The organism is Paucilactobacillus suebicus DSM 5007 = KCTC 3549 (assembly GCF_001434475.1).
GTDB lineage: Bacteria > Bacillota > Bacilli > Lactobacillales > Lactobacillaceae > Paucilactobacillus > Paucilactobacillus suebicus.
The window spans coordinates 1-49,386 of sequence record NZ_AZGF01000017.1 but is presented as its reverse complement, the minus strand read 5'-3'; the positions used below and the strand labels follow the sequence as shown (position 1 = coordinate 49,386).

Below are 49,386 nucleotides of genomic sequence, written 5' to 3'. Positions count from 1 at the left end.
AAACCACCCGTTTTACGGGTGGTTATGATTTATTTTATATAAACAAATGTTTAATGGATTAAACAAATGTTTACAAGAACAGAAAACTGTGTTATTCTTTGTTCATAGACGCAAGCGCTTACATCATAAAGCAAGGTTTATTTGGTAATAAGGCAATTATTTTCATAAATTTATTTAGAGAATATATATTTGTTAGAAAGCGGGAATGTTATGTTGAAAATTAAGGTAGGACCGACTGATGACATTCAAACGGCCATTAATAAAATTGGTGACTCCGGTGGTGAGCTAATTATTGCTCAAGGCGAACATCTAACCGGACCAATCAATTTGGTTTCTAATTTAACGGTTACTTTTGAAACAGATGCAGTTATAAAGTTTAAGAATAATCCGGAATTATATACACCTGTATGGACAAGATGGGAAGGCATTGAATGTTACGCCATGCACCCGTTGATGTACGCAAATGGTAAAGAAAACATTGTCATTCGCGGTAAAGGTGTTGTCGATGGATCAGGTTCTAGTTGGTGGGATAAATTTAGAAATATCGAACAGGAGGATCGTACTTTACCGAGAGAAAAGTATGAACTTGATTTAGCCAAACTGAATCCTGATTACAAAACTAGAACAGGAGGTGGTGGACGCCCGTCAACACAATTTCTACGACCGCCATTAATACAGTTCTGGAAATGTCACGATATTAAATTAAGTGATTTTACGCTTGAAAATTCACCTTTTTGGACGTTACACATGGTTTATTCAAATAAAATTAGTATCGATAATATGACTTTTTCAAACCCAGCAGAGGCAATTAATACGGACGCAATGGATATTGATTCTAGCGAAGATGTGACTGTGAAGAATTGTTTGTTAGATGTTGGGGATGATGGGGTAACTCTTAAATCTGGTTCTGGTGAAGACGGAATTCGTGTTAATAAACCGACTAAAAATGTAAAAGTAAGTGATTGTAGAATTTTAGCTAGTCATGGTGGAATTGCAATTGGATCAGAGACTGCAGCTGGTATAAGCGATGTAGAAGTTTCAAATTGCACATTCGATGGCACTAGAAGAGGTATTCGTCTTAAGTCACGACGCACTCGAGGCGGAACGATTGAAAATATTAATTTGTCGGGATTAAAAATGGATTTGTGTTGGTGTCCAATTTCGTTGGAGCAATATTTTGCACCAGGTGTATTGCCTGAAGAGGAAGCAACTGTTCTTGATGAGGGACCTCAGCCAGTAGATGAAACTACACCACACATCAGAAATATCAGTATTAAAAACATCAAGGCAACCAATGTCAGAGCCACTGCCGCTTTCATTGTTGGGTTGCCTGAAGCAAATATTGAGAATGTTGAAATTGAGAATTTTGATTGGTCACTAGCAGATAAGGATAACTTATTACCTACGTATAGAGCTGAAGAAACGGGTGGTAGATTTCATGACGACGACAGAGGCATCAAGACAATCAATGTCAGCAATTTGGTCATTAATGGTAAAAGAATTGGGTAGTTAAAATAGTGGAGGAAAACAATGGAAAATAAAAAGAAGCGTTGGGTGTATACACCGCACAAGATTTCTGTTTGGCGGTCAATAGGATACGGTATCAATGATATGAACGGTGCGTCTTGGGGAACATTAGTTGGTTCATATTTGATGTTCTTTTTAACCACCTACGGTAAGTTATCTGCTGCATCTGTTGGTATGCTATTTTTAATCGGTAAATTTCTAAATGCAATTTTTTCAATGATGGCCGGATCAATTTCTGATCGGTTATATTCAACTAAAATAGGACGACATTTTGGACGTCGACATTTGTTACTGTTAGTTGGAGCACTGTTAACAATTCTATTCTTCCCAATGCTATTCATGGTTGTTCCGGGGAGCTTCCTATGGTACTTGATTGCGTTTGTTATGGTTGAAACTGCCAATGTCATCATTGGTACTTCGTACGAAACATTAGCAACTGAAATGACTCCGAATGCGGATGATCGTGTCAAAATGTCTTCTATTAGACTATTCATTTCAGCATTTGCCACATTCTCTGTTTCAGCTCTACCAGCAACGTTGTTAGCTATTTTAGGTGAAGGTGCAGAAGCTTATACCATTTCTGGTATTACATTCGGTGTTATCTTTGCAATATGTACTTTAATCACTTATCGCTCAACTTGGGAACATTCTCCTGAAGAAGTTGAAGAGTTTGAGAGTGCAAATGGTTCTAATGAAGACAAAGAAAACAGTTTTATGGGTTCATTACGCGATTACTGGGAAATGCTCCGCAATAAATCGGCACATTATATGGTTTCCATTTACTTTATGACGTATTTCGCTAAGGATTGTTTCTCAACGGCGTTTTTATACTATGTTGTGTTCGTTTTAGGTTTATCTCAAACCATTGGTCAAGGAATCACATCACTATCATTTATCGGTATGTTAGTTGTTCCGGTTGCTGCATTTATGCTTATCAAAACCAAAAATCCTAAAATCAACTGGTCAACTTCATTTACTCTGATATTCATTGTAATGGCAGGATTCTTTGTTCTATCTATGCAACACACAAGTCTCGGAACTGGAAGCACGATTATTACATTAATTGTACTTGGCGTTTTCTGGCAAATTGGTCGTCAATTCCTGGAATATACTGCTTGGCAAGTTATTCCACTGGTACCGGATGTAGACACAATTGTTTCTGGTAAATTGAGAACTGGTACTTTCGCTGCTGTTCAATCATTTACTCGTCAATTAACAGGTGCTTTGGGATCAGCACTTCTTGGCTTCATTCTTCAATGGGGTGGCTTTAAAGAAGGTGCACTGCACCAAACCGCAACAGCACAAAATGCAATTATGATTGTCTTAATTGTTGTTCCAGTAATCTCAATTGCCATAGCATGGTGGATGGTCGCTAGATTTAATCTTAATCAAAAGACTCATAAGATTTTGCACGATGAAATTGATCGTCTTCAAGCTGGTGGTAGTAAAGATGACGTAGATCCAGATACTAAGTCACTTGTTGAAAACCTAACAGGCTACACTTGGGACAAAATTTGGAAAGTTTCTAAGTAATGTGAATTAATTTTGAATGTAATTGTCTACGGATAATTGTCAAAAGGGTATTAATTTAATTAGCATTATTACACGGATATTGTTAATTAAGTGCTAGTTAAGGAATTGGGCGGGTTTGACTAGCAAAATATTGATTACAAAAAAAGTAGTTTTGAAATACTCCCTTCAAAACTACTTTTTGTTTGCCATCATAAACAACCCGTCTCACAACACTAAACAAATACCATATGCTACAGTTGAATTGTAGATAAATTGAAGGAGGCTAAACAATGAGTGTGCAAGAAACGTTAATGCAGAAGCTTAAAAATGATGAAAATGAAATGATTGAAATTAGGGAGTATCTCCATGAACATCCTGAACTATCATTTCAGGAAAAAAATACATCTGCGTATATAAAAAAATATTATGAAAACTTGGATTGCACGGTAACTGACTATGGCGATGGTTATGGATTCGCGGTAGATATAGATAGCGGTAAGCCAGGACCAAAATTGGCGTTAAGGGCTGATTTTGATGCACTAGCCGTTCAGGAAGATAACGATTTACCGTTCAAATCGCAAACTCCTGGCGTGATGCATGCGTGCGGTCATGATGGTCATACCGCCTATATGATGGTTCTTGCTAAAAACCTGATTATGTTAAAAGATCAGTTAAAGGGTTCGATCAGGATTTTACATCAGCCGGCCGAGGAGGTTTCGCCGGGCAGTGCACAGTCGATGATTAAGGATGGCTGTTTAGCTGGCGTTGATAATATTTTGGGTGTCCACGTCATGTCATCGATGCCGATAGGAATGATTGGATATCATCATAAAGAAAGTCAGACAGGACGGTCCAATTTTACCCTAACGTTTACCGGTAAAGGTGGCCATGCATCCATGCCACATCTTTCCAACGATGCAATTGTTGCTGGTAGTTATTTTGTGACCGCCCTGCAAACAGTTGTTTCACGACGAATAAATCCATTTGATACCGCCAGTGTCACTATCGGTTCATTTGACGGAGTTGGGTCATATAATGCAATCAAGGAATCTGTGACCTTAAAAGGTGACGTTCGAATCATGAAAGAAGATACTCGTAAGACAGTTCGCCAGCAGATTGAACAAATTGTGCACGGTGTGGAGTCTATGTTTGGTGTTAGTGCAAAACTAGATTACGACGATAATTATCCAGTTTTGTACAATGACAGTCAGTTGGTGGATCAGGTAATTGAATCACTAAAGCAAGCCAAGATACCTGAAATTAAAATGATTGAAGATTGCGGACCACAAGATCCATCTGAAGATTTTGCTTACTTTGCACAGCAGGTGCCAAGTATGTTCTTTTACGTTGGTTGTCAAACTGCAGATGGAGCTAATCATCCTCATCACAGTCCTGATTTCATGATGAATGAGGACTGCCTGATTATTGCGGCTAAAGCTGTTGGAACGGCAACACTTGATTACTTGCGGGTTTAGTTTGTTTATTATGCGATAAAACATTTGTCATAGTTATACATTTAATTTTTAATTTCATCATTAATCAAATAGCGTAAATATGCGATGCTCAATAAAGTGAGTTACTTTAATGAATTCATTATGAAGGCTATCTTTTTTTAAGACGAAATTCGAAAATAATTCATATTTTCAGTCGATAATGTCTGCAAGTGGACAGGATGCCACGGATTAAAATGAATTGAGGGATGATTGCCGTGATACTAAAAATTATAATGGACGTGATGATTTACATGATTTTGTCATTTGGATTTGCCGTATTTGTGGGCAAATTTATCGCAGTGGGGGAAGAAAGCTAAAGAAATAGAGTGACCGATAAGTCGTTTAGGCCCAGTTATGTAGTTTGGTTAGACGGATATTCCTGGGCTTGGAATGTTTGGCTAACCAGCCTACATGGCAGGGGCCTGACTTATCTGTCACGTTTCAGCCCCCAAACCAACCAACACTTAACAAACACCTAAAATACATCAAAAAAAGAGACATCGTCATAACGGAGGCGATGTCTTTTTGGTTGGGGGAAATTGAATATTAATTAAAGAATGGTTTACTTTCAATTTTTATAGCCGAAACGTGAAAATTAGGGCAAATGTCTGCCATATAAGGAGAAAATATCAATATTCCAAACCTCGGGAATATCGATATTTTTTCCTTATATTCTGACATCTGGACGCCCTATTTTTCACTCTCATCAAACACATTCGGTCCCACCACCAGTGATTCTGCCAGTAAGACTTCGTTGTAGAGCTCATACACACAACTTTGATACTTAACTTCGCTTTGCGAAATGGCATCTAAATACTGTCGTTCTTGAGCAAATGCATTCATGAATGCCCGCATTTCAAGTTCCTTCTCGGAACCTGAAAAGTCGGAATGACGAACTACATCTGCCCAGGCACTGATAAAGTCCCTAGTAGCGGTAGTTTGATTCTGAGTAGTGAGATCAAAAATAACTGATTTTTTGACGTTATCTGGCAAATACATTTTTTCTACCGTTTCGATGCCACGATCTGCCATCGTTTTCCGTAACTTAATGGCTTCAGTCGTAACTTCTTTTTCGGTACTTAATTTAGGTAAAATGAATCTGAAAACAATTGTTGGCACGATTAAGCTCAGAATGATTAGCACGCTCGCTGAACATAACACTAGTTTTGCGTCTGCACTGGTTACATGTAGTTGTGAAACAAAATATGCTAAAGATAAGGTCACCGCCCCGTGAACACCGCCAAGTGAGAAAATCCAGCCATCGCGATTATTCATTTTGAATCTAACTCTTGAAAATGCGTAACGGACGATGATGTTAACGAGATAAAGTATGGCTCCAATAATTATCCAACGTGGTGAGTCGCCAAGTCGCTTGGCTGAAATAATGCTAACAAATAAGAACCCAAGAATCACAAATACGATGCTGTTAAAGACTTCGGTGACCATTGCGACCAAATCAACGCCAAAATGAATTTGTGGTGGGTTGATTAATCGACTGCGTTGAACCTCGGCATTGTGAACTAGTCCCGCACTCACTACGGCGATGATCCCCGAAACATGAATCATTTCACCAATAAAGTAAATTGTAAATGGTGTAACGAGGTACAACAACACTTGCGCATTCAAAGCATTGATGGTCGAACGTAGTAACTTTTGCCTGAATAAAATAATCAGCCACGCTAGGGCAAAACCAAAAATAACGCCGCCCACCGCAGAATAAAGAAAGTTTCCAACGGTCGCAGGAATATTAACGAAGCCGTTCACATACCATAACAGAGCCATGTTTAGTAAAATAATACCAGATGCATCATTGAATAGTGACTCCATTTTAAGTAACGCACCGTTTTTACGAGGAATTCTTAGTCCATTTGTGACCGATGTCATGGCTGTGGCATCAGTGGGTGTACTGATAGCAGCCATAATAAATGCCAACGGCATACTGATTGGTATGAGCGCTTTAATTGCTAAACCGGCAAGGACAAAGTCAATTAAGACAAGAACAATTGTCATTTGTAAGATGTGCCACAGTTTTCTGCCGACGAAGTTCAGCCTGGTAGCTTGCCCTTCGAAGAACAGTAACGGTGCGACAATGATTCCCATGAATATTTCAGAATTGAAGTTGTCAGTACTGCCTCGAAATGCTGGCAATAGGAAAAACAGCGCACCGATCACCATACTGATGTAATTAATGGAGATACGGGAAAATATTTGTGCCAAAAAAATGCTGACAATGGCAGCTAGGATCAAGGCAAAAATTAAAATCATGGACTGCATAGCGCTGATACAACTCCTTTTGTGTGAATTATTATAAGTTGATACTACCAGAAATTGGTTGAAATTAATTTTGTTGATCATGAAATGTTGAAATCGTTATCATGAAAAAATGAGTGCGAATGTGATGGCACCAAGGTTTGAAAGGTGTAGAATTGGCAACGATAAAAAGTAAGGGGGCGAAATTTTTGAAACAACGATCACAATGGATTTTACTATTGGCGACCTCGATGGTATCTTTCATGTCAACGATTGACGCAGGAATTGTTAATATTGCTGTGCCACAAATGTCACGCGATTTGAACGTGCCAATGAACGAAGCAGAGTGGGTGGTATCCGTATACCTGGTGCTGATTTGTGTATTGCTCATCTTTTTTGGTAAGCTATCCGATCAGATAGGACGCATTCCGATATTTCAAATTGGCACTGTGATCTTTGTGCTTGGTTCGTTAGGGTGCGGGATGAGTACTAATTTACCATTTTTGATGGGTGCTAGGGTACTACAAGGCCTCGGCGCATCGATGACGATGGCGACAAACTTTGGTATTATCACTCAGATCTTTCCAATTCATCGTCACGGTACTGCACTTGGAGTTAACAGCGCCTTTGTTCAACTGGGTAGTATTGCTGGCCCTGGATTAGGCGGATTAATTTTAGCTGCTTTGAATTGGCATTATATTTTCTTTATTAACGTACCGATTGGCATTATTGCTTTTGCATTTGGCCACCATATTTTTCCCAAGGAAGAACGCAAGTATCATCATGTCTCGATCGACTGGACAGGCTACCTGACATATGCGCTCGCAACTATTTTATTTTTCTTCGCGATCTATTGGGGCCAGTCTATTGGTTATGGCAAACCTCAAATTATCGGTTTACTCGTACTGACGGTTCTTTTAATCACCTTGTTCATTCGAATTGAAAAACGTGCACCTGAACCGTTATTGAATTTGAAAATTTTTAAGAATGCCGGCTTTTCCATTGGTATTCTTACCGCTATGATGGTATTTGCAACGGGGTATTTCAATAATATGATCATGCCATTTTATTTGCAGGAAACGTTGCATTATTCATCTGCGATTGCCGGATTAATATTAATGGCAGTTCCGATCGTGAACATTTTTAGTGCACCAGCCGCCGGGGTCATGAGCGACAAAATCGGTGCTGAAAAAGTATCTATGATCGCACTTGTCATTTTTATCGTTCCCGAATTGGTATTTGTAACTGTTGAACCATCGTGGTCAATCATCTGGTTAATCATTGGTTTAGGTATGTTTGGTCTCGCTAATGGTACTTTCCAAAATAACCCAATGATCATGGGCAATGCTGGTCAAGAATTTCAAGGAATTGCAGGTTCGATCGCTGCTTTGGCACGTAATTTAGGTATGTCGATTGGATTGTCATTGGCCACATCACTGCTCTATTTCGGGATTGGATTAAAGGCTGGTAAACACATCACAGCGTATCCATCGGCACATCCTGCATGGTTTGTATCAGGAATGCACTTTGCTTACGGATGGGCGTTAGGAATGATTGTGATTGCGCTGGTATTGATCGTTTGGTTGGTTAGGAGGCAGACAGCGAAGCAACACGGTTAGCTCGTGTAAAATAACGGAGTTGCGGTGATTAGGTCATGAGCTTGGACCTGATTGCCGTGACTCCGTTATTTTATGGCGAGCTGTGTTGCATAGCTGCTTTTAAGACAGACAGCGAAGCAACGCGGTTAGGTCTTAAGGATTAAATTAATAAAGACGGTATTCCCAAAATTTGAGAATACCGTCTTTGTTTTATTTTAAGTACATGATTAATTATTCAGGATAGTCCTTTTCCCAGTCTGGGGAAGTCCCAGTTTTACCAATGGCACTAATTTTATAATATCCACCAGATTTTACAATTTTGGCGCCATTATAAGTGAATTGTTGGACCTTCTTTTCATTATCTTTATAGAAGGTGTACTTCACTTGATAGGATACAGTGGCGCTCTTGTTGCCATCAGGGACGATACCTGTGACATCTGTGACTTCAACATCGTATGATTGATCGGAATCGAAACTATCAAAGGACTGGATCAATTCGTTGTAACCACTATTACTTTCCGCACCGACGAATAAGTCAGCCGTATTGGAATCACTAGATCCATATTGTGTACCAGAATAGGCTTGTTGTAATAATTCTTGAGCATCCGACTTGCCGACAACACCACTAAACATTGGTGTGATGGTGTTGCTGCTATATTCAAGCTCTTTTGCGACATCAATTGTCTTTGACTTTATGGTTTTACCATTAACAACCATTGTAACGTAAGCTCGTAGATCACCACTCATCGGGTAATTGGTGAATTTCATTTTACCGTTTTTACCAATTTTACCGACTTTCTTTCCATTCAGATAAACAATTGAGCCATTGTTGCCACGAACCGTGAATGTGGCTGTTTTTAACTCTAGATTAACATCGTTACTTCCACTGGTCAGGTTAACAGTTGATTTGTTAACCAAGTGACGACCTGAAATTGTGCCGTCAGACTTGAATGTGTAGGTGCCAGGAAAAACAGGCCCTACTTTGTAAGTCTTACTGTTGGAAGTAGTTGTCTTTAATTTTTTGCTACCTTGATACAATGAAACATCACTGTGATTAGTCTTTAGTTTTGCATATGCGGCCCGGACATATAGTTTGTATTTAGGGAAAAACAGCCAAGCGTGCCCGTCTTGCTGGAATGTGTAAGTATTATTATCATAGCTTTGACCATTTTCCAATGCAGACTTTAAATCTGCCAACTTTTCTTTATTATCACTAAAATAAGTTTGCATTGGCTTAACGCTTTTAGCATCGATCTTATTTTTCAAAGTTGGATCATCCGTTGCGACATGCTTTGCCAGACTACCGTTCTTTGTCGATAGGGCAGTCATGGTACGATTCAATTGGTTTTGCGGTGTGTAATAATTACGTAGAAATAGGAAACCACCGATTAAAATGACAACTACTGCGATAATGATACCCAACATTTTTTTACTAATGCTGACTTGCTTTTGAGGACCACCATTGTTGCCAGCTGGTTGTGTTGTATTTGTTTGATCAGATTGAGTTTGTCGTTGAGGTTGCTGTTCATCTGAATTTGGAGTGGTTGACGACTTTAAGCGCGTACCACAGTTAGGACAAAATTCGTCGTCTGAACTGACTTTATGGCCACAGTTGGGGCAAAATGAAATTTCAGCCATTTATAATTTTCCTCCTAAAATAATCCGCTTAGTTGTGAAATTAAATCCTGAGCTACAGATGCTAACTGAGATCCAGCAATAGAACCAGCAATCATGTAAACAAATGAGTTGATTACCATGGCAATCAAAGCACCGTAAATACGATCAAATGAGCTTCTTGATTGGCCAAAAACGATACTTGTGATAATTGAAATTGACCAGATAGCTGGAATCAAGGTTACAACGAACAAAATCAGAACAACTGAACCAACACTACTGCCGGCTAAGAATGCTACGATATCAAAAATTACCAGCAGGATAAGGATGGAACTACTGTAATGTGCGATGGCATTCATAAAGTCAACAAATCCTAGATTAGCAGCGATACCGGAAACGGCACGAGAAATTAGGTAGGCGACACCAACCATCGCGATTGCACCAATTAGGACTGTTAGAATCATTGCGATATAAAAGCCAGCGCCAATTGAATATGATGAAGTTGTTGCTGAAGACTCGCCACCAAATATTGAAGCGGCACTGTTAGCGTAGGTATTGGCAGCCGTGGCAGCTAATTGAACAAAGTGACCAACTCCTAAGGTAAATAGAAGTGCTTCAATTAAAAAAGTGATACATCCCGCAAATTTACCAGTTTTCTGAAATGCAAATGGTGATTTCCACGAACCAACCAACCATTTCCAGTAGCCCTGAGATGCTGCAGCCATACTGGCAGTGTCAATGGTGACACTAGCAGAACGATGCTGTGCTTGTTGTTGATTTTGTTGGTTGGTAGACTGTTGCTGACTAGCAGCTTGTTGTGGCTGTGCAGTGGTTTCATTGTTGACAGCCTCACGAGTAGGCGCAGTACTTGTTTGTGGAGCCTCACTAGCAGGTTGTTCCTCAACAGGTGCAGTTGGCTGAACAGGTGCGACGTTGCGTAAATCATATCCGCAACTGGTACAAAACTTAACATTGTCATCCATTTCAGCATGACAGTTTGGACAAATTTTCATAATTTATTCTCCTCCCGAATATTCATGAATAATAGCGAAATAACTAGAAATAATACTATTGAAATGCAATTATTATTTTATAATAAGTTAATTTTGATTAGTAGGCCTTGCCAGTAAATTCGTAGTTTTCTATTTACTGAGCAGCCTTTAAATCAGCCTTTGAAAGCAAATGCAGTTTGTTTTTCATTACCAGAATTCTGTAAACAGACTGATTAATTTGTTTTTCCTTGATGGTCCCATTTTTAACTGCGTTGGCAATCTCGGGGATGCCTTTTTGGTAATTATCACTCATTAGCATGTCATTACCCGCTTCAACGGCTAACAAATCTGGTGAGACGTTGTGTTGCTTGGCATACTTGGTGATGGCACCCATGGCTAAATCATCGGTTACAATGACACCTTTAAACTTGAGATTATTGCGCAACAAATCGTGAACTTTTGGAGATAGTGATGCCGGTAAATTGGGGTCGACAGCACTAATAACGATATGTGAAACTAGGACGGAATCGGCACCGTTTTTAATACCGGCCTTGAATGGTAAAAAGTCATTAGCTTGGAAATCTGCTAATGATCGGTTGGTGCTGGCAAAACCAGTATGGGTATCGCCAGCACTGCCATAACCAGGAAAATGTTTTAGAGAAGCAGCAACGTGTTGCTTTTGCATGGCTGTGACAACTTTACCCACGTAGGTGGCAGTTTCACTGTAGCTTTGACCTAATGTCCGCTTGTAGATAAAACTGCTGGTATCACTGGTGACATCGGCCACGGGAGCGAAGTTCCAGTTGATACCCAAACCGTGTAGAATTTTAGCGGTTTGTGAGGCTTCAGTTGTTGTGGTTTTTATTCCGCCTTTATTGTAAGTTTGCTGAGGTGATGGGAACTTACGTCCGTTTGTTAGCTTCGAGTTTGAACTGAGCCGGGACACTTCGCCACCTTCTTGATCTGTGCCGATCAGCAATGGAATTTTAACCGATTTCTGATAGCCATTAATTCGTTGTTTAAATTGAGATTTGGTTTGTTTTTCAAAGTCGGGTCCAAATAAGATAACAGCACCTAATTGGTATTTTTGTAAGATTGCATCCGTATCTGAAGGGTTAGTTTGTATGCGTGAGACGTACATTTGCGCAATTTTTTGATTGAGACTCATCTTGCTAATCGTTGTTTTGATTTGGTGCTTTGTGACGGTTTGAGATGCATGGACGCTAACTGGGATCATCAACATTCCCAGACACACCAACACGCCCCAAGTAAATTTTTTCAATTTTAAATCTCCCCCAAGTTAATAAATTCTTAAGAAAATCATAGCATGAAAACGAGTAGTCATGGGGGACTAAGAAAGAAATTCTAAAAAAAGAACGGCAATTGGTCAATTGCACGTTCCTAATATTAGTTTAATTTAGATTATTATAGATTCCAATACTGTTCGTCACCGTAATAGAGATGAGTTGAATCTTCTTCCCATGTGTCAAACTCAATTTCTTCTTGTTCAAGTTCATCATGAGCTCGTTCAAAGGCGTTAGTACCTGCCAGAAAATGCAGTGGTGGCTTTGGACTGTTGCTGATTTTGATAATTGCCTGTGCCAATAGCTCTGGCGATCCATCTTGTGTGCCAGAGAAGCCTTCCACTTTATCAACCGTTTGGTGAGCCGTGTCATCGTAATCCGCAATATTAGCGGGAGCTGAACGATGTGAACGACCAGCCCAATCAGTTCTAAATGGGCCGGGTTCAATATTGGTTACGTGGATTCCTAGTGGTTCGACCTCCTGATAAAGTGCCTTAGTGAGACCTTCTACGGCGTGCTTGGTTGCATTGTAAAACCCTAGTCCAGCACCACTGAGAATCCCAGCAACGGATGAAATATTGATGATGTTACCAGACTTCTGTTTGCGCATTGTTGGTAAAACAGCTCGGGTGACATTGACGAGGCCCCAAAAATTGGTATCCATTAACTGGTGCGCAACGTCAATCTCGCCTTCTTCAACTGAGCCAAAGTAGCCCCAACCTGCATTGTTAACTAGAACATCAATTCTACCAAATTTGGCAAGGGTTGCTTTGATTGCCTCATCGATTTGAGATTGGTTAGTTACATCTAACGTTAGTGGAAGGATGTTGTCGTTGTCTTTCCAATTTGCAATTTTTTCAACGTTGCGTGCAGTGGCAGCGATTTTAGCATCAGTTTGTTGCAGAGCTTCAACTAGTTGACGGCCAAATCCGGTAGAGGTACCGGTGATCAGCCATACTTTTGGTTCAGCCAAATGAATCACGTCCTTTTCATATTTGACGACAATTTTAACACTCAGTTGGAGTTGTTCACAAAAAAATTTGAATTCAAAAAATGTAAACACTACAAATGCTGATTTAACGGTAATTATAAGGAATCTCGTTTCAACGCTATTTGCGCAAAATGCGAATGAATTGTATTGACATTCCACTATTTGTTTGTATAATGGCATTAATCTCGAGAGAAGCAAACAGAGAGCCAGTAAGGCTGAGAGCTGGCGTTAAAAATGGCGAAATAAATGGACGGTTCCATTATCAACCGCAAGAGGCAATCCGTATCGGATTGTAAAGCTTGGGTGGAACCGCGTTAAAAAAGAAATTTGGCGTCCCTGGCACAGTAGTTTAAGGCTATTGTGCTGGGGACTTTTTATTTATCTAGAGAGCGGAGCTCATTTCGACTAGAAAGAAGTAAAAGTGACACAGTAAATCTTCAATGATCGTCGTGGGTTATGAGATCAGTGGTGATCGTGACTTATATGATGGGCATCTGTGTTGCGGAGCTCATTTCAGGTAGAGAGTGGAACACACCGGGTTGACTCTGGTGTGTAAGGTGAGATTGGCGATGGTCGCGGATTTTGCGACCGTTGGTAATCTTGCCTTACACGTTAAGAGTCAGGTGTGTAGAACTCGTTTCTGCTATTTAGGTGAGATTAACCTACCTGAGTATTAAACTATAATTTACTTATTTGTATTATTTTCGGGAACACATACTGTCAGTTATTGAGTTTAGCTTTTTTGGCATTACTTGTCGTAACGTGCTCGCAAGGGCAGAAGCCTAACGGTTAAGTCATTAAATCATCCGATCGAAGTTCACGATCAAATGATTTAATGACTTAACCCACGTCTTCTAACCGCCCTTGCTCGCACTTATAAAAATAGGAGGTACAACATTGGAAGAGCGGAAGTTATCACGATCGTTGCAGAGCAGACATATTCAGATGATTGCCATTGGCGGAGCCATTGGTACCGGACTGTTCTTAGGTTCTGGGAGCGCCATTCATAAAGCTGGCCCGTCCATTATTTTATCGTACCTGATCGTCGGCATTTTTTGCTTTTTCATGATGAGAGCTATCGGTGAACTTCTGCTCTCAGATTTGTCTAAACATTCATTTCTTGATTTTGTTAAAGTTTACCTCGGTGATCGAATGGAATTCGTCACTGGTTGGACTTACTGGTCTTGTTGGTTAAGCTTAGCGATGGCCGATTTGACTGCGACTGGTATTTATCTTAAATATTGGTTTCCAAGCCTGCCACAGTGGGTTGGTCCGCTTGTGATCATTATTTTACTTTTGATGGTTAACTTGGTTAACGTCGGGATGTTTGGCGAATTTGAATCGTGGTTCTCCATGATCAAAGTCATCGCAATTATTGCATTGATCGTTGTTGGGATCGGTATGACCCTTTTTCATTATCATTCAGGCACTACAACGGCTTCTTTTAGCAACCTTGTTTCACATGGTGGATTCTTCCCAACTGGTGGCTTGGGCTTCCTGATGTCATTCCAAATGGTTGTCTTTGCGTTTGTCGGCATCGAAATGGTTGGACTAACGGCTGGTGAAACTAAAAATCCTAAGAAGGACTTACCACGTGCAATTAATAGTTTGCCAATTCGTATTGGACTATTCTATATCGGTTCCATGATTGCCATCATGTCAGTTGCGCCTTGGAATAAAATCACGACAACTTCCAGTCCCTTTGTACAAGTGTTTTCTGGCATTGGAATTACAAGTGCCGCCGCAATTTTGAACTTTGTTGTTTTGACCGCAGCAATGTCTGCGACTAACAGTGCCATCTTTAGTACTAGTCGGACGCTCCATGCCCTGGCTAGTGGTGGTAACGCAATGCAGTCATTTACAAAGTTAAGCCGTCACATGGTACCTAACACCGCTTTACATTTTTCTTCAGGAATTTTGTTCTTAGTTGTCATTTTAAATTATCTAATGCCTGCTGGTATTTTTAATATGATTTCTGGAGTTTCTACCATCAACTTTGTGTTTGTATGGTTAATCATGTTGTGGTGTCACATCAAATTTCGGAAGGCGCACAAAGATGGTGTAAAGGAATTTCTGATGCCTGGGTATCCGGTTACTGATTATCTAAGTTTAATTTTCTTCGTTGCGGTACTCATCTTCCTGTTGCTGGATCCAGAACAACGCATTCCGTTGGCACTTTCATTGGTCTGGTTTGTAGCACTATTCATTGCTTACCAAATTAGGAATCGTAAATCAGCATAAAAATGCAGTGAAAAGGCTTAATTGAAAAGATGTGTGAAAAATTAAGATTTTTTAATTGATTTTTCATGTGGTTTAGCTATACTAAAGCGGATGTAACGTATAAAAGTGAGGTTAAGAGAATGGGTGAAAAGTTAAGAGTTGGTGTAATTGGTGCTACGGGGATGGTCGGCCAACGGTATGTAACGTTGCTAGCAAACCACCCGTGGTTCGAAGTTAAGGTTGTCGCTGCTAGTGCACATAGCGCTGGCAAGACATACGAAGAATCAGTGGCAGGACGTTGGAAGATGCAAGATCCAATTCCAGATGGTGTTAAAAATCTGGAAGTCTTAGATGTAACTGACATTGAGAAAATCACCTCACAAGTGGACTTTGTGTTCTCAGCAGTCAGCATGTCAAAAGATGAGATTCGTAAAATTGAAGAAGATTATGCAAAAACCGAAACACCTGTTGTCTCGAATAACAGCGCTCATCGCTGGACACCAGATGTACCGATGGTTGTGCCTGAAATTAATCCAGATCACACGGATGTCATTAAGTATCAGCGTGAACGATTGGGCACAAAGCGGGGCTTCATCGCTGTTAAACCAAACTGCTCGATTCAAAGCTATACGCCAGCACTTTCAGCATGGCGCAAATTTGAACCAACCCAGGTAATTGCCACAACTTATCAAGCCATCTCTGGTGCTGGCAAAACATTGGAAGATGCTCCTGAAATTATTGGTAACGTCATTCCTTATATTCCAGGTGAAGAAGCTAAGTCTGAAGACGAACCTTTAAAGATTTGGGGTCATGTAGATCCTGAAAAGAAGGCCATTGTTTCCGCTGAGACACCTGCAATTACTAGCCAGTGCTTGCGTGTCCCTGTTTTATATGGCCATACCGCAGCTGCTTTTGTGAACTTCAAGCAAAACCCTACTAAAGAAGAATTAATCCAAGCACTTGAAGAATACAGTGGCGAACCACAACGTCTTGGCTTGCCAAGTGCACCAAAACAGTTCATTCAGTACATGACAGACGATTTCCGTCCACAAGTACGCTACGATGTGAACTTTGAACATGGCATGGGTATTTCAATTGGTCGTTTACGCCCAGATAAGATTTTTGATTGGAAATTCATCGGTCTATCACACAACACGGCACGTGGTGCAGCGGGTGGAGCAATTCTTTGTGCGGAACTATTGAAGGCACAGGGGTATATTGAAGCAAAGTAATACAAGGTGTGGAACGAGGCGGTCAGAACTTGAGCATTAATTGAATAATTCAATAATCACCCGGTTTTGGTGATTGTTGAATTATTGGATTAAGCGGAGGGATCAGTTGCGTGCAACCCAGTTAGACAAGGTGTGGAATGAGACGGTTAGAACCCGAGCATTAATTGAATAATCAAATAATCGCCCGATTTTGGTGATTGTTTGATTATTGGATTAAGCGGAGGGATCTGTCTCATGCAACCCAGTTACTACAAAAAAATTCCACACTTTTTCAACGCAAAACGGTTATTTTTTAGAATAATCCGATTTAACAAAACCTTGCTATTTAAATTAACCGTGATATAATTTTTCTTGGATTGGGAGACGAGTCGCCTAGCTGATCGATAGAGATACTAAGACATAGGCTGAAATCTTAGTAATTAGTGATGCTAGTGCGGTACTACTCCCGAATATCCGCTTCCGAAATAAGGAAGTTCGGTTGGTTTCCGTTATTTAACCATAGAGGCAGGATTTCCTGTACGTTACCGTACATATCCTGTGAAAATGGGTGGAACCACGTTTAAATTGTTAATAACGTCCCTAGTGTCAATCATGATGCTAGGGGCTTTTTTTATATTAAAAAAGGAGAGAGACATATGGCACAAGTTCAAGTTTTATCACCAGATGGGTCAGTTCAAAAAGTTGACCGCGATTCACAAGAAGCATTGCAGGCATTGCGTCAAACAACTGCTTTATTAGCTAAGGCAGCATTGAAACAAGAATTCCCAGGAATTCGTTTGGGTGAAGATAACGCTACAGATGATGGATTCTTCATCGATTCAGATAAAGATGATGCACAGGTTTCAGCTGATCAGTTGGAAGACTTGGAAGCAGCCATCAAGAAGTTTGCTAAGGACGACGCTAAGATTGAATTAGCCACTGTTCCTTTGGATGAAGCTTTAGCACAAGCTAGTGATGATCAATTCTCAAACGAATTAATCAAAGCTGCTGCAAAAGACGGCCAGGTTGCTATCTATAAGGTTGGGGATGTGGTTGCTGTTGCTAATGCTGCAGTTTTGACATACGCTGACGCTATTAAGAACTTCAAGCTCTTGTCTGTTGCCGGTGCATATTGGCAAGGAATGTCATCTAACCCAATGCTTCAACGAATTTACGGCACTGTATTCTTTAAAAAGGATGCCCTGGAAGAGGACTTGAAGCGTCGTCAGGAAGCTAAAGAACGTGATCACCGTGTAATTGGTAACGATCTTGATCTCTTCTTCGTTGATCCTAAGGTTGGTGCTGGCTTGCCATACTGGATGCCAAAGGGTGCTACTATTCGTCGGACAATCGAACGCTACATCATTGATAAGGAAGTTGCTAACGGCTACAAACATGTGTACACTCCAGTTCTGATGAACCTAGATGTGTATAAGACTTCTGGTCACTGGCAACACTACCGTGAAGATATGTTTCCACCAATGGACATGGGGGATGGTGAACAACTTGAATTACGGCCAATGAACTGCCCTAGCCATATTCAAATCTTTAACCATCACATTCGTTCATATCGTGAATTGCCATTGCGGATTGCTGAACTTGGTATGATGCACCGTTATGAAAAATCAGGTTCTTTATCAGGGTTACAACGTGTTCGTGAAATGACATTGAATGATGGGCACACATTCGTTGCTCCAAACCAAATTTTGGATGAATTCAAGAGTATCTTGAAATTAATGATCGAAGTTTATCATGACTTTGATATTAACGATTACACATTCCGTTTGAGCTATCGTGATCCTAAGAACACTGAAAAGTATTTTGATGACGATGAAATGTGGAACAATGCCCAAACAATGTTGAAGCAAGCCATGGATGATATGGGACTTGAATATTACGAAGCTGAAGGCGAAGCCGCATTCTACGGTCCTAAGTTGGACGTTCAGACTAAGACTGCTTTGGGTAACGACGAAACGTTGTCAACAATTCAATTAGACTTCATGTTGCCTAAGCAATTTGACTTGAAGTATGTTGGCGAAGATGGACAGGAACATCGTCCAATCATGATTCACCGTGGCCTTGTGTCAACGATGGAACGCTTTACTGCTTACCTAACTGAAATGTACAAGGGTGCGTTCCCAACGTGGTTGTCACCAGAACAAGTTAAGTTAATTCCAGTTAAGGATGATGTTCACGGCGAATATGCCGATAAGCTTCGCAATGAATTTGCTGCAGCTGGCATTCGTGCTTCAGTTGACCACCGTAACGAAAAGATGGGCTACAAGATTCGTGAAGCTCAAACAAAGAAGGTTCCATATACTTTGGTTGTCGGTGAAAATGAAGTAAACGAAAACAAAGTAACTGTTCGTAAGTATGGTGAAACAGAGCAAATCACTAAGACAAAGGCAGAATTCTTAGACCAAATTTTAGCTGATTTGGCTACCTATTCACGCGAGGATTAGACAGCTGATAAGTCTGTTCAGACTTTGAACATTAATGAAAAAGATTCAGTAATCTTTGAATAGAAGATTACTGAATCTTTTGTTTTGAATGGAATAAATTTACTGTTTTTGGCAAAAAAACAATAAATTCAAAAGGTAGTGTATTTTTTTGACTATGCTAGAATGAAGTATGTAATGGGAGCAGTTGCACCGGCTCCTCATGAGTTGAAGCACCAGGTGGTGAGCTAATTATCTAAAAAGGTAATATCCAGTAAGCAATCATAAAATTAATTGCCGCTATGGATAAGTCCATCATAGCTGGTACCGCCTTTCCTCTATTAATCGTACCACTAATCATCACACCCTTTATCATGGAGTTTGTAATGTGTGATGCGTGTACTCTTATTCTTAGGATAGCTCACTAAGCCACTAAACTTAGTGATACTACATGTCTGATTTTAGCGTGTTTAAAATGTAAATCCGTGCACTAAATTTACCGGTTTTTACGTCTCTTTTACGTATTTTATAAAACCATTTTGCTAATTATTACAAAAATATTTCAAAAAATAAAGCGTTTCCATTGCTTTAATGACGGGAACATGATACTATACAATTACAGGAAAGGTAAGTTTTACGTGTTGCTGCTTTATTTAAGCCTTCTCACACAGAAACTCCTTGTATTACGTAACAAAATTACCACAAGTTTTAAGTTTTAAAGTAGTGCGTTTTAAGTTAAGATTTAAAGTTTGTTTTTTAGCATCGCAGATGTACTCATGAACCAGGATAGATTGACGTTACCCCTTATAGTTAGGCAGGTTGGTTAGCCAGCTAGATGGAACAAAGATCATTAACGAGTACTTTGTAGATTAGAACCATGTAACGAGCATCAAGAACCATGTACCGATAACCATAGAACCACGTTCCATGTAATGAGAAACAAGAGAACCAAGCACCATTAGAACCTGAACCAAGTAATAGAACCGCGAACCATATCCGAGTACCAAAAGTATCCAATTAGTTAAGGTGAACGGTGGATCGGTTACTTGAAACATCAGATCATGATCGGCCGTTCACAAAAGATCCCAAAGAAAGCTGTCGTTAGATGCGGGGATCCATCGTTACAGACGATAGTTAGAACCATTGAGGCGAAGACCAATAGATTTACAATTTAATAAACAATTAGGCAGTTGCACGTCACCTTCCTGTTGTTAAATGAATCGAGGCTAGAGAAGGGCCTCGATTTTTTTGTGTGAAATTTTTGACTATGTTACACTATAAGTCCTTGGCAGGGGCACAGAAACTTTTAGAAAAGTAAACGTTTTCTAAAAGTTTTTTTAATCTAATTTTAATCTAAATTAGATTTTAAACATCATATTTAGCAACTAGTAAAACGTTTTAATATCAAATGTTTATTAAATTTGAGAAAACAAGTTAGTTTATTGAAACAATTAAAAAAAGCGAAAAGGTTTTCATTTGCGTTACCTATCACAAATGGGGTATATTTATGAAGCGATACCAGGATGCGCACTTATTCAATCGAACTTTTCGGTAGCGCAAAAAAATAGTAAAGGGGTTATTGTCCATGTATGTTGCGATAAATGTTCTTGGACTGGTAGTATTTCTAGCCATTGGTTTCCTTTTTTCAAAAAACAAAAAAGGAATCAACTGGCGGTCAATTGCCATTATGATTGCTTTGAACCTTATATTGGCATGGTTTTTCACAAGCTTCTCAGTTGGTCGGGATGCCGTTAAGGCAGCCGCCGATGGATTTAATTGGTTAGTACAGGTTGCTTATCAAGGAATTGTCTTTGCTCTTCCTAACTGGGTTACACCTGAATTCGGAGGAACTGCAAAGTCACTTAACTTCGTCACAAGTGCACTTCTTCCAATTTTGATGATTGTCCCAATGTTCGATATTTTAACTTATATCGGATTCTTGCCATGGATCATCAAATGGATCGGCCGTGGATTATCATTTATCACTGGCCAACCTAAGTTCGAATCATTCTTCGCTGTTGAAATGATGTTCTTAGGAAACACTGAAGTGCTTGCCATTTCAGGTATTCAACTTCGTCAAATGAATGCACAACGTAACTTGACACTTGCCATGATGTCAATGAGTTGTGTTACCGCCTCAATTTTGGGTGCATATACTCAAATGGTTCCAGGCCAATTCGTTTTGACAGCTGTTCCGATTAACGTTATTAACTCGATCATTGTTACCAGTATGTTGAACCCAACCAAGGTTCCAGAAGAAGAGGATACAATTGCTAAAGTTGGATCTGAAGGTGAAGATTCAGATGGCAAACGTGAACCATTCTTCTCATTCTTGGGCGATTCAATTCTTGGCGCTGGTCGTTTGATCTTGATCATCACTGCTAACGTTATCGCCTTCGTTGCCTTAGCCGCTTTGATTGATAAGATTTTAGCCTTATTCTGGAAACCATTGTCACTTGAAAGCATCCTGGGTGTCATCATGTTCCCATTTGCATGGTTGATGGGATTGCCAGTCGATCAAGCATGGACACTTTCACAAGACATGGGTCTTAAGTTAGTTACTAATGAATTTGTTGTTATGGGTAAAGTTGCTGGTGACGTTATTAACGGTTACTCACCTCACTTACGTGCTGTATTGACAGTATTCTTAACATCATTTGCTAACTTCGGTACTCTTGGTATGATTATCGGTGCCTTTAAAGGTATTGTTAACAAGGAAAAGAACGATTTGATTGCCAAGAACGTTGGATTTATGCTACTTTCTGGTATTTTAGTATCATTACTCTCAGCCGGATTCGTTGGACTGTTTGTTTGGTAAAAAAATCAGAGTGTGAAACAACACGGTTAGATGCCGATATATAAGCCACGATCCTCATTGATCGCGGGACTATGCGGTCGATGAGAATCGTGGCTTATATGTTAGGCTTCTGTGTTGTTGAACACGTTTCAGCTACAAGTCATCCAAATATAAATTTCAAACACGCACAAAAAATTTTATAACTACTTAGAACCTGGGCAACCAGGTTCTTATTATCAACACAGAATTAAGCGCTTTCTAACAGGAGGAATGGAGTATGACATACAAAATTATTATGGATACAGACCCAGGTATCGATGATGCAGCGGCATTAACAATGGCTTTAAATGATCCAGAGATTGATTTGAAGCTTGTGACGGCCGTTGCTGGTAACGTGACAGTAGATAAGACTACTGCTAACGCCTTAAAGATCGTTCACTTTTTTGACAAGGATGTGCCGGTTGCAGCTGGAGCAAAGCAACCATTAATCAAGCCATTTGAAGATGCGGCACGAATTCATGGTGAATCAGGCATGCCTGGCTATGATTTTGGTGACGATTATGGGCAACCAATCGAAAAGAGTGCGGTTGAAGCATTACGTGATGAGATTTTGGCTGCTGACGAACCAATTACTTTGATTCCAACCGGCTCTTACACAAACATTGCGTTGCTGTTCTCACAGTATCCAGAAGTTAAAAAGAACATCAAGGAGATCATCGCGATGGGTGGTACCCTTAGTGAAGGTAACATGACCAGTGCCGCAGAATTTAACTGCTTTACTGATCCACATGCTGCTAAAATTATGTATGATTCCGGAATTCCGATCGTTATGGTTGGCTTGGACATTACACTTAAGGCACTCTTAACTCCAGAAACTTTGGATAAGTTAAGTACTTTGGGACGTGCCGGTAACATGTTGCACGGATTAATTACGCATTACAATGATGGTGATGAAAATGGTCACCCAATGCACGACGTGAACACGATCTTCTACCTGCTTCATCCTGAAGCAATTAAGACTGAAGAAATGTGGGTTGATGTCCAGACTGAAGGACCAGCAATGGGTGAAACAGTTGGCGACATTCGTGGTGCATATCATGATGGCAAGACTAATGCTAAGGTCTGTGTTGATATTGATACAGAATACTTCAACAAGTGGTTCCTTGAAGAAGTAAGCAAGATTAAGTAATCATTAAAAAAATAAACAACAATCCTCTCTAAACGGAGACAAAACCATGAAGAAATTCTTTGGTTATGTCTCCGTTTTCTTCTATAATGAGATATTGAATGATGTCGATGTTATTTTTGTGCGCCACGGTTGATTACAGTGCTAATTTAGGGTAAAGTAATACCGTACGTGAAACAAAAATTTGTTTCACAAATTGAAGGAGAAAAGTATGAATCCACAACAGTTTCGACAGGCACTGGCGGATCACGGAATTAATTTGACTGATCACCAGATGCAGCAGTTTCAAACATACTATGAAGACCTCGTGACTGGGAACGAACAGGTCAATTTGACAAGCATTACGGAACGTGATGAAGTATACCTAAAGCATTTCTACGACTCGATTACTCCAGCAATTGTTTCACCACAATTGCAAAACCAGTCGTTAACACTTTGTGACGTTGGTGCGGGAGCCGGTTTTCCATCGCTGCCAATTAAGATTGCCTTTCCTCAACTGAAAGTCACAATTGTGGATGCTTTAAATAAACGGATCAGTTTTCTAGAAAAACTAGTTGACCATCTTGGTCTAAGTGATGTAACTCTTATTCATGATCGAGCCGAAACGTTTGGCGCAAAAAAGAGTCAATATCGTGAGGCCTTTGATGTTGTAACTGCGCGTGCAGTAGCGCGTTTGTCAGTATTGAGTGAGTTGTGCATACCTCTTGTCTCAGTTAGTGGTATTTTTATTGCCATGAAGGCCAGTCAAGCTGATGACGAGATGACGGCTGCAAAGCATGCTGTCGAAGTACTCGGTGCAGAAGTTGCTCAAACAGAGAAGCTTTCGTTACCCGTTAATAATGAACCGCGCACAATGATTGTGATGAATAAGGTAACTAATACGCCAGATAAATATCCACGGCGTCCCGGCGTTCCAAATAAAAAGCCGATCAGTTAGCTGAAAAGGGGGATTAAGATGGCATTTTCACTATTCAATAGAAATAAAAAAAATCAACCTGCAACTAATCAGGTTGTTGAAGTGGAAGTCGCAAAGATCACTCCAAACCGGTTCCAACCACGTAAGGTGTTTGATCCAACGGCAATTAAGGAACTGGCGGAAACAATTCAGGAACATGGACTGTTACAGCCAATCATTCTGCGCGAGTATGAAGAAGGTAAATATGAGATTATTGCCGGCGAACGTCGTTATCGTGCAATTAGTGAATTAGGCTGGGAAAAGGTTCCAGCTATTGTTGAAAAAATGAACGATAAAGAGACTGCGTCACTTGCATTGATTGAAAACCTGCAACGTGAACAATTGAGCTCTGTGGAAGAAGCTCAAGCTTATCGAGATTTAATGGACTTGAACCATTTGACACAGACTGCATTAGCAAAGGGAATGGGAAAGAGCCAATCGTTTGTGGCCAACAAACTGCGGTTACTTAAGTTAATTTCTCCTGTTCAGAATGCTATCTTGGACAAACGAATTAGTGAACGTCATGGTCGTGCAATGCTAGAATTAAGCGAGGATCAACAAGGAGATGTTTTAATGCAGATCGTTAATGATAAGTTAACGGTTAAGCAGACTGAGGATTTAATCGCACAAATGATGGGCAAGGCGGTTGAATCAGAAGCGGTTGTCGATAAAGTAGCGCCAAAGAAAAAAGCAAAACGACGTGCGCGAAAAACTGCAAAGGGTACTGCTAACGATCCACGATTAGCTGTGAATACGATTAAACAGTCAATTAAGATGGTTCAAGATAATGGTATAACCATTAACACGCATGAAGAAGAAAAAGATGATCACTATGAAATCGTGATTGAAATTCCAAAGACTAGCGATTAGAAAGGCGGTAAATGAAATGGGATATGTGATTGCATTAGCCAATCAAAAAGGAGGCGTTGGTAAAACTACTACCAGTGTCAATCTTGGCGCTTGCTTAGCCGAAGCCGGGAAAAAAGTCTTACTGATCGACATCGATCCGCAGGGTAACGCTACCAGTGGTACCGGCATTTCCAAAGCGTCAATTGAACAAGATGTCTACGATGTATTGATTAACGAAACTCCATTGGAAGATGTTATCTTAAAGACAGTTCATGATGGCTTAGATATTGTACCTACGACAATCCAATTGTCTGGTGCAGAAATCGAACTTACATCAATGATGGCTCGTGAAACGCGCTTAAAGGATGCGATTGAATCAGTTGATGATAACTACGACTACGTCTTGATTGACTGCCCACCATCGCTTGGATTGCTAACCATTAATGCATTTACTGCCAGTGATTCGATTTTGATCCCAGTTCAAAGTGAATATTATGCTTTGGAAGGCCTTAGTCAGTTATTAAATACAATTAAACTAGTTCAAAAACACTTTAATCCGGATCTGAAGATTGAAGGCGTGTTGATGACGATGTTCGATGCACGGACTAACCTTGGCCAGCAGGTTAATGAAGAGGTTAAGAAATTCTTCGGCGACCAGGTCTACGAAACAATTATTCCTCGTAATGTTCGTTTGGCTGAGGCACCAAGCCACGGACTACCAATTATTGATTATGATCCAAAGTCCAATGGGGCTGAAGTTTACCGTCAACTTGCAAAGGAAGTGTTAGCAGCGCATGGCAAATAGTAAAAAAGGACTTGGCCGTGGAATTGAGGCATTATTCGAAGACAATGATGTAGCGGCGAGTGAAGAAAATGTCGAAGAGGTAAAAATTAGTGAAATCCGTGCGAACCCTTACCAGCCACGACGAATTTTTGATTCCAAGGCATTAAAGGAACTAGCATCTTCCATTGAAAAATCAGGCGTCTTCCAGCCAATTATTTTAAGACGACCAGATAAAAAACTGAAGCGTTATGAAATTATTGCTGGTGAACGTCGGTTCCGTGCTTCGAAGCTAGCCAAAAAAACAACAATTCCGGCCATCATCCGTGAAATGAATGACGAACAAATGATGGAAGTTGCCGTTTTGGAAAACTTGCAACGTGAAGACTTAACACCACTTGAAGAAGCTCAGGCCTATGCTAACTTGATGGATAAACTGTCATTGACGCAAGCAGAAGTAGCAACCAGACTGGGTAAAAGCCGGCCATATATTGCTAACTACTTACGATTACTTGGATTGCCAAAAATGATCAAGGATATGTTGCAGGCAGACCAGCTATCAATGGGTCAGGCACGAACATTGCTTGGATTGAAAGACAAGGATAAACTAGTGGCGTTGGCAAAACGCACTGTCAAACAAAACTTAACTGTGCGTCAACTTGAAGTCGTCGTTAACCAAATGAATGGCGCAATGAAGAAAAAGGCCAATAAAAAAGAATCGAAAAAGTCTGTATTCACAAGAGCAGCAGAAGAACAATTGCAATCAAAATTCGGCACAAAGGTTGCACTAACCCAATCAAACAAGCAAGAAGATGCGGGCAAGATCGAAATCCCTTATCTATCAAATGATGATTTGAGCAGAATTTTGGAGTTGCTGGATATAGATTTAAATTAGAGTGTGAGGAACCCCGGGTAGATGCGGTCATATAAGATGCTTAATCATAAAGCGCAGGGCTTTGCGCTTTGTGATTAAGTAGCTTATATGTCTAGCATCTGGGGACTCGAACACGTTTCCACTAAACTGTTGCAAAGTGGTCCAAACATAAAACAAAAGCAAAAAAGGAGGCCTCTACCATGTACGATAAAGGTGATGTAGTAATGATGAAGAAACAACACCCATGTGGCAGCAATGAATGGGAGATCATTCGAATGGGTGCGGATATTAAGATCAAGTGCCTCGGTTGTGGTCATGTCGTTATGATGAGCCGCCGCAACTTTGAAAAAAGAATGAAAAAGGTACTGAGAAAAGCAGAGTCTAACGAAGACTAAAAATAAAAGAAAGAGTGAATTAACAGATGGCGTTAACAGCAGGAATCGTCGGTTTGCCAAACGTTGGTAAATCAACCTTATTTAATGCAATTACTAAAGCGGGAGCAGAAATGGCTAACTACCCGTTTGCAACGATTGATCCAAACGTGGGGATGGTAGAGGTTCCTGATAAACGTTTGGATCGGATTCAAGAATTAATTCCAGCTAAAAAAGTAGTTCCGACAACCTTTGAATTTACTGATATTGCCGGAATCGTTAAAGGTGCCAGCAAGGGTGAAGGTCTTGGTAACAAGTTTCTTGAAAATATTCGTCAGGTTGATGCGATTGTACACGTTGTGCGGGCATTCGATGATGACAATATCACCCATGTGACTGGTAAGATTGATCCAATTGATGATATTGAAACAATCAATTTGGAATTGGGATTATCCGATCTTGAAGCTGTTGATAAGCGTCTGGCTAAGGTTCAACGTGCTGCCAAGGGTAGCGATAAAGAAGCCAAGGCTGAATTAGCTGTTCTAGAAAAAATTAAGCCAGTCCTCGAAGCTGGCAAAGGCGTGCGGACAATTGATTTTTCAGAAGACGAACTTCCAATCGTTAAGGGACTATTCCTACTGACTTCAAAACCTGTATTGTATGTGGCTAATATTGCCGAAGATGACATGAGTGATCCTGATGGTAACAAGTACATCCAATCGATCCGCGACTACGTTAAAGATGAGGGCGCAGAGGTAATCGGTGTCGCTGCTGCAAGTGAAGAAGAAATCGCTGAAATGGACGACGATGAAAAGTCTGAGTTTCTAGAAATGGAAGGCGTTGAAGAACCAGGATTAAACCGCTTAATTCGTGCTTCATACAAATTATTAGGCTTGGAGACATTCTTCACCGCTGGTGGTAAGGAAACTCGTGCCTGGACGTATAAGAAGGGAACGAAAGCACCACAAGCGGCCGGAATCATTCACTCAGACTTTGAAAGAGGCTTCATCAGGGCAGAAGTAATGAGCTTTGAAGACTTAGACGAACACGAAACCCAAGCAGCAGTGAGAGAGGCCGGCAAGTTAAGACTTGAAGGCAAGGATTATGTCATGCAAGATGGGGATGTGGTTGAGTTTAGGTTCAACGTCTAGAGTGTGAGAGCCCCCGGGTAGGTGCGGTCATATAAGACGCTTTGGTCAAAAACGCCTGGTTTTGGCGATTTTGATCAAAGTGACTTATATGTCTAGCACCTGGGGGCTCGAACACGTTTCCACAAAATAGCAGTAAAAGTGATCCAAACAATGTTTTAAGTACTCGAACAAAGTAACAAACGAACCAATCCAAACCTAACCAGCAAAAAAATAAATCGGAGGTACCATCATTGAGTGAAAATAACCAACCGCGTAATGCGGCAGCCGGCAGTGCCCAACGTGAGCGAGTTCATCAAGATAACGCAAACGAACACCGTCAATTTAGTGAATATGGGCTAACAAAGCGTAATGAGGAATTTATGTTCCAATTAAACAAGCAGTTAGACGAACAAGGAATTAAAGAAGATAAGAAGCCAGATGCCATTCAAACAACCATTGATGCTTTGCTTGAAGGCCAGAAGAAGGGCGACACTGCCAAGCGTTTGTTTGGCACCCCAACTGAAAAGGCTGATGAACTAATCCATGGACCAAAGCAACCAGTTGGTGGTCCACGGGAACAAAGCAGTTTTAAACTGTTAGCAATAGATAATGGACTAATGTTCTTTAACATTTTTGCAATTATGTTTGGATTGATGGGTGTCTTTTCACCTAAATCATTATCAAATCAAGGCAGCATGTCAGGCACTAGTGGTATTTTAGCCATTATTTTAATTGCAGTATTTGGTGGTATGTTGTTTGCTTGGGTTAGCAAGACAATTCAACCAGCACCAAAGGGCAAGCCTCAACATAATATCTGGTACAAAATTGGGGTTGTTGCATTAGCACTGGTTGTCTGGATTGGAATTTACTTTGCCGTCGGATTTATGCCAGCACGTGGAATCAACGCTCAATTACCTGGATTTGTTTATATCATCTTGGCAGTTGCAGGTTTTGCCGGAGACATCTACCTGCGTCGCCGTTACCACATTGTTGGTGGTGCATTCGGAAGTCAACCTCGTCAACAGCAACAACGTTCACGTCGTTAAAAATAAATCACGTATTTTGAAAACACTTCATTTAATTAATGTTCGTGTTTTAACGGAATACGTGATTTTTTTATTTGAAAATGAAAAAATGATGAAAATTAAGAAAAAGTATTTGACCATTTGCACTAAGGCTGGTAACGTAGTACCAATTAAATGAATAGGGGTGCTAAAGTAATGTCAAAATGGGAAACAAAATTTGCTAAAAAAGGTTTAACGTTCGACGATGTACTATTAATTCCGGCCGAGAGTCACGTTTTACCGAATGAAGTCGATTTGAGCGTTCAATTAGCAAAGAATATTAAGTTACACGTTCCTTTTTTGAGTGCAGGGATGGATACAGTTACGGAAAGTGCTATGGGAATCGCCATGGCATTGCAAGGTGGCATGGGTGTTATTCACAAAAACATGTCAATTCAGGCACAAGCTGGTGAAGTTGCAACTGTTAAAGGTGTCGATTTAACAGGTAACTTTGATAAGGCTGCTGTTGATGATAATAATCGTTTGTTAGTTGCTGCCGCAGTTGGTGTTACAAGCGATACGTTTGATCGCGCTGAAGCTTTATTTAAAGCAGGTGCTGACGCCATTGTGATTGATACTGCCCATGGTCATTCAGCAGGCGTTTTGCGTAAGATTGCTGAAATCCGTGAACATTTCCCTGAAGCAACCCTGATTGCTGGTAATGTTGCCACTGGTGAAGGTGCTCGTGCCCTTTATGATGCCGGTGTTGATGTTGTTAAAGTTGGTATTGGCCCTGGTTCAATTTGCACAACCCGTGTTGTAGCCGGTGTCGGTGTTCCTCAAATTACGGCCGTATATGATGCTGCGTCAGTGGCTCAAGAGTACGGTAAGACAATCATTGCCGATGGTGGGATCAAGTATTCTGGCGATGTTGTCAAAGCACTTGCAGCCGGCGGTAACGCCGTAATGCTTGGCAGCATGTTCTCAGGAACTACTGAAGCACCTGGTGAAATCTTCGAAGACAACGGCAAACGATACAAGTCATACCGTGGTATGGGTTCGGTTGCCGCAATGTCACAATCTCACGGTTCATCAGATCGCTACTTCCAAGGTGGCGTCAATGAAGCCAACAAGTTAGTTCCCGAAGGTATTGAAGCCCGCGTTGAATACAAGGGCGATGTAACGGATATCATCTTCCAATTGGTTGGTGGCCTCCGCTCAGGAATGGGATATGTAGGAGCACCAGACATTGCAACCCTAATCAACAATGCACAATTCGTACAAATTTCAAATGCCGGCTTAGTAGAATCACATCCACATGATGTACAGATTACTAAGGCTGCTCCTAACTATAAGTAGAGTGAATTTAAAAACGGGTTGACCCGTTTCATATAACCAAAAAAATGACGTATCACCGGTTTATGGTGATGCGCCATTTTTTTGGTTATATGATGTGGGTCAGTTTTTAAATTCACGTTTCAGCTATAAAAATACAAAGTGCTCGGGTTTGGTGATACGCGACTTTTCTGTTTATATGATGTGGTTCAGTCTTTAACTTCACGTTTCAGCAAAAAATTAAAAGTGATCCGGTTTATGGTGATGCGCCATTTTTTTGGTTATATGATGTGGTTCAGTTTTTAAATTCACGTTTCAGCTATAATAATTAAAAGTGACCAATTTATACCGATGAAAAAACAAATTTATCACTCAACTTTCACGTTCCCATAGCAAACAAACGTCACACAGCGTTACAATTTCGATTGAGTATTCATTTAAAAAGAGGAGAATTTAACTATGACGAATGTAATAACATATGGTACTTTTGATTTACTACACAAGGGTCACGTTCGCCTTTTACAACGTGCTGCGGCATTAGGAGACCATTTAACGGTCGGATTATCGTCGGACGAATTTAATGCGATTAAAGGCAAAAAGGCTTATACATCATTTGAAGATCGAAAGTATATTTTAGAGGCAATTAAATATGTAGATGAGGTTATTCCTGAAACGAATTGGGATCAGAAAATTAAAGACGTTCAGAAGTACAACATTGACGTTTTTGTGATGGGTGATGACTGGAAGGGCAAATTTGATTTTCTGAAAGATTACTGTCAGGTTGTTTATTTGCCACGAACAACTGGTGTTTCAACAACTAAAATCAAAAGCGATCTTCACGAGTAACTGCAATGAATAGATCTATTTTTAATGCGGCTTGTGAATAGTTTCGTACATTATTTATATGGGTACGAAACGATTATCTAGTTTCGGTTAAAAAGAACTGGTATGATTAAATCAAATTGATCAAGGAGGGATTGCAGTGAGAAAACACTGGCCGTTATTTTATATTTTTTCAATAGTATTAGCACTATTTTTTATCGAAATTGGCCAAATTGTTTCGAACGTAATTTTTAAGCTAGGACTTTCGAGTACGGGTGGAACTATCAAGGTCTGGAACACAGTCTGTGTTGAAGTCATAGTGTTTGTCATTTGGTGGTTGTTTAATAAGGTCTATTTAAAGGCTAAAATTGGCTGGCGGTCGAGTGGTCGTTCATGGTGTCTATTGTTACCGGTCGTTGTGGTCTTAATTGGTGACTCAACATTAGGAGCTAGCTATAACCTTGCGGGTGGTTTTGTCATTGCTTCAATTTTGTCAGGTTTGGCTGTGGGATTGGCGGAAGAATATCTTTTTCGTGGGATTATGGTTAGCTATTTGTACAGCCATTTTCGTATTGGAGCGGCAACAACAGCGTGTCTGAGTGCTATTGCGTTTGGTTTGATTCATTCAATTAACGGATTGTCTAGTGGTAACTGGAATAACACGATTGCACAAGTAATTATGGCTGTTGGCTTGGGATTTTTCCTGGCTACTGTTTATTTAGTTACAAACAACCTGTGGATTCCAATCGTATTTCACGGTGTCATAGATGCTTTTGATCAAATTGCGTTTGGTACTTTAAGCAACAGTGCTGGTACGAGCATGGTAACAGGCGTTATCTACTTTGTTGTATTTATTATTTTGGGCGGAATCGTCATTTCTCGCGGTTCTGTTAAGTTAGCAAGAGGCAACCAATTTAGTGTCGGGGTCGATAGGAGACCATTAGCGCGGGCGGATTTTTCGGGTCGTGCGGAGTTCGGGATGGGTTCAATGAATACAAATAATAAAATTAGTCCAATAAAAACAATTATTGCAATTATCCTGCCACCGTTAGAGTTAGCGCTCGGGGCTGTTTTAATTAATCCAGGTCAATCTAAGGCTGCAAAGGCAGTTATTGCAGTTGGTATGGCGTTTATTGTTTTCCTAGTAGCAATATTTATGTACAAAGACGTCCTTAAACGCGACTGGGTTGAATATAAGCGTCATTTGATCCGTAATTTCTTTTTGAATATTCTTGGCGTGATTCTGGCTTACGTGATTCTAGCTGTTGTTCGAATAGGTATGAGATCCGTATTAGGAGCTTCCGCAATGCCAAACGACAGTATGACGATGTTGAGCATTCAAACTGCGGCGGTTACTACCTTTGCCAGTTTAACCGTATTGATGGCGCCATTCACTGAAGAAATAATTTTCAGACATGTTTTATTTTGTCAATGGCGTAATCGAAACGGTTTGTTGACTGTGGTCATGTTATTTGTTTCTTCCATTGCTTTCGGGTTAGTACACTGGAATAATTTTAATGGTGATGTAACTCAAATGGTACCGTATATGGTTATTGGCGCATTCTTTGCACTGATTTACTATTTTACAAAAAATATTTGGCAAAATATCATGACCCACTTTTGGTTTGATTTTTTGCAATTCGCCGCATCGTTATTTTTGTTGATTTTTGCGATTATTCAACATTAGAATTTAACTGTTAACTTGATTTGTGGGAATCCTAATAGGATTCCTTTTTTTGTTACCTTATATATATCGGTCGATAAATATAAAGTGAGACGCCTAATACAATTGCTCATTTACTTAAGGTATTTACTATCCATTATTAACAGAGAATGCTATTAAATTAATAATCATAAAATTATAAAATTGCATTACCACATATATTGTTAAGAGGGGTTAACATTGTGCGGTGGCCCGATACAATTGCACTAAGAGTATTTATAATGGAATGCCTTTGTCAGTTGGAAATATTGATAGTTTGAAATATGAAGAAAATGTATCATATGATTAAACTTTATTTGAAAAAAATTATAAAAAAGTCAAGCGTTTGTGTTTACGTATATCACCTTAAACAGTACAATAGTGGTTAAAGGGGGATGGGTACAGTGACAAAAAGAAAATTTACTACAACTTTAGATAGTGAATTAATTAAAGAATTAAAAATTTGTGCAGTTGAAAATGAAACTTCTGTTGCAACATTGATAGAAGAAATGGCCAAAGAATATCTTGCCAAAGCAACTGTTAAATGAAAAAGTGTGCTAGTACAACCCTCATAAAAGATGACTTGTACGAATGATCGAGAACATAATTTAAAAAAATTGAGCGACATAACGAAAATTAACCATTAAAAAACAGTCTATCTTGGGAGACCGTTTGACAAAGAATGAATTTTTAAATAGACGTGAATCTATCAATGGAGGGGAAAATTGATGTCTGATAATCGTTTTAATAATAATCGTAATAAACTAATGCATGATTCTGGCCAACTAAAACAACATTATAAGATGTATAAAGCTGGCAGATCATGGCTATATGCTGGCATTTCACTACTAACGTTCGGGGCTGGAGTGATGTTCAGTAATTTAAATGTTCACGCTGATGATGCTGTTACCACTACCACGGTTGCAGATAGTACTAGTAGTGTGTCTAATATACAAAGCAGTGCAGTTGCACTATCTGCAAGTACTAGCCAAGTGTCATTAAGCAGTAGCGCAGATTTATCTGCCAGCGCCAGTTCAAGTCAAAGTACCACCGAACAGAGTAAAGTTGCTGATGCTGTGAGTGAAGCTTCTTCAAGTGCGGTAACAAGTAGCAGTACAGCTGACGAATCCACGGGATTATCGGCTGCCAGCTCAGCAACATCTGCAACAACTGTAGCGACATCTAGTGCAGCTGTTAGCACAGCTGAAGCAAGTGTTAGCTCTGCCGCACAAGTATCTGATTCGAGTGTTGATTCTTCTGGATCTGCCACGAGTTCGTCTGCATCAGTTCAAGATCAGACTAGTGTAGCGCTAGCACAATTACCAGCCGGAACAACGGTTGAGACGTTGGCTGATGGCACGGTTCAATTTGATTTGCCTGTAACGGCAACACAACAGGATTTAAACAATGCTAAGACATTACTTGCGGGCATGAATATTTCACCGGTTGTTGTTACGGCTAAGGATGCGGCCGGTACGACAGCTTGGCGGACATATTCGAATGCTGATACAAGTGTGTCGACTGTTACACTAGGAAACGCTGTGGCTACACCAATCACAATGGCGGATTTAGCTCTGATGACCGCCGCTGGTACTGGAACCTATACAGATTTGAATGGTAAAAGTGTTACCGATGCAACATCGGCAGATTTACAAGATTATTATAATCAGTTAGTTGATAAGTACGGCAAAACAGGACTTAGACTAAGTATTGCTTTAAATGCCCAAAGCGCTGCAGATTTTGCTGGATTAATGAATTATCTTTCAGAAATTTATTATTACTTCGTTGGTTCAAGTGATAGTTATATTAACCAATTAGTTACGAACCTTGATAATATGACAACATCCGAACAAGCTGATATGACTCAGTTTGCTAGCACGTCTAGTACTGATCTGATGGGGATACTAGAAAAGCCCGATGGCACATTCTCTGATGAATACTTAATGGTTGCTACAGGAAATGGTGCATCAGATGCTGGGTTGGAAGATTCTAAGCTGGAAAAGTATACAATGCCATCAGGAATGGATTCAAGCTTCTGGGCCGGTGTTTACAGTGAGTTTATTAATAACATTGTGGGAACATATATTAGTGAAATCGTTCCAGGAGCTGAATCATACGTTATTAAAAATGTGTTACCGGCGGTCAATACAGTCTCAGATAGTCAAGGAATGGAAGCATCAGGGACCAATTTTGTACTTGCAGCAATCGATGCAAACTCTAATGAATTAGTTCACGAATTGATGACAATTGATGGTGCGTATTCGTTATCCACAATTATTGGTCATATTGGATCAATGTATGATCAAATTGGTTCTGCAGTAAGTTTAGTTATAAATGTACCTGCAACAACTCCACTGGGCGAATATGTTGGTGCAATTGAACCAGGTACGGCAACTGGATGGAACAGTGAAACTTTTTCCGGCAACGCAGTAGCATTTCCAAACTTTTCAATGTTCAACCAATTATACTTAGCATATTCTAAGGCAATCGTGAGTGCTGCTTACGGTTATGCCATGGTCGGCAAGTACAAGGCTATTCAGATCATGTATTCAGAAGATCCAAGTAATCCGGATGCTGTTTGGACCGCACTGGGAATTTCAGATAGCACTACTCCAAGCCAAATAGATGTATCAAAAATTGATTCTTCTATACCTACTGATGACCCACTAATTACGCAAATGTATCAACAAGGTTTCTGGGATGTCTATCACTACATCAAACCATTCTATGATCAAGGAATTGCGGATGCAGCGGATGGTCAAACCATTGAAAATACTGGTGATCAAGCCTACACGGATTCAGTATGGGCCAAAGTTGATGCGGATAGTATCACAGATACAAGTGGCGATAAACTGACCACCACATACACTGGTACCGACACAACTGATGCTAATCCTCATGACGTCGCCAACTATGCCAGCCCTCAGACTCAATCATATTTGGTTAGCTTTTATGCTAATGCAGTTGCGGCTAATACATTGTCATATAGCGAACAACCTGCGATTGAAACAATTGTTAAAGATGCAAGTGGATCAATAATTAAAACTAATTACACTTCACTTGGTAGTGCAATTACCACGGACAGCAATGGCGATTATCTGACAGGCTCATTTGGTGGCACAATTGATACATCTAACTTACCTGCTAGTGTTGATGGATACGAGATCCCATCAGATGTCAGCACCATTACCATTCCAGAAAGTGGTGGTGTCGTCTATGTTCCGTATGCCGTTAACACTGTTCAGGCTGGTCAAGTGACGGTTCAATCAAAAGGTGCACCAGCAGATGCAACGTTTAGTTACACGGTAACGAACACTGAAGGTAGTGTCGTCAATGGTGCTACTGAGGTCAGCTATGGATCTGGCGTTGAAATCAACTTGAATGACGGTGAAACTTTAAATGTGACACCGTCTGACGAAACAGGATATGTGACCAGTGTGACACCACAATCCTCAGTAAGCTTTGATGATACGGTGAATGCGATTAATACGGTCACAGTCGTCTATGGTCAACAAGTAAGCTACACAATTCAACCTACTGATTCAAATGGTAATAATATTGGCACTGCAAGTAATTCAATTACTGGCGTTTCTGGTTCGCTAATTGATACAACTCAGTTACCAACCGTTGCCGGATATACCGCACCAACTTTTAATGACACAGATACTGATACAACCAATAACACACCAACTATTCCAACGAGTGGTGGGGTTATTAAGGTTGCTTACACGGCCAACGAACAATCATTTACTGTATCACAAATGGGCGCTCCATCTGGTAGTACTGCAGGATTTAGTTACACAATCAATGGTGGCTCAGCTCAGACAGGAACTTACGGGACAGCAATCAACGCTCACGTGGGTGATGTAATTGCTATCTTACCAGACACAATTACAAATTATGATGCCAGTCTTAATGCAGACACCATTACACTTACCGCAAATAACACTGGATCGGCCACTGTAACATACAGTCAAAAGAATCAAACATTTACAGTCACGCAGACGGGGACTCCTACTGGTACTACAGGGTTTACTTACACGGTAAATGGTGGAACGCCACAAAATGGTACTTATGGCACAGCAGTATTAGCCCATGCTGGAGATGTGATCGTGGTGACACCGGGCGTAGTTGCAAATTATGTAACGCCGGCAACACAAACTGTTACGTTGAGCGAAGATGCAGCTAGCGCAATTTCGGTAGTTTATATGCAACAAGCTCAAACATTTACGGTCAATGCAACGGGGATTCCTAGTGGAACAACCACTAATTTCACTTACACGATCAACGATGGTGCAGCACAAACGGGTACTTATGGGACGGCCATTAATGCACATGTTGGGGATGTAATCGTGATTACACCAGGTACAATTGCCAACTACAATGTTAACCCAACGACGAACGCGCTTACCCTTACTAATAGCGCGGCTGGAACAGCAACATTTGCCTACACCATTGCAACGCAGACAGTTGCGATGACTCTCAATAAAGCCATCGTTGCAAATTATGATGGTTCAACAACTGCGGCTAAGTTTTTACAAACAGATATTCAAAACTATTCTGATGCAACCAGTAACTCTGCACTTTCCTGGTTAGCTTGGGGTAACACAGGAATCGCCACGTACTTTAATGGTGATGGATCTAGCAACAAAGCTGTGTTTATTGCAGGCTTAGCTGATATGGCATCTGACGCTAATTTCAATAATTACTTCACGGTAACTTCAGATGGTAGCCTGTGCGGTCAGTATTCATATAGTCTAACTAGCGCTGGGATTACTGCACTGAATGCACTACTTGCAAGTACCACTGGCAATAAATATCAAGTTTCGTTTGCTAGCGGAGCTAATACCAGCAGTATCTTCGTCGCTAATGCACTGATCATTCGACAAAATCAACATGTGTACGATGGCACGAGTGCTGATAGTAATGCCAGCCAGACAACGGCAATGATCTATTACTATGATAGTGGCACTAATAGTATTCGGGATTATTCATTAACTGCTGGATGGTTCTTACCAGAAGATTTTGTTAATAACGGCAATGTCGATACATCACAGGTGGGGACTTATGCATTTAGCCTGGCAGATGGTAATAATTCTGCCAAAGAATATTTAACAAATAATGAATTAAATAAATATACGACGAATACGATTAATCCTTTGTCACTGGATTATGCAACGGCTAGTTTTGTGGTTACACCACGAGCTGCAACGGTGACACCGACAATTACGGCAATTAGTAAGGTTGGGGTTCCAACCGTTTCACTCACATTTAACGTACCAAGTGTGACCGGATCTGCCGATATTACCAGCACTTCTTCAATTGCACCTAAATACAAGGATGCTCTAATCAGCGGAACGGATTACACAGTTTTAAGCAGTAACGGCGTAATGACAGTAACGTTAACTGCTGCAGGTTTGCAGAAAATTACCGCAGCAAATCCAAATTATGCGATTACTGGAGTAGCTGGGCAAGCTAATGTATCGACTATTAACTTCCAGTACACTGATTCGACAAATGGTAATGTGGTTTACACCGATACAGTTTATGGATTAAGTAGCGATCAGACAAGTCAGAATTATAGTGTTGATCTGACTAAATGGGATGGCGGTCTTTCATATACGTTGGATCCATCACAGGTAGCTACAATACCATACACGTTTGGTACTAATAAGAACGTCACAATCTCGTTAGATCACTATGTTGCGAACGTAGTGGTTTCAGTTAAAGATACTAATGGGAACTCACTGAAAGGTGATCAAACGGTTACGTTAGATCCGCTTGATGATACTGAAGGAGGAACTGCAGCTAATGTTGCAGTCGATGGATATCCAACTTCACAGGTTAGTTCGATCGTTTTCACATATGCAAGTGGAGATCGTAATTCAAACAATATTAGCGAATTGGTGGCAACTGTTAATAAAACTAATAATACATTAAACGTTGTTTATAATTACCAAGATGGACGTTCCGAATCACAGACAGATGGCGATATGACGGTTGACAGCGGAGAAACAGCTGGTGAAGAGTTGGCATCAATGTTAACAGACAGTTACACACTATTTTCATTTGGAGCTTCTGGAACTTTTGGACAGGATGATGAATCAAACTTCTTAGGAATTGCTACCATCACTGTGACATATTTTGCCCAATTAACAGCAACCGTCAAATTCGTTGATGACGATGAAAAAGATGCAGATGGCAACAGCAAAGATATTACAGGTCAGGATCAGACAATTATTGGATTTGTTGGAGATGCTGGTCAAAATCAAGCGATTAATATTCCAGCCGGTTATGGTCTAGCAAGCACACAACCTGATTTGAATGGTAATGTGACTGTCTCAGGAACCGATGCCTCTTATACAGGTGTTGTTAACGGAGACGATACGGATAATGCAACGATTCATTTAGTTCATTTAACGACACCAGTTGATGCTGGTAGTACTACAGTTGGGACAGATGACTATGCCGCAACCCATTTGGCACTGACAGTTCAGGTGGTTTCTAGTGATCCAACTCATTTGACCATTACTGATGGATCGTTTACTAGAACCTATACTCGAACAGTATATGTAGATGATATTACCGGTGAATATGTCGGTGGATCAGATTGGCAATATGCTGGTGGAGGAGTTTCTCAACCGACAGCAAGTTTGAGCATTGGTTATGGCTATAATATTACGGGTAATATTGGTGATGAAAACACACCAAATATTAAAACTTATACGAATGTTGATGACTTGTTTAAAAACTGGATAAGTACTGATGGGTCATCAGACATCACAGCCTTCTTGGCTAATGTTGCGGATGGCGGTACTGCACAATTAACATATACTGCCAATGTGTCAACGAATGTTAAGAATAATCAAGCACCAAGTGACACAACTGATCCGGAATATGAGAATACGCATAAGACGTATACATTCACTGCGACTGGTCATATCGACAATGCAAGTGGCGCAGTGGTTGCTCAAACAGCAGACAACGCTGTCCAAACATTCAGTTATGAGCGGACGTATGAAGTAGATGCAGCAACTGGTGTAGCGACTGGTAATTATGGCGAATGGACATTAGTTGATAGTACCAATGTACCAACCGACATTATTGCAACTACCAAGGTAGGCTACAAAGTAGCTCCAGAAACTGAAACTGCTACAGAGATTCAAGCAATGTTGGATGATTTCCAGGCGGCAACTGACACAGAAGCTGGAACAAATGGCGTGGACTTTATCTACACATCGAACGTCACTGATAACCAAGCACCAAGTGATTCGGGTACAACCACGGACAGTCAAACGTTGTATAACGAGACGCATAAGACGTTTACATTCACGGCAACTGGCCATATTGGTGATGCCAACGGAGTAGAAGTTACCCAAACAGCAGACAACGCAATCCAAACATTTAATTATGAGCGGACGTATGAAGTTGACGCAACAACAGGTGAAGTAACGGGAAACTATGGAGATTGGACATTAGTCGATAGCACCAATGTACCAACCAACATTATTGCAACCACTAAGACAGGTTACAAAGCAGAACCAGGAACTGAAACCGCGGCGGCAATTCAAGCGATGTTAGACGAATTCGAAGCATTAACTGACACAGAAGCTGGCACTAATGGTGTTGACTTTATCTACACAACGAATGTGTCCAATATTCCGGCACCAAGTGACACAACAGATGCAGAATATGCTAACACGCATAAGACCTACACATTCACAGCAACTGGTCATATCGATAATGCAAGTGGAGAGGCAGTCACCCAAATTGCAGATAACGCCATTCAAACATTCAACTATGAGCGGACGTATGAAGTGGATGCTGAAACTGGTAAAGCGACTGGAAACTACGGTAGCTGGACATTAGCCGATTCAAGCGAGGCGGCAAGCACAATTACACCAACGGCCAAGTTAGGTTATGAGGTCGCACCAACAAGCTATGAAGCTAATGATATTAATGCAGCGTTAACAAACTTTGCAATTGATACGGATACGACATCAGTCAATGACGGTATTGATTTTATCTACACCACTAATGTATCCAATATTCCAGCACCAAGTGACACAACGGATGCAGAATATGAGAATACACATAAGACGTTTACGTTCACGGCAACTGGTCATATTGACAATGTAAGTGGTGAAACGGTTACTCAGACAGCGGACAATGCGATCCAAACATTTAACTATGAACGGATGTATGAAGTGGATGCAGCAACCGGCGAAGCAACTGGCAATTACGGAGCATGGACATTAGTCGATAGCTCAAATGTCCCAACAGATGTCACTGCAATAGCTAAGAACGGTTATAAAGTAGCTCCAGAAACAGAAACTGCTACGGAAATTCAAACGATGTTGAATACATTCAAAACAGCTACCAATGCCGAAGATGAAACCAACGGAGTGGACTTTATTTACACGTCAAATGTCGCTGATAACCAGGCGCCAAGTGACTCAGGGACAACTACCACAAGTCAGACATTGTATAACGAGACGCATAAGACGTACACATTCACAGCAACAGGCCATGTTGACGATGCGAGCGGTGCTGAAGTTACTCAGACAGCAGACAACGCAGTTCAGACATTTAACTATGAACGAACGTATGAAGTTGATGCATCAACCGGTGAAGCAACTGGTAACTACGGCAATTGGACATTAGTCGACCCAAGTGAGACGGCAAGTACAATCACAGCAACACCGAAATTAGGTTATAAAGTGTCACCTGACACTTACGATGCAAGTGGAATTAGTTCGTCACTGACAACTTTCGCTAACAATGCGGATACAACTTCAATTAATGATGGCGTGGACTTCATTTACACCACGAATGTAGCTGATGTAACCACACCGATTAATACTGGTGATCCAATCGACCCATCAGATCCGACAGGACCGAAAAGTGATATAACAATCACAGATGCAGATTTGAACAAGACGGTAACCCGTCAAATCTCAGATCAGTATGTTGGTGGTCCTAAGGATGGAGAATCGGACGACTTACAAACCCAAACTGCGACCTACAGTCGAACGGCAGAATTTGATCAAGGGACGGGTGAATTTATCGGTTACACGGCATGGACAATGCAGACTAATAACTTAACGGAGTTTGATGCACCAAGTGTTGAAAACTACGCGCCAACTCCAACTAGCGTGAATGCTGCTTCAGATGCTGAAATTGCAACTGCGCTATCTGGTGACACTGCCGCGGTCTCTATTCCAACCATTGAAATCACATATGTTTACAGTGGTACAACTACTACTGACCCTGACGGTGGCACAACGGTCACAACGACTGACGATAATGGTAATATTGTTACGATTGATAAGACGTGGTCAGATGGTGACAAGACTCACGTTGATATTGATACCGATACTAATGTGATAACTGTGACTGAGACACCAAACGGTGATAGTCCGCTTGCTCCAGTTACAATTAATGCTGGTGATGTTTCAAAGACTGGTAAAACGACAGTTACCAATAATGAACCCAATGGTGTAACGCTGACACACGATACAACTGATATCGACACGGATGGCAATCCAACCAGTCCTTCAAATACCGGTGAAAGTATCTCATCAGATGGCACAATCAGTTACTTCAAGTCGGCAACTGGTGACGCTGTCAGTGTTGATCCGTCAGATTACTATGTAACAACAACCACGCAGGATCCAAATGGTGGCACTACTGATACTACCGTTGATGGTAATGGCAAAGTAACTGTGGTCAACAAGACGTGGCCAGATGGTGACACAACTCATGTTGAGATTAACAATGAAACCAATGTGATTACCGTTGTTGAAACGCCAAATGATGAAGCCCCACTTGCCCCGGTTACGATTAGTCCTAATGACACAGTCAAGACCGGTAAGACGACAGTTACGGATAATGAACCTGATGGTGTGGTTTTGACACATGATACAACCGGAACCGATACTGATGGCAACCCAACAGGCCCATCAAGTACTGGTGAAAGTATCACATCAAATGGTACAGTCAGCTACTTCAAGTCGGCAACTGGTGATGCAGTCAGTGTCAGTCCAGATGATTACTACCTAACAACAACTACTGATGATCCAAATGGTGGCACCACTACCACAACGGTTAATGGCAATGATGAAGTTACGGAAATTAATAAGATCTGGCCAGATGGAGATACAACTCACGTTGAAATTGACACTAATACTAATGTGATTACCGTTACCGAAACACCTGCGGGTGAAGATCCGCTTACACCAGTGACGATTAATCCAAATGATACGAACACAACAGGTAAAACAACTATTACTAATAACGAGCCTGATGGCGTAATGCTGACACACGATACAACTGGAACAGATACCGACGGCAATCCAACCAGTCCTGCCACTAGTGGTGAGACAGTCACGTCAGATGGCACGATTAGTTACTTCAAGTCGGCTAACGGCGATGCAGTCAGTGTTGATCCAGCATATTATTACACCACCACTACAACAGCTGATCCAAACGGTGGCACCACCATTACTACAATTAATGGTAATGGTGAAGTTACTATGATTGATAAAACTTGGCCAGATGGAGATAAGACTCATGTTGATATTGATACTAGTACCAATGTGATTACCGTCACTGAAACACCAAATGGACAAGATCCGCTCGATCCTGCGACTGTCAATCCAGGCGACACCACACAAATTGGTAAGACAACTGTTACTAACACTGAGCCGAACGGTGTGACGCTAATCCATGATACAACTGGGACAGATACCGATGGCAAACCAGCCAGTCCTTCCGCTAGTGGTGAGACAGTCACGTCAGATGGCACGATTAGTTACTTCAAGTCAGCCACTGGCGATGCGGTAAGCGTTGACCCAGCTGATAATTATGTAACAACAACTACTAATGATCCAAACGGTGGCACGACAACTACAACAGTTAACGGCAATGGTGAAGTCACTAAGATTGATAAAACTTGGCCAGATGGTGACAAGACTCACGTCGAGATAGATACCAACACCAACGTGGTTACGGTTACTGAAACCCCAAATGGTGAAAATCCACTTGCACCAGTAACAATTAAGCCTAACGATACTGCTACGACAGGCAAAACAACTGTTACTAATAATGAACCAGATGGTGTCACGTTAACTCACGACACAACTGGCACAGATACAGACGGTAACCCAACGAGTTCATCAAATAGTGGCGAGATAGTCACGTCAGATGGCACAATTAGTTACTTCAAGTCAGCCAACGGAGATGCAGTGAATGTTGATCCAGATGATTACTATGTAACCACAACCACTGACGATCCTAACGGCGGCACGACCAGTACCACGGTTAATGGTAACGGTGAAGTTACTGAGATTGATAAGACGTGGCCAGATGGTGACAAAACTCATGTAGATATTGACACAAATACCAATGTGATTACTGTGACTGAGACGCCAAATGGCGATGATCCACTCACGCCTGTGATGATTAAACCAGGTGATACAACTCAGACTGGTAAGACAACCGTCACTAATAATGAACCAGACGGTGTTACATTGACTCATGATACAACTGGCACAGATACGAATGGCAATCCAACGAGTTCATCAAGTGTTGAAGAAGGTGTTACGTCAGATGGCACAATTAGCTACTTAAAGTCAGCTAACGGTGATTCAGTCAGTGTTGACCCAGCTGATAGTTATGTAACCACGACTATCGATGATCCGAATGGTGGTACTACTAGTACCACGGTTAACGGAAACGGAGAAGTCACCAAGATTGACAAGATCTGGCCAGATGGTGATAAAACTCACGTTGATATTGATACAAATACCAATGTCGTCACCGTTACTGAAACACCAAGCGGACAGGATCCACTTGCTCCGATCGCAATTAATATTGGGGATGAAACCACTACTGGTAAGACAACCATCACTAATAATGAGCCTAATGGAATTACATTAACTCATGATGGTACAGGTGCTTCGACAGTTGGTGAGACGATTACATCGGATGGTACAGTTAGTTACTTTAAGACGGCAAGCGGTGATCCTGTCAGTGTTGAACCAACGAACTACTACACTTCGACAACGATCGATGATCCAAATGGTGGTTCAACGACCACCACGCTTAATGGTAATGGTGAAGTTACTACGATTGACAAGACGTGGCCAAACGGTGATAAGACACACGTTGAAATCGATGACAGTGGCACGGCAGTGGTGACTGAAACACCAATTGGAAAGGAGCCACTTGATCCGATCACAGTAATTCCTGGTAAGACTGGTAAGACTGGTAAGACTGGTGAGACAACGATCAGTAATAATGAACCAGATGGGATTTCCTTATCGCATGATGATACGGGAACGTTAACGATTGGTGAGACGATCGCGGCGGACGGTACAATTAGTTACTTCAAGTCGGCCAATGGTGAAGCGGTTAGTGTAGAACTCGGTGATTACTATGTTCGTGATAATGGTGATGGTCAACAGACTAAACCAAGCACTTCGACGGGTACTGCCACTGCGACAACTACAACAAGTGGCAGTAACGACGTTCAGGCCTCCGGCGCACAAACCGACGCCAATGGCAACAAAGTTACTGATACTGCCGGCAGAATTGAGACTAATGAATCAGCAACAAATGCAAATAAGTCTGGTAAGGCAAATGGTAAATTACCACAAACTTCTGAGGCACAAAATGAAGTAGATTCATTAGGACTAATAGGATTAGCAATTTCACTAATCGGTCTTGCGGGCACTCGCAAAAAGAAACGTAAGGAAGATCAATAGTGAAAAACATGAAGAGCACATTCAAAAGAATGTGCTCTTTTTATATTAAATTAAAATAAATGTTAAATACGAAAATAGTATATCAATTGATAAAAAAATTTAAAATTCGAGCATTAAATTTGGCGTTTGTGTTTACGTGCGGTAAATTAGCATTTACAATACGTTTAAAAGGAGATGTTCGTTATGTCAAAGAGAAAGTTTACGACCACATTAGATAGTGATTTAATTAAGCAGTTGAAAGTATACGCTGTTGTGCACGATACATCTGTAGCAACGCTGCTGGAAGAAATGGCAACTAAATATTTGGCAGAAACTACGGCGTCTAAATAGTTAGTTGTATAATCCAGGATAATTATGGATTAAAGATATAGATTAACCATCGATAAATAGTATGAAAGAAATAACGGGCATCACTTAGGCAAAATTACTAATTATTCCTAAGTGATGTCCGTTATTTTTATTGAATCTGAGATTGAAATGAAAATGAGGCTGAATTTATGCTTGAAAAAGCAGTTAATATACATTTTTGATGAATAAAATAAATGAATCTTTTTATAATAAGCAAAAAGATACTTACAAATTATAAGTAAAATATAGAAAATAGTTATCACACCCGACATACGTAAACCCTGGTACGACAGCACTTATACACCATTATAAGCAATATAATGTTTCGGTAAATATTTTATAATTAACACTATTCATAATCAACTGATAAATAAATTCGCTTTCATTTTTAATGCATAAAAAATTCCCAAAATTTAAATAATTTGGTCTAAAATTTTGGGATTTGATGAAAATTATTTCGAGTTAATATTTTTTCATTATAAATGCCATGGTAAACTGCTGTGCGAATCAACCTGGAATCAGTGTGTGCAGATTTGAAACCTGCATTTTTTTGAACCGGATCAAAAAACTCAAATTTCAGAAACTAATTTCAAAATTCACGTAATTGTCGGGCCGAGTTACGTGCAAGATTGGGAGAAGTTGATTTAAACAGCGGATACATATTTAAGTATAACCGTGGTAAATGATGGGAAGTTTGTAATTTGGCTTAAAATCTTGAAGAATTGAGGGGATATTGCATGAAGTTTGGCAAACAAAGACAAGAATTAATCAAAAGCAATAGCAAAGAACATTATAAGATGTATAAAGCCGGACGTCGTTGGTTCTTTGCAGGGATTGCCACGTTTAGTGGGTTATTAGGTGGTGCTGCCGCCAGCTCACAAGCTAATGCGAAAGCAGATTCAACAGTCCAAACTGTTACACAAACAACGAACAAAGGGGATGTACTGGCGACTAAGGATTCGGCGACGATTCCGTCCGGGTCGACCAGCACATCTACATCAACGAGTACAAATAGTACTTCAACAAGTACGAGTACTTCTTCTTCGACGACAACAAGTACTAGCACGTCGCAAACCAGTACAAGTACATCAACAAGTAATAATAGTACTTCTTCAAGTCTGTCTACTAGCATTTCAACTAGTCTATCAACTAGTGAAACTTCCACAAAGACAGACACGACATCAGCAGCCTCAGATACGACAACTCAGGCTACAAATAGCGAAGCTGGAACGATCAGTTCGATCAGTACTGATACCGCTACAGCCGGAACTGCAACAACTAACGTTGCAACAGCAATTGGATTAACAGATGCAACCGCCACGCTTGATGGTAGCGGTAATTTGACGATCACTGTGGGCAATGGAGTCACATTGACTCAGGCTGAATATGCTGCAATTGCAGATTATATTAACTCCAACAATGTCTTGGCATTAACAATTAGTTCTGACATTGCTACTTTGAAGTATAGTCATGGGACAACAGAAGTTACTGCAAATAATGATGACGACTCAGATGCTGCCATTACAGCTGGTAAAGAACTTGCTGATGCAATTTATGATGCAACAGGTGCAGCTCAGGCCGTTACAATTAGCGCATCAAGCAGTTATGCTGGTGAATATGCAACTCCTTCTGCAAGCCCGATCTATTTTGTTGGAATTCCCGTTACCACAGGATTTATCACTCAACCACAAAGCCAAAATGTGGTTTCTGGTAACACCGTTACGATTTCTTGAACGGTTAGCACCGGTATTTTACAGTATTTAAAAGAAGCTTCCTACAATACTAATTCGTTCTTCTTCACATTTGGAGCAGCCGGTAGTATTTCTGCAACTTATACACTGTATCTAAATGGTGTAGCAGTCGCTTACAATACAACTGGTTCATTTACCTTTAAAGCAGGCAATGCTGGAACTAATTACTATCAAATTGGTGTCACTTTTGCGGTTAACAACAGTTGGTTTGGACCATTCACTGATGGCATTCTAAACGCAATTTTTGGTACTGATTCTTACTATTCTAACGTAGCCACAGTGGTTACTAGTCCAGTTAACCGCCCGGCAACTTCCATTGAAGTTAGCGCCGGCGGATACCTGATGGCCGGAGCAACCGTCACAGTTAATGGCAGTTCGACTATCTATAATCAGTCTGAACAAGCAACTGCAACGTTGAACCACGGCGCAACTGCTAAAGTTACTTGGTCTTCAAGCAATCCATCAGTTGCGACAGTTGATCCTACTACCGGTGTTATAACTGCTGTTAGAGCAAGCTCAACGCCAGTAATTATTACTGCAACCGCCACAAATGCTGACGGTAGCACTGTTTCTGATTCAGTATTTGTCACAGTAAGTACTGGGGTTAACGATGAGACGGTTACAGCTGGTAATAGCGCAACATTTACTTTAGCAAATGCTGTTACAAGTTCTCTCAATGGTGCGAAAGTTTCATATCAGTGGTACAAGATTGTAAATGGTATAAGTATTCCGGTTGGCTACAATAGTTCATCATATACTACGCCTTCCACAAGACTGAGCGATGATGGCACTAAGTATTATGTTGTTGTTACAATTAGCTCACGTGGGTATACTTACACACTTCAAACAGCTCCAGCTATACTTCATGTGACTCAAAAGGCTGTTGGTAGCGTTTCAATTACTGGTGGCGAAGATACGGTTGAAGCTGGTGATTACACTGCTTCAACGTATGCAAGTAGCCGTATTACAAACCTGATTGGTACTATCAGTGTTGATGGTAATGTGCTTTCTGGCAACATTAGCTTCCTAAGCAAGTATTTAACTGCTGATTTGAGTAACGTCAATTTCAATGTCCCTGGTTACTATAATGTTAATGTTACCTTCACTGAAGATAATGTAACTGTCACATTTAGAGCCGAGATCCATGTTGTTGCTAATTCATCAATGATCAATTCAACCAGCCGTTCAATTTCTGGCTCAAGGAGTACATCATTAAGCAAGATTACTTCGACTTCATATAGTAAATCAGTATCTGGTTCACGTTCGAAGTCGTTAAGTAAGTCAATCAGCGGTTCAAAATCAACATCTTACAGTAAATCAGTATCTGGTTCGAGATCGAGATCATTAAGTAAGTCAATCAGTGGCTCTAAGTCAACGTCATTGAGTAAGTCAATCTCAGGCTCTAAGTCGACATCATTAAGTAAATCGATCAGTGCTTCGAAATCAACATCATTGAGCAAGTCAGTATCAGGCTCGAAATCAACGTCATTGAGTAAATCGATTTCAGGTTCGAAGTCAACATCGTTGAGTAAGTCAATCAGTGGTTCGAAGTCAACGTCATTGA

Annotated in this window: 29 protein-coding genes; 24 read left to right on the top strand and 5 right to left on the bottom strand. The window is 40.6% G+C overall.

The features are described 5' to 3' along the window. The first annotated feature begins 210 nt into the window (after nt 1–210). The 3 genes from FD16_RS07820 (at nt 211) to FD16_RS07810 (ending at nt 4,514) form a co-directional block, all read left to right on the top strand. On the top strand, nt 211–1,509 hold the full coding sequence (locus FD16_RS07820) for a glycoside hydrolase family 28 protein (RefSeq protein ID WP_033386040.1): 1,299 nt from the start codon (nt 211–213) through the stop codon (nt 1,507–1,509). A gap of 21 nt (nt 1,510–1,530) precedes the next feature. Next, a complete protein-coding gene (locus FD16_RS07815) occupies nt 1,531–3,060 on the top strand; it encodes an MFS transporter (RefSeq protein WP_010622552.1) in 1,530 nt (509 codons plus the stop codon). A 269-nt stretch (nt 3,061–3,329) separates the two neighbouring features. Next, nucleotides 3,330–4,514 (top strand): amidohydrolase, encoded by a 1,185-nt coding sequence (locus tag FD16_RS07810; RefSeq protein WP_010622553.1) that lies wholly within the window; start codon nt 3,330–3,332, stop codon nt 4,512–4,514. Nucleotides 4,515–5,222: 708 nt separating this feature from the next. On the opposite strand, the gene FD16_RS07805 is transcribed toward FD16_RS07810, so the two are convergent. Beyond that, on the bottom strand, nt 5,223–6,806 hold the full coding sequence (locus FD16_RS07805; protein WP_010622554.1) for a cation:proton antiporter: 1,584 nt from the start codon (nt 6,804–6,806) through the stop codon (nt 5,223–5,225). A gap of 185 nt (nt 6,807–6,991) precedes the next feature. On the opposite strand from FD16_RS07805, the gene FD16_RS07800 reads away from it, so the two are divergent. Next, the gene (locus tag FD16_RS07800) at nt 6,992–8,401 is read left to right on the top strand and encodes an MFS transporter (protein WP_010622555.1); all 1,410 of its coding nucleotides are present in this window, start codon (nt 6,992–6,994) and stop codon (nt 8,399–8,401) included. Between the two features lie 210 nt (nt 8,402–8,611). On the opposite strand, the gene FD16_RS07795 is transcribed toward FD16_RS07800, so the two are convergent. The 4 genes from FD16_RS07795 to FD16_RS07780 all read right to left on the bottom strand — a co-directional run bounded on the left by FD16_RS07795 (nt 8,612) and on the right by FD16_RS07780 (nt 13,263). Further along, complete coding sequence (locus tag FD16_RS07795) at nt 8,612–10,018, bottom strand: zinc ribbon domain-containing protein (RefSeq protein WP_010622556.1); 1,407 nt, start codon at nt 10,016–10,018, stop codon at nt 8,612–8,614. A 14-nt stretch (nt 10,019–10,032) separates the two neighbouring features. Continuing rightward, complete coding sequence (locus FD16_RS07790) at nt 10,033–11,007, bottom strand: zinc ribbon domain-containing protein (RefSeq protein WP_010622557.1); 975 nt, start codon at nt 11,005–11,007, stop codon at nt 10,033–10,035. Between the two features lie 133 nt (nt 11,008–11,140). Next, nucleotides 11,141–12,268 carry a glycoside hydrolase family 3 N-terminal domain-containing protein gene (locus FD16_RS07785; RefSeq protein WP_029508400.1) on the bottom strand — a complete coding sequence of 376 codons (1,128 nt, stop codon included), beginning with the start codon at nt 12,266–12,268 and terminating at the stop codon, nt 11,141–11,143. Nucleotides 12,269–12,411: 143 nt separating this feature from the next. Further along, nucleotides 12,412–13,263 carry an oxidoreductase gene (locus FD16_RS07780; RefSeq protein WP_010622559.1) on the bottom strand — a complete coding sequence of 284 codons (852 nt, stop codon included), beginning with the start codon at nt 13,261–13,263 and terminating at the stop codon, nt 12,412–12,414. Nucleotides 13,264–14,226: 963 nt separating this feature from the next. On the opposite strand from FD16_RS07780, the gene FD16_RS07775 reads away from it, so the two are divergent. The 20 genes from FD16_RS07775 to FD16_RS07690 all read left to right on the top strand — a co-directional run. After that, on the top strand, nt 14,227–15,522 hold the full coding sequence (locus FD16_RS07775; RefSeq protein WP_050899281.1) for an amino acid permease: 1,296 nt from the start codon (nt 14,227–14,229) through the stop codon (nt 15,520–15,522). A gap of 119 nt (nt 15,523–15,641) precedes the next feature. Next, nucleotides 15,642–16,733 carry an aspartate-semialdehyde dehydrogenase gene (gene asd / locus FD16_RS07770; protein WP_010622561.1) on the top strand — a complete coding sequence of 364 codons (1,092 nt, stop codon included), beginning with the start codon at nt 15,642–15,644 and terminating at the stop codon, nt 16,731–16,733. Nucleotides 16,734–17,368: 635 nt separating this feature from the next. Then, nucleotides 17,369–19,174 carry a threonine--tRNA ligase gene (thrS, locus tag FD16_RS07765; protein WP_010622562.1) on the top strand — a complete coding sequence of 602 codons (1,806 nt, stop codon included), beginning with the start codon at nt 17,369–17,371 and terminating at the stop codon, nt 19,172–19,174. Between the two features lie 1,561 nt (nt 19,175–20,735). Further along, nucleotides 20,736–21,968, top strand: a complete 1,233-nt coding sequence (locus tag FD16_RS07760; RefSeq protein WP_010622563.1) for a NupC/NupG family nucleoside CNT transporter — start codon at nt 20,736–20,738, stop codon at nt 21,966–21,968. 256 nt (nt 21,969–22,224) lie between these two features. Continuing rightward, complete coding sequence (gene rihC, locus FD16_RS07755; protein WP_010622564.1) at nt 22,225–23,136, top strand: ribonucleoside hydrolase RihC; 912 nt, start codon at nt 22,225–22,227, stop codon at nt 23,134–23,136. A gap of 208 nt (nt 23,137–23,344) precedes the next feature. After that, complete coding sequence (gene rsmG / locus FD16_RS07750; RefSeq protein ID WP_010622565.1) at nt 23,345–24,070, top strand: 16S rRNA (guanine(527)-N(7))-methyltransferase RsmG; 726 nt, start codon at nt 23,345–23,347, stop codon at nt 24,068–24,070. 18 nt (nt 24,071–24,088) lie between these two features. Further along, a complete protein-coding gene (gene noc / locus FD16_RS07745) occupies nt 24,089–24,958 on the top strand; it encodes a nucleoid occlusion protein (RefSeq protein ID WP_010622566.1) in 870 nt (289 codons plus the stop codon). A 16-nt stretch (nt 24,959–24,974) separates the two neighbouring features. Continuing rightward, nucleotides 24,975–25,742, top strand: coding sequence for a ParA family protein (locus FD16_RS07740; RefSeq protein ID WP_010622567.1), 768 nt, complete (start codon nt 24,975–24,977; stop codon nt 25,740–25,742). After that, nucleotides 25,732–26,613 (top strand): ParB/RepB/Spo0J family partition protein, encoded by an 882-nt coding sequence (locus tag FD16_RS07735; RefSeq protein WP_010622568.1) that lies wholly within the window; start codon nt 25,732–25,734, stop codon nt 26,611–26,613. Before FD16_RS07740 ends, FD16_RS07735 begins: the two co-directional genes overlap by 11 nt. Nucleotides 26,614–26,792: 179 nt before the next feature. Then, nucleotides 26,793–26,987, top strand: coding sequence for a DUF951 domain-containing protein (locus tag FD16_RS07730; RefSeq protein WP_010622569.1), 195 nt, complete (start codon nt 26,793–26,795; stop codon nt 26,985–26,987). A gap of 26 nt (nt 26,988–27,013) precedes the next feature. Next, the gene (gene ychF, locus FD16_RS07725; protein WP_010622570.1) at nt 27,014–28,114 is read left to right on the top strand and encodes a redox-regulated ATPase YchF; all 1,101 of its coding nucleotides are present in this window, start codon (nt 27,014–27,016) and stop codon (nt 28,112–28,114) included. A 230-nt stretch (nt 28,115–28,344) separates the two neighbouring features. Next, complete coding sequence (locus tag FD16_RS07720; RefSeq protein ID WP_010622571.1) at nt 28,345–29,139, top strand: DUF1129 domain-containing protein; 795 nt, start codon at nt 28,345–28,347, stop codon at nt 29,137–29,139. A gap of 174 nt (nt 29,140–29,313) precedes the next feature. Continuing rightward, nucleotides 29,314–30,456, top strand: a complete 1,143-nt coding sequence (gene guaB, locus FD16_RS07715) for an IMP dehydrogenase (protein ID WP_010622572.1) — start codon at nt 29,314–29,316, stop codon at nt 30,454–30,456. 435 nt (nt 30,457–30,891) lie between these two features. Further along, nucleotides 30,892–31,278 (top strand): glycerol-3-phosphate cytidylyltransferase, encoded by a 387-nt coding sequence (gene tagD / locus FD16_RS07710; RefSeq protein ID WP_010622573.1) that lies wholly within the window; start codon nt 30,892–30,894, stop codon nt 31,276–31,278. Between the two features lie 136 nt (nt 31,279–31,414). Continuing rightward, nucleotides 31,415–32,941: a CPBP family intramembrane glutamic endopeptidase gene (locus FD16_RS12570; RefSeq protein ID WP_010622574.1), complete on the top strand. Its 1,527-nt coding sequence runs from the start codon at nt 31,415–31,417 to the stop codon at nt 32,939–32,941. A gap of 419 nt (nt 32,942–33,360) precedes the next feature. Further along, nucleotides 33,361–33,504 (top strand): hypothetical protein, encoded by a 144-nt coding sequence (locus tag FD16_RS12905; RefSeq protein WP_010622575.1) that lies wholly within the window; start codon nt 33,361–33,363, stop codon nt 33,502–33,504. Nucleotides 33,505–33,684: 180 nt separating this feature from the next. After that, nucleotides 33,685–45,723 carry a mucin-binding protein gene (locus FD16_RS07700; RefSeq protein WP_010622576.1) on the top strand — a complete coding sequence of 4,013 codons (12,039 nt, stop codon included), beginning with the start codon at nt 33,685–33,687 and terminating at the stop codon, nt 45,721–45,723. Nucleotides 45,724–45,906: 183 nt separating this feature from the next. Beyond that, nucleotides 45,907–46,053: a hypothetical protein gene (locus FD16_RS13035; RefSeq protein WP_010622577.1), complete on the top strand. Its 147-nt coding sequence runs from the start codon at nt 45,907–45,909 to the stop codon at nt 46,051–46,053. 755 nt (nt 46,054–46,808) lie between these two features. After that, nucleotides 46,809–47,804, top strand: coding sequence for a KxYKxGKxW signal peptide domain-containing protein (locus FD16_RS07695; RefSeq protein ID WP_010622578.1), 996 nt, complete (start codon nt 46,809–46,811; stop codon nt 47,802–47,804). A gap of 297 nt (nt 47,805–48,101) precedes the next feature. Then, a partial coding sequence (locus FD16_RS07690; RefSeq protein ID WP_156403246.1) for an Ig-like domain-containing protein occupies nt 48,102–49,386 on the top strand: 1,285 nt, incomplete at its 3' end.

Excerpts from the sequence above, each read along its gene's own strand:
- FD16_RS07820 (WP_033386040.1), top strand. The coding sequence starts at position 211 with ATGTTGAAAATTAAGGTAGGACCGACTGATGACATTCAAACGGCCATT.
- FD16_RS07815 (WP_010622552.1), top strand. The coding sequence starts at position 1,531 with ATGGAAAATAAAAAGAAGCGTTGGGTGTATACACCGCACAAGATTTCT.
- FD16_RS07810 (WP_010622553.1), top strand. The coding sequence starts at position 3,330 with ATGAGTGTGCAAGAAACGTTAATGCAGAAGCTTAAAAATGATGAAAAT.
- FD16_RS07805 (WP_010622554.1), bottom strand. The coding sequence starts at position 6,806 with ATGCAGTCCATGATTTTAATTTTTGCCTTGATCCTAGCTGCCATTGTC.
- FD16_RS07795 (WP_010622556.1), bottom strand. The coding sequence starts at position 10,018 with ATGGCTGAAATTTCATTTTGCCCCAACTGTGGCCATAAAGTCAGTTCA.
- FD16_RS07790 (WP_010622557.1), bottom strand. The coding sequence starts at position 11,007 with ATGAAAATTTGTCCAAACTGTCATGCTGAAATGGATGACAATGTTAAG.
- FD16_RS07775 (WP_050899281.1), top strand. The coding sequence starts at position 14,227 with ATGATTGCCATTGGCGGAGCCATTGGTACCGGACTGTTCTTAGGTTCT.
- asd (WP_010622561.1), top strand. The coding sequence starts at position 15,642 with ATGGGTGAAAAGTTAAGAGTTGGTGTAATTGGTGCTACGGGGATGGTC.
- thrS (WP_010622562.1), top strand. The coding sequence starts at position 17,369 with ATGGCACAAGTTCAAGTTTTATCACCAGATGGGTCAGTTCAAAAAGTT.
- FD16_RS07760 (WP_010622563.1), top strand. The coding sequence starts at position 20,736 with ATGTATGTTGCGATAAATGTTCTTGGACTGGTAGTATTTCTAGCCATT.
- rihC (WP_010622564.1), top strand. The coding sequence starts at position 22,225 with ATGACATACAAAATTATTATGGATACAGACCCAGGTATCGATGATGCA.
- rsmG (WP_010622565.1), top strand. The coding sequence starts at position 23,345 with ATGAATCCACAACAGTTTCGACAGGCACTGGCGGATCACGGAATTAAT.
- noc (WP_010622566.1), top strand. The coding sequence starts at position 24,089 with ATGGCATTTTCACTATTCAATAGAAATAAAAAAAATCAACCTGCAACT.
- FD16_RS07740 (WP_010622567.1), top strand. The coding sequence starts at position 24,975 with ATGGGATATGTGATTGCATTAGCCAATCAAAAAGGAGGCGTTGGTAAA.
- FD16_RS07735 (WP_010622568.1), top strand. The coding sequence starts at position 25,732 with ATGGCAAATAGTAAAAAAGGACTTGGCCGTGGAATTGAGGCATTATTC.
- FD16_RS07730 (WP_010622569.1), top strand. The coding sequence starts at position 26,793 with ATGTACGATAAAGGTGATGTAGTAATGATGAAGAAACAACACCCATGT.
- ychF (WP_010622570.1), top strand. The coding sequence starts at position 27,014 with ATGGCGTTAACAGCAGGAATCGTCGGTTTGCCAAACGTTGGTAAATCA.
- guaB (WP_010622572.1), top strand. The coding sequence starts at position 29,314 with ATGTCAAAATGGGAAACAAAATTTGCTAAAAAAGGTTTAACGTTCGAC.
- tagD (WP_010622573.1), top strand. The coding sequence starts at position 30,892 with ATGACGAATGTAATAACATATGGTACTTTTGATTTACTACACAAGGGT.
- FD16_RS07700 (WP_010622576.1), top strand. The coding sequence starts at position 33,685 with ATGTCTGATAATCGTTTTAATAATAATCGTAATAAACTAATGCATGAT.
- FD16_RS13035 (WP_010622577.1), top strand. The coding sequence starts at position 45,907 with ATGTCAAAGAGAAAGTTTACGACCACATTAGATAGTGATTTAATTAAG.
- FD16_RS07695 (WP_010622578.1), top strand. The coding sequence starts at position 46,809 with ATGAAGTTTGGCAAACAAAGACAAGAATTAATCAAAAGCAATAGCAAA.